Origin of the sequence: Streptomyces violaceoruber (assembly GCF_033406955.1) — a bacterium.
GTDB classification, from domain to species: Bacteria; Actinomycetota; Actinomycetes; order Streptomycetales; family Streptomycetaceae; genus Streptomyces; species Streptomyces violaceoruber.
In genome coordinates this window covers 4,884,646-4,942,316 of sequence record NZ_CP137734.1, presented here as the reverse complement: position 1 = coordinate 4,942,316, position 57,671 = coordinate 4,884,646, and the positions used below count along the sequence as shown (strand labels likewise).

Sequence of the window (57,671 nt, the reverse complement as noted above, 5' to 3'; positions counted from 1 at the left end):
CCGGGGAGGGAATCCCCGTTTCGCTCGGACACAGGTCTAAACGGGGAAACGATCCCCGGTTATTTCCCGCTGCCGAAGAACTTTCCGGTGACCTGAGTCACACCCGGGCCCCGGCCCGTCCCCCGGTCGGCGGCTACCGGTGAGAAACCCACGATCGGCCTCTCCAGCGCGCGCCCGCCCACCCCTCGGCACAGGGTGAGCGCAAGGGTGCAGCCGGTGCCGGGCGGCTGCCGTGGCCGGGGAGGTCCGCATGCAGCCGCCGCCGCAGGCGCAGCCGCCGAGCCGCCGCATACGCCCGCGCAGACCGGCCGCCGCCGGGACCGTCGCCGTCCTGACCCTCGCGCTCTGCACCTCGGCCGGCACCGGCCGGCTCGCGCCCGGCACCTCGACCGCGGGCCCCGGCCCCGCCGCCCTCTCCCGCTCCTCCGCGCACGGCCCGTGCATGATCGGCGGCGGCGCCGAGATCCAGATGTCCGAGGGCGTGCCCACCTCCGCCGGCTACGCCCGCTCGACCGGCACCGTCCGCGCCCTCAACCTGATGATCGACTTCTCGGACGCGCCCGGCGAGGGCAAGGCGCTCGACCGGTACGCGGAGTTCTTCCCGCAGACCGAGGAGTGGTTCCGCACCAGCAGCTACGGCCGCCTCGACTACCGCCCGGAGACCCCGGTCCGGGACTGGCTGCGGATGCCCAAGTCCTTCGCGGAGTACGGCATAGAGCGCGGCGCCCCCTTCGAACCCGGCTACCGCAAACTGGTCCAGGATCTGGTCGCGGCGGCCGACTCCAAGGTCGACTTCCGCTCGTACGACCTCCTGAACGTGCTGGTCACCCCGAACGCGGGGCCCTCCGCCCTGGACACGGTCCTGTCCGTGACCTTCGCCGGGAACCAGGAGGCCCCGGTCGCCGACGGCGTGCCGGTGGCCAACGCCTCCTTCGTCTACTCCCGCCAGGACGACGGCTCCGGCTCCTACGACGAGACCGGCTACCGCGTGCTCCCGCACGAGAACGGCCACGTCTTCGGCCTCCCGGACCTCTACACCCAGGAGGGCGGCGGGGCCGTCGGCCACTGGGACATCATGAGCGAGGACTGGGGCGCCAACAACGACCTCCTGGGCTGGCACAAGTGGAAGCTGGGCTGGCTCGACCCGTCCCAGGTGCACTGCGCGTCCGCGCCGGGGACCACGGAGTACACGCTGACCCCGCTGGCCCGCAAGGGCGGCGACAAGCTGGTCGTCCTCCCGCTGAGCGGCACCTCCGGCTACGCCGTCGAACTGCGCACCCGCGAGGGCAACGACGAGACGGTGTGCCGGCCCGGCGTACTGATCTACAAGGTCGACGCGGACGTCGACACCGGCATGGGCCCGGTACGGGTGTACGACTCCCGGCGCGACAGCGGCGGCTGCACCCGCAGCCCCAACGTCCACGCCGAACTCTCGGACGCCGCCTTCACCCCGGGCGAGACCTTCGAGGACCCGCGCAAGGGCGTCACGATCAAGGTGTCGGAGAAGGACGGCGAGGGCGACGTCCGGGTGCGGGTGACGCGGAGATGACGGCCGGGCGATCGGGGCTACCGTAGGCGGCCTGCCGTGATCGCCGTACCGGAGAGCCGATGCCCGCCCACACCACTCACGACGCCGCCCGCGACGAGGCGGTCGCGCCGCTGCTGCGCGGCATCGCCGTACTCGGCCGGCTGACCGGGGCGGACGGCGGCACCCTCAGCCTCAGTGCCCTGGAGCGGACCACCGGCCTGGCCCGCTCCACGGTCGACCGCCTCACGGCGACCCTCGCCCGCATGGGGTACGTCCGGCTGGACGGCCGGGACGTGGCCCTGGCCCCCCGCCTGATGGAGCTCGGCAACGCCTATCTCGCCGCGCTCCGCCTCCCCGCCCTGCTCTCCGCCCGTGCCGACGGCCTGGCCGACGAACTCGACGAGTCCGTGTCACTGGCCGTCGGCGACCGGGACGGCATCCGCTTCATCCACCAGGCCACCCGCCGCCGCGCCATGTCCCTGAGCTTCCGCATCGGCGACCTGCTGCCGGCCGAACGCACCGCCCCGGGGCCCCTGTTCGCCGCGGAATGGACCGCATCGGACTGGCACCGGTGGCGGGAGCGCCGGGCCGCGGACCCGGGAGACCACTCCTTCCCCGCCGTGCCGCCACGCGAACCCGGCGCCCCCGGCGAGGACTTCGCCCGGCGGGCGGCGAAGGCGGCGGCCGACGGCTGGGCGCTGGACGACCAGCTGATCGAACCGGGCCTGGTCGCCGTCTCGGTCCCGGTACGGGACCCCGGCACCGGCCGGGTGGCGTGCGTGGCCAGCGTGGTGAGCCACACCAGCCGCCACACGGCACCGGACCTGCGGGCCGCCCTGCTCCCCCGGCTGCGCGCGGCGGTCACGGCGATGGAGGACGACCTGCGCGCCGCACCGGCCCCGGAACCGGGCCCGCCGCCCGCCGGCCTGGCCCTGTGGACGGGCGCCTCCAAGCAGGAACTGGGCCGGGAGTTCGTCGAGTCCCTGGCCCGCGGCCTGACCGTACTGACCGCCTTCGGCGAGGGCCGCTCCGCGCTGACCCTGACCCAGGTCGCGCAGGCGACCGGCCTGGCCCGTGCGACCGCCCGCCGGGCACTGCTCACCCACGCACGGGCGGGCCTGGTGGCGCCCGCCGCCGGCCACACCTTCACCCTCACCCCCCGGGTCCTGTCCCTCGGCTTCCCGCCGCTGTCCCGCACCTCCCTCCCCGAGATCGCCCAGCCCCACCTGACCGCCCTGGCCGAGCGGGTCCACGAGTCGGCGTCCCTCGCCGTCCTGTCGGACTCGGGCGAGGAGATCCAGTACACGGCCCGGGCGTCCGCGGCCCGTGTCCTGAGCGCCCGGGTCACGGTCGGCACCCGGCTGCCGGCCCGTGCGACGGCGCTGGGCCGCGTCCTGCTGGCCCTGCCCGAGGTCCGGGCGCGGGGCTACGCCCTGGTCGACGAGGAGCTGGAGGCCGGGCTGCGCGCCATCGCGGTCCCGGTGCGGGACCGTACGGGGCGGGTGGTGGCGGCCCTGAACGTCGCGCTGCACGCGGCCCGCCGCACGGCGGACGACTGCGTGGCGCAGATCCTGCCGGAGCTGCGGCACACGGCGGACCTGGTCGAGACCGAGCTGCGGGTGGCGGGGCGCTTCTGCCGCGTGGCGGTCGTCTGACCCACCGCGGGGGCGGACAGCGGCCCGGGGGCGGCGGGTCCGGACTCGGCGGACCCGCCGCCCCCGGGCCGGTTGCGCCAGGAGCCTGCGGGGGATTTTTCAGGCCCCTGCGCACGAGGGTACGGAGACCGTTCACGGCGGCGCACCTGGCGTTCGTCAGGTAGGGGCCTTACCTTCGGCAGTACGACGGCCGGGCGGTGGAACGCTCCGCCCCACCCTCCCGGCCCGTACGCACCCGCCCTCACGCACCGCCGCGCAGCTCACGCAGCAACCGGGCGACGCCGAAGGCGAGTTCGATCGACTGGGCGGCGTTCAGCCGGGGATCGCAGGCCGTCTCGTACCGGCTGGCCAGGTGGGTGTCCAGCACCTCGTCGAGGTCGCCGCCGAGGCACTCGGTGACGTCGTCGCCGGTGAGTTCGAGATGGATGCCGCCCGGGTGCAGGCCCTCCTCGCGGTGCACCGCGAAGAACTCGGCCACCTCGGTGGTGATGTCCGACAGCCGGCGGGTCTTGTAGCCGCTCGCGGAGACGAAGGTGTTCCCGTGCATGGGGTCGCAGGCCCACACCGGAGCGTGCCCGGCGTCCCGCACGGCCCGCAGCAGCGGCGGCAGCAGCTCCGCGCCGCGCCCGGCGCCGAGCCTGCTGATCAGGACGAGCCGGCCCGGCGCCCGGTCGGGGTCCAGCCGCTCGCACAGTTCCCGCAGGTCGTCGACGCCCATGGTGGGCCCCACCTTGACGCCGACCGGGTTGTCCACCCCGGCGAGCAGTTCCACGTGCGCGCCGTCGACGCCGCGGGTGCGGTCGCCGATCCACAGCAGGTGCGCACTGGTGTCGAACCAGCCCCGCCGCTTCTCGTCGTACCGGATCAGCGCCTGCTCGTACTGCGGCAGCAGCGCCTCGTGCGAGGTGTAGAGCTGGACCTGGTGCAGGGCGGCCTGGGAGCGGGTGTCCAGGCCGCAGGCGGACATGAACCTGAGGGCCCAGGTGATGTCGTCGGCGGCCTTCTCGTACCGCTGTCCGGCGGGGCTGCGCCGGACGAACTCCTGGTTCCAGTCGTGGACCTGGCCCAGGTCGGCGTAGCCGCCCAGGGTCAGCGCCCGCAGCACGTTCAGGGCCGCCGAGGCGTGGTGGTAGGCGCTCAGCAGCCGGCCGGCGTCCGGGCGGCGGGCCTCGGCGGTGAACTCGGGGCCGTTGACGATGTCCCCGCGGTAGACGGGCAGTTCGACGCCGTCGACGGTCTCCGTGGGGCGGCTGCGGGGCTTGCCGAACTGGCCGGCGATTCTGCCCACCTTCACCACCGGCAGCCCGGAGCCGTAGGTGAGCAGGATGGCCACCTGGAGGATGACCCGCAGCTTGCCGCGCACCCCTGCCTCGGTGCAGGAGCCGAACCGCTCCGCGCAGTCGCCCGCCTGGAGCAGGAAGCCCTCCCCCGCGGCGACCTGGGCCAGGGAGCGGCGCAGGTCGAGGATCTCGTCGGGCAGCACCAGGGGCGGCCTGAGCGCGAGGGTGTCCTCCACGCCGCGCAGTTCCCCGGGGTCGGGCCACTCGGGCTGCTGCGCGGCCGGCCGGCTCCGCCACGAGCCGGGGGTCCATCCGCCCCGCCCGGCGTCGGCCGCGGGGCCGGTCGGGCCCGGGGCCGCGGTGCCGGTCCCGGCCGGGGCCGTGCGGGGTTGCGTGTACGTGTCGCTCGCCGTCATCCGACCAGTCCCTTGATCGTGGTACCGGGGTCACCGGCCCGCATGAGCAGTTCTCCGACCAGGACCGCGTCCACCCCGGCCGCTTCCAGCGCGCGGGCGTCGGGTGCGCCGCGCACGCCGCTCTCCCCGACCATGACCCGCCCGGTGCCGACCCGCCCCCGCAGCCGGGCCGAAAGGGTCCGGTCGATCGAGAAGTCCCGCAGGTCGCGGTGGTTGACGCCGATCACGTCGGCGCCCGCCTCCAGGGCCACGTCCACTTCCCGTTCGTCGTGCACCTCGACCAGCGCCTCCATGCCGCAGGCACGGGTGCGGGCCAGGAGTGCGGCGAGCCGTGCGGGGGCGAGCGCGGCGACGATCAGCAGCAGGGCGTCGGCGCCGAGCGCCCGGGCCTCCAGGATCTGGTACTCGTCGACGACGAAGTCCTTGCGTAGGACGGGGAGTTCGCAGGCGGCGCGGGCGACGGCCAGGTGGTCCGGGCTGCCGCCGAAGCCCGCCTCGTGGGTGAGCACCGACACGGCGTGGGCGCCGCCGCCCTGATAGGCGCGGGCCAGTTCGGCCGGCCGGTAGTCGTCGGTGAGCGGCCCCTTGGAGGGGCTGCGGGGCTTCATCTCGGCGATGACCGCGAGCCCGGGTTCGCGCAGCGCGGCGGCGAAGTCCCGGGCCGGGGGCGCCGCGGCGGCCAGCTCGGTCAGCTTCGCCTCGGTGCGCAGCGCGCGCCGGCGCCCGGTCTGCGACTCGGCCTCGGCGACGAGGCCGGCGAGGATGCCGCTCATGCCGGCACCTCCACCAGGTCCGCCCGCTGCCAGGAGGCGTGGGCCCAGCGGTCGAGCAGGCCCGCGGCGGCGCCCCCGTCGACGGCGGACGCGGCCAGCCGCAGCCCGTCGGACCAGGTGCCGGCCAGGCCGGCGACCCGCAGCGCCGCGGCGGCGTTGAGCAGGACGACGTCCCGCGCGGGTCCGCGCCCGCCGGCCAGGACACGGCGCAGGACGGCCGCGTTGACGGCGCGGTCGCCGCCCGCCAGGTCGCCGGGGCGGGACCGGGCCAGGCCGTGCTCGGCGGGGTCGAAGCGGTGGGTGGTGCGCCGTCCGTCGCGCAGTTCGACCAGGTGGGCGGGGGCGGCGGTGCTCAGTTCGTCCATGCCGTCCGCGCTGTGGAAGACCAGGGCGCGGGTGACGCCGAGCCGTTCGAGGACCTCGGTCATCGGTTCCACCAGCTCGCGGCTCGGCACCCCCAGGGTGCGCAGCCGGGCGCCCGAGGGGTTGCACAGGGGTCCCAGCAGGTTGAAGACGGTCCGCGCGCCCAGTTCCCGGCGCGGTCCCGCCGTGTGCCGGAAGGCCGGGTGGAAGACCGGGGCGAACAGGAAGGTGATCCCGGTGCGGTCCAGGCAGGCGGCGGCCTCCTCGGCGCCGAGGTCGATGCGGACGCCCAGTTCCTCCAGCACGTCGGCGCTGCCGCAGGCGGAGGACGCGCTGCGGTTGCCGTGCTTGGCGACCCGTACCCCGCAGGCGGCGGCGACGATCGCGGCGGCGGTGGAGATGTTGAAGGTGTTCAGCCCGTCGCCGCCGGTCCCGCAGGTGTCGAGCAGATCGCCGCCCGCGCGCGGGACCGGGGTGGCGAACTCCTGGGCGGCGCGGGCCATGCCGGCCAGGTTGTCGGCGGAGGCGCCGCGGACCGTGACGGCCAGTGCGAAGGCGGCGATCTGGGCGGCCGTGGCCTCGCCGCGCATGATCACGCGCATCGCGTCGGCCGCCTCGGCCTCGGTGAGGGGCCGTTGCACGAGCGTTCTCAGTGACTCAATCATCGACGCACTCCAGGAAGTTCGCGATCAGCTGCTTGCCCTCGGGGCTGAGCACCGACTCGGGGTGGAACTGCACCCCGTGGACCGGGTGCGTGCGGTGGCGCAGGCCCATGACCGTGCCGTCCGCGGTGCGGGCGGTGACGGTCAGCTCGTCCGGCAGGCCGGCGGGCTCGACCACGAGCGAGTGGTAGCGGGTGGCGCTGAACGGGTCGGGCAGGCCGGCGAACACCCCGCCGCCGTCGTGGTGCACGGCACTGGCCTTGCCGTGCACCTGCTCGCCGCGCACCACCGAGCCGCCGTAGGCGACGGCGACGGCCTGGTGGCCCAGGCACACGCCGAGGACGGGCAGCCGTGCGCCGAGTGCGCGGACCGCGTCCACGCAGATGCCGGCGCCGGCGGGGGTGCCGGGGCCCGGCGAGAGCAGCAGCAGGTCGAATCCGGCGAGTTCGGCGACGGTGACGGCGTCGTTGCGGAACACCGTGGGGCGGCCGCCCAGTTCGGCGACGTAGTGGACGAGGTTGTAGGTGAACGAGTCGTAGTTGTCGATCACCGCGACCCGTGGCGCCGTGCCCACGCGGGTGCCGGTGGGGGCGCTCATGCCGCCGCCTCCGCCCGCCGTACGGCCGTGAGCATGGCGCGCGACTTGTGCAGGGTCTCGCGGAACTCGGCCGCGGGGTCGGAGTCGGCGACGATCCCGGCGCCCGCCTGCACGTGCACGTGGCCGTCGGCGACGACCATGGTGCGCAGGGCGATGGCGAAGTCGGTCAGACCGTCCGCGCCGACGAAGCCGAGGGCGCCGCCGTACACCCCGCGCTGCTCGGGCTCCAGCTCGGCGATGATCTCCATGGCCCGGATCTTGGGCGCCCCGGAGAGCGTTCCGGCGGGGAAGGCCGAGCGCAGGGCGTCCAGCGCGTCCCGGCCCTCGGCGAGCCGTCCGCGCACGGTGGACGACAGGTGCATCACGTGGGAGAAGCGCTCGACCCGCATCAGCCGCTCCACCCGGACCGTGCCCGGCTCGGTGACCCGGCCCAGGTCGTTGCGACCGAGGTCGACCAGCATGACGTGTTCGGCGCGTTCCTTCTCGTCGGCGCGCAGCTCCCGCTCCAGCCGCAGGTCCTCGGCGGGGTCGGGGTGGCGGGGCCGGGTGCCCGCGAGGGGCCGGGTGCGCACCGTGCGGCCCTCCGCCTTGACGAGCAGCTCGGGCGAGGCGCCGATCACGTGCCGGCCGCCGCCCAGGCTCAGGTGGTACATGTACGGCGAGGGGTTGGTGGCCCGCAGGTGCCGGTACAGGTCGGTCGGCCGGGCGCGCAGCGGCCTGCTGAGCCGCCGGGAGAGCACGATCTGGAAGGCGTCACCGGCCGCGATGTGCTCCCGGGCGCGGGCGACCCGCTCGGTGAACTGTGCCTCGGTGAGGTTCGCGGTCCAGCCCTGCGTCCCGTGGTCGGCCGGCGTGGCGGCGGCGAGCGGGCGGCCGGAGAAGGCGGCGGGTGCCGGCGCGCGGCGCAGGGCGCGGTTGAGGCGCACGATGCGGGCGACGGCGTCGTCGTAGGACTCGCGGGCCGGGCGGTACAGGGTCATCAGCAGGACGCGCCGGGTCGCGTGGTCGAAGACGACGAGGTCGTCGGCGGCGAGGAAGGCGGACTCGGGCAGTCCGGGCGGCGGTCCGGCGGCCAGGGGCAGGTCCTCGAAGTGGCGGGCCGCCTCGTACCCGAGGTAGCCGACGACGCCGCCGTGGAACGGCGGCAGTCCGGGCACCGGCGCCACGGACCGGGCCAGGTGGGACCGCAGCGCGGTCAGCGGGTCGCCGCCGGTCGGCTCGAGCGGCACCGGTCGGTGACCGACGTACGAGTACCGTGCCACGCCGCCGGAGACCGGCACGCTCTCCAGCAGGAAGCCCGCCTCGTCCGGTCCGCACAGCTGGGCGAAGGCGGTGACGGGGCTGACCGAGTCGTCCAGGAACTCCTGGTGGAGCGGGACGACGTCGTGCTCGCGGGCGAGTGCCGCGGCGGCGGCGCGGTGCGGGACGGTGGCGCGGGCGGCCTCCTCGGCCTCCGTCGCGTCCGGTGGCTTCTGTGAGCCCGGTGCGCCCTGTGGGTCCGTCGTGGGCGCCTCGGCGGCGTGGGTGGTCATGCCGCCTTCCCGGCGGTGGCCGAGACCCGGCCCACTCCGACGACGGCACGCCGCGGAATGGTGACGCGCCACCCGCCGGTGCCCTCCTGGCGCAGTTCGCTCGAGGCGAGGCCGCCCTCGGCGTCCGGGTAGCGGAAGACGGCCTTGGCGGTCTCGGCGACCCAGCGGTACGCCTCCTGCTCGGTGCGCCCCTCGAAGACCTTGACCAGGCCGTACATGTTCAGCAGGTACCGGCCGATCTCCAGCTCCGCCTCCTCGGGGGTGGCGGCGACCGCGGTGTAGGGGTCGTCGATCTCCACGACCTCGCGGTGGTCGTAGCCGGCCTTCTCCAGGTACCCCTCGATCTCGTCCCGGGTGAAGTGCAGGAACTTGTGGCCGGTCGCCGAGTACACGTCGGTGACCTCCTCGAACCACACGTCCACCGGCGAGCCGACGAGGAAGTCGTGCAGGACGAACGTGCCGCCGGGGCGGAGCATCCGGCGGGCCTCGGTGGCCACCGTCTGCCGGTCCGAGGACGGCACGTGGTGCGAGCCGTAGGCCAGCAGTACGGCGTCGACGCTGTGGTCGCGCAGCAGCGGCTGCTCGGCCCGCTGGAGCAGGGCGGGCACGCCGGCCGCCCACGCCGTGGTCACCATGTGGGGGGACGCGTCGCAGGTGAGGATGTTGAAGTCGCCGATGCCCAGCTCCTCGCAGACCTTGCGCACCAGTCCGTCGCCGCCGAGCAGGTCGACCAGGACGGGCCGGTCGCCGGCCGCGGTGCGGCGGGCGGTCTCGGCGAAGCCGAGGAGCTTCCTGATCCCCGTCTCGCGGGCGCGCCGGTTGAGGGCCTGGGCCTGTACGTACTCCACGCCCCGGCTGCCCTCGCCGTCGGCGCCGAAATCGTCGTGCCGCCCGGGGGCGCTGCCCCTGGCCGCCTCCCAGGCGGCGATCCGCCGGGGGTCGGCCAGGGCGTGCAGCTCGGGGTGGCTCCGCCGCAGTTCCGCCAGCTGCCCCTGCACGTCGTCCCCGGTCACGGTGGGTCCGCTCGTCTGTGCGCGCATGCGTCGGGATCTCCTCGGGTGGGGGTGGACGCGGGCAAGACGATGCCCGCCGGGCCTGCCCGCACGACGGTAGGAGCGTCAACTTTCTCCTCGATATCGATTGGTTTTCGCCCCGCCCGGCCAAGATCCGTCCCTGTCGAAAGTAAGGCCCAAGAGACGTCGTTCGTGCCTGGTGACGGCGGATGACGGGCTCCTACAGTCACTTCGCGGGGGACGCAGCCGAGACCGGAACTGAGCGCGGAGTCGAGCCCGGAGGGCGTCAGGGATGAAGAACCAGTTGGACGAGCCGGGGGGCGCGGTCCGCGTCGGCGGGGGTGGCGGCCTGAGCGCGGCGGAGGTCGCCGAACGGGTCGCGGCGGGGCAGGTCAACGACGTACCGGCCCGGTCGAGCCGCACGATCGGGGAGATCGTCCGCAGCAACCTGTTCACCCGCATCAACGCGATCATCGGCGTGCTGTTCGTCATCGTGATGATCGTCGGGCCGGTGCAGGACGGTCTGTTCGGCGGCGTCATCCTCGCCAACACCGCGATCGGCATCATCCAGGAGGTGCGCGCCAAGCGGACCCTGGACCAGCTGGCGATCGTCGGCGAGAGCCGGCCGCGGGTGTGGCGGGACGGGCAGCGGCTGGAACTCAGCGCCTCCGAGATCGTCATCGACGACTCCATCGACCTCGGTCAGGGCGACAAGATCGTGGTGGACGGCACCGTCACCTCGGGCGACAGCCTGGAGGTCGACGAGTCGCTGCTCACCGGCGAGGCCGACCCGGTGGTCAAGCAGCCCGGCGACCCGGTGATGTCCGGCAGCTTCGTGGTGGCCGGCTCGGGGACGTTCACCGCCACCCGGGTGGGCAAGGAGGCGTACGCCTCGCAGCTCGCCGACGAGGCGCGGCGCTTCAGCCTCGTCAACTCCGAGCTGCGCAACGGCATCGACCGGATCCTGAAGTTCGTCACCTACGCGATCGTCCCGGCGGGCATCGCGCTGATCATCACCCAGTTCGTGGTGAACGACGACAACTTCTCGGAGGCGATCCGGCGCATGGTGGGCGGTCTCGTCCCCATGGTGCCCGAGGGCCTGGTGCTGCTGACCTCGCTGGCCTTCGCGGTCGGCGTGGTCCGGCTCGGCAAGAAGCAGTGCCTCGTGCAGGAGCTGCCCGCCATCGAGGGGCTGGCGCGGGTGGACACGGTCTGCCTGGACAAGACGGGCACGCTCACCGAGGCCTCGATGGACGTCGACGAGGTCCTTCCGCTGCTGCCGGAGCTGCCGGTCGACGCGGTGCTCGGTGCCCTGGGCGCCGCCGACGAGCGGCCCAACGCCAGCCTCCAGGCGATCATCGAGTCGTACCCCGCCCCCGAGGGCTGGCGGCGCACCGCCACCGCGCCGTTCTCGTCCGCCCGGCGCTGGAGCGGCGCCTCCTTCGCCGAGCCCTCCGGCACGGAGTCGGCGTGGCTGCTGGGGGCACCGGACACGATGCTGCCGGCCGGGCACTCGGTGCTCACCGCCGCCGACTCCTACGGGGCCCGGGGCCTGCGGGTCCTGCTCCTGGCGCGCAGCGACCGGCCGCTGGACGCGCTGATGGACGACCCCGCGGCCGTGCCCGCCGCCGTCACGGCCGCCGCGCTCGTCGTCATCAAGCAGCGGGTGCGGCCGGAGGCGCGGGCCACCCTGGACTACTTCGCCGACCAGGGCGTCACGGCCAAGGTGATCTCGGGCGACAACGCGGTCTCGGTGGGAGCCGTGGCGTCGAGCCTGTCGCTGCCCGGGGCGGAACGGCCGGTGGACGCCCGGTTCCTGCCGGACGAGCCGGCCGAACTGGCCGACGCGGTCGAGGAGAACACCGTCTTCGGACGGGTGGGACCGCAGCAGAAGCGGGACATGGTGGGCGCGCTCCAGTCCCGCGGGCACACCGTGGCGATGACGGGCGACGGCGTCAACGACGTCCTCGCGCTCAAGGACGCGGACATCGGCGTGGGGATGGGCTCGGGCAGCCCGGCCACCCGGGCGGTCGCGCAGATCGTCCTGCTGAACAACAACTTCTCGGCGCTGCCCTCGGTGGTCGCGGAGGGGCGCCGGGTCATCGGCAACATCGAGCGGGTGGCCAACCTCTTCCTCACCAAGACCGTCTACTCGGTGCTGATGGCGCTGGTGGTCGTGATCGCCCAGGTGCCCTACCCGTTCCTGCCGCGCCACATCACGCTGGTCGGGTCGCTGACCATCGGCATCCCCGCGTTCTTCCTCGCCCTCGCGCCCAACAAGGAGCGGGCCAGGTCCAACTTCGTCGGCCGGGTGCTCAGGTTCGCGATCCCGGCCGGCGCGCTCGCGGCCGCCGCCACCTCGGTCGCCTATCTGATCGCCCGGTCGGTGTACGACGACAACCTGGACGCCGAGACCTCGGCGGCGACCCTCGCGCTGTTCCTCACGGCCCTGTGGGCGCTGGCCGTCATCGCCCGCCCCTACACCTGGTGGCGCGTGCTGCTGGTGCTGACCATGGCGGTGGGCTTCGCCGTGGTGCTGGTGGTGCCCTACCTCCAGGAGTTCTTCCAGCTGAAGCTGGTCGGCGTCACCGCGCCGTGGGCGGCGGTCGCCTGTGCGGCGGTCGCCGGGCTGGTGCTGGAGTTCGTGTGGGCACGTATGCGGCGTCGTCTCGACGCCGACTGAGCCCACCGGGCGGTCGACCCCCGTACCGCCCGGTGAAGAGGAGGGGACGCCCGGTCCGTGCCGGGCGTCCCCTCCGTCTTTGTGCGCCCCGCGGCGACCGGAACGACACGATCCGGCCAAACCTGCGCAGCGGTGCGGCCGGAGGAGCCGCTTCCGGGCCGTTCGACGGGCGGCCCGCCACGGGACCGGAACGAGCCCCGGCATCCGCCGCCACCAGCGGATTTCACATTCCTTACGCAATCGGCGGCGAGAGCGACCGGCAGGTAACCTCGGGGCTGAATCCAGGCCATCGGGGAATAGCAAACGGCGCACTGACGAAAGCAAGGGCAGAGACCTGCCGAAAGTTGAGTGTTGGATTCAAAGAAGATCCGTATTATTCCGACTGCAGGCAGGGGGGAGCCGGCTACGAAGGAAAAGTTCCGCAGGTCAGATTGGGCCGGGTCGCAGGCAGCGCCGCACCGGCAACCACGACCGCGACTTTCGTCGACGCACCCCCTCGCACTGCCGCCCGGCCACCGGTCCGGGCGCACGACCCGAAGGGAAGTGAGGCTCACGCACGGACCAGCAGCTCCTGACGCAGCGACCCGGACCCGGAGGTGAGTGACATGACGACGAGGCCCCGACCAGCGGTGAACCCTGCTGACCCGGCCGTAACGAAGTCTTCATGCCCGTGGCACCCGACGGCTTCGGAGAGTTTCGGCACGCAGACATCAGCACAACTTGACGCGGGGGTATCAAGAGGTCATGGATCTTCGGCTGATAGAACCGATATACCAGAGAATCGGAAATGCGGAAGTCTCCCAAAAGGAAACCCCGACCGCCGGTCTCGAATTCGGAGTGCTCGGGCCACTCGAAGTGCACATGAATGGCCGAGGTCTTACGGTGGGCGGCCCCCGGCAACGGGCCGTGCTCTCCGCACTACTTCTCTCCGCTAATCAGGTCGTTTCTTTCGACTCCCTGATCGAGGAGGTCTGGAACGGCCGTCCGCCCAGTACCGCGCGCACCCAGGTGGCCATTTGCATCGCCACACTGCGCAAAATCTTCCGTACCGCGGGCTGGGAACAGGAAACCATCATCACGGCCACACCCGGCTACATGCTCAGCCTCGCCGGCCACTCACTCGACTCGCTCCGTTTCGAACAACTGGTCTCCAGAGCCACCGAACTGACGGCGGACGAACGTCCGGCCCCGGCGGCCGAGGCCCTGCGCCAGGCCCTGGCCCTGTGGCGCGGCCCCGCCCTGGGCGGCGTCCACGCACCCTTCGCCGAGACCGAGGCGGCCCGGCTGGACGAACAGCGCATGCTGGCCGTCGAACAGCACATGGCGCTGCGCCTCCAACTCGGCGAGCACCAGTCGGTCCTGGGCGAACTCCAGGCACTGGTGGGTGCCTGCCCGCTGCGCGACCGGCTGCGCTACTACCTGATGCTCGCTCAGTACCGTTCGGGACGGCGGGCGGAGGCACTCACGACATTCCGCGACGGAATGCGGTATTCCATCGAAGAGATCGGTCTCGAACTGGGTACCGACCTCCAGTCGCTGCACGACTCGATCCTGCGCGACGAATTCCCGCAGCTCGGCGTCCTGGGCATAGCGGCGGCGCGAAAGGACCGGCAGCAGACCGTTCCGAGTCAGCTTCCGGAAAGCGACGCCTACTTCATCGGGCGTAGCCGCGAGCAGTGGTTGATGGATGATGTGCTGCTCGACGGATCGGCGCAGAATCCGCCCGCCATCGCCTACCTCACCGGAAGTCCCGGAATCGGAAAGACGAGCCTGGCGGTCAACTGGGCGCACCGTGCGGCGCACAGATTTCCCGACGGGCAGCTCTTCGCCGACCTGCGGGAGGGCGGCCCGCTGGAGGTGCTCCACCAGTTCCTGCGCCAGCTGGGGGACGAGGGTCCGCTGCCCGCCGAGCCCGCGGAGGCGGCGGAGCGGTACCGCGGACTGCTGGAGGGCCGGCGGGTCCTGATCGTGCTCGACCACGCCTCCTCCTACGCCCAGGTACGTCATCTGCTGCCCACGAGCGGCGGGTGCTGCGTACTCATCACCGGCCGGGCCAATCTGGACGAACTGATGCAGAAGTACCGCACCTTCCGGCTGCGGGTCGCGCCCCTGTCGGACGACGAGGCGCGGGAGACGCTGGCCGGCGTGCTGCGGGACTCACGGGCGCAGGACGTGCCCGAGGCGACCAGCAGGCTCGCCGCGCTGTGCGGGCACTCGCCGCTGGCGCTGCGGGCCGCCGCGGCCAGGCTGCTCACCAAGACGCACTGGCGGGTGCTCGACCTGGTCTGCCGGCTGGAACGCTCGGGCGACCGGCTGGCGGCCCTCAGCATCGGGGAGGACTCGCTGCGCGCCCGGCTGGACCGCAGCATGCGGGAGCTGGACCCCAGGGTGGCCTTCGCCTACCGGGAGCTGAGCCGCCTCGGCGACGCGGACTTCGACGCGGAGCAGGCGGCCCAGGTGCTCGGCACGGACCTGCTGGAGGCCGAGGACCTGATCGAGACCCTGGTCGACGCGCAGCTCCTGGAGGCGGTCGGCCGCAGCCGCTGGGGCGGGATGCGCTTTAAGTGGCAGGAGCTGGTGCGGCTGCACGCGTCCCACTGCCTGACGGCCGCGGGGTCCCTGGAGACCCCGGCCCCGGTCGCCGTGGCCCTCACCGACTGAGCCGGGAACGGCGACGGCCCGTACGCCCCCTGCCGGGGACGTACGGGCCGTCGTGGTCCGGTCAGTTGCCGGTGCTCATCGCCTCCACGAGGCTCCTGGGCCGCATGTCGGTCCAGTTCTTCTCCACGTACTCCAGGCACGCCTCCCGGTCGGACTCGCCGAGGGCGACCGTCCACCCGGCGGGCACGTCCACGAAGGACGGCCACAGCGAGTGCTGCCCCTCATCGTTGACCAGCACGAGATAGCGGCCGTCTGCGTCTTCGAACGGATTGGTCACGTCGCATTCCTTCCGGGAGCGTCGGGCTGGAGACTCTGCGCGGGTCGCGGACCCTGCCGACCCCGGTCAAGGTACTGAGACCGTCTTTCCTTCCGATATCGATCCGTTTTCCCACGGGCCGCTCAGCCTCCGTGGGTGACGACCTCCGGGTCCTGCCGGGCGGCGGTGTCGAGGCGTGGCCCGTACCGCCGCAGCCGTTCGTCGAGGAAGGCCACCACCAGCTCCCTGGTGACGCGCCCGGCGTCGGCCGCGCCGAGCGTGACCTCCTCGCCCGCCGTGCCGGTGCGTTCGAGGAGCCGGGCGTAGTCGGTGAAGGACAGGTGCCCGGCGCCCCGCACCGACAGCCAGCGGCGCGGCCCCGACAGGTCCCGCCAGGCCCGCTGCCAGGTGGGGTCGGCGCCGGGCCGGCCGTGTTCGCCGGCGCCGAGCAGCAGGAACGGCCGGTTTACCGGGCTCCTGCCGCCGGTGTGGACGGTGCCGTCCAGGTTGGCCGCGGCGGCGAAGCCGGCGTCGGTGCGCAGCGCCTCGAAGGCGGCGGCACCGCCCATCGAGTGGCCCACCACCGCCACCCGCGACGGGTCGAGCCGCGGCAGCCCCACGGCGCCCGGCGACCGCAGCAGCCGCTCGCGCACGAAGCGGAGGTCCGCGGCGCGGGTGGCGGCGACCCGTGCGCCCTCCGGGTGCCGTCGGCAGGCCAGGCAGCCGGTCACGCGGCCGTCGGGGTGGCTGATGGCCGGGGCCTCGTAGGCGTGGTCGACCGCGGCGACGGCGTACCCGCGGCTCGCCAGCTCCTCGGCGAGCCCGGTCAGCGACGAGCGGGGCAGCGCGAAGCCCGGCGAGAGCAGGACGAGGGGCAGCCCGCGGGCGGGCGCGGGCAGCGGCGGCGGGGCCGTGCGCGCGTGGACGCGGAAACGGGCGAGCAGGTCGGCGGGCACGCCCTCGACCCGGTGGAAGCGCAGGATCAGCGCCGACTCCTTGGCCGTGACGTACGAGGCGCGCGGCGCCCGCGAGGGCAGCGCCGGGTACCAGAGCGAGAGGGCCAGCTCGCGGTACCGGTCGGGGTTCCAGGGGTCGCGCCGGGAGGTGTCGCGCAGGTGCGCGGTGCGCACGCCGACCGGCAGGGCGCCGGTCGGCGCGGGCACGGCGGACGCGGTCCACGCGGCGTCGGCGGCCGGCGCGGCACGCGCGGCTGCCGTGCCGGGGGCGCCCGCGCCGAAGGGCACGAGGGCCAGCAGCAGGGCCGCCACGAGGGTGGCACACCGGCGCGCCGGACGACCGGCTTCCCTCACGTTCGGCATCAGCGCTCACTTCGTCGGAAGCAGGAACACCGATCACGCTAGGAGCGGGAAGCACGAGGTGAAAGCGGCAACGGCGGTTTCATCACCTTGGTCGCCACAAGTGGATGCGATCTTCGTGGGCCGGCCGGTGAAGCGCCTGGACTTCCGTCGTCCGCCCGCACGCCCGGCCCTGTCCTTTCGACAGGGCCGGGCGTGCGGGCGGGAGCGTCACATGAAGACCATCGTGAGATGGGTGTCCGCCACGCCCGTGACGTCCTTGGGGCCGTACTCCGACTCGGTCGGGTCGTAGTCGAACTCGACGTAGGGCTTGTCGGTGAAGTGCGGGCAGGCCAGGGTGCTGGTGCTGGAGTCGGGTCCGGACGCCGTCTCCCAGTCGATCCACCAGCCCACGCAGCCGGAGTCGCCTCCGTTGAAGGGGCCGCCGGGCTTGAGGTCCTCGACGTGGCCGGTCACCCGTACCTCGCCGTCCTCGACGCAGACGGTGATCTCGCCCCGGCCGAAGTCCTCGGTCTCGCTGTCCGTGACACAGCCGGAGGCCGCGGGCCCGGCGGGCGCGGCGGAGGCGGCCGTCGTCGGGAGCAGGGCGACCGCGCCGATCGCCGCGGTGAGCGACGTGGCGCGCAGGATTCCACGCATGGTCGTGTCCTTTCCATCGGTGGTGCCGGATGACGGTGGTGGCGCGGGTCCTCGGGATGCCGGGGCCGCGGCGGTCCGTCGCCCCCGGGGGTCAGGACGAGGGAGTGTGCGGCTCCCGGATGCGGGCGCGTCCGGCCACGCCGAAGCGCAGGGTCTCCCGCAGCCGGACCGGGCCGTCGGTGTCGCCGGACCGCGCGGCGTCCCTCAGTTCGCGGGCCATCGCCTGCGCCTCGGCCGCCCAGTCGTCCAACTGGTCGGCGACGGGACCGGCGTTGGCGGTCAGGATGCGGGCCCAGCGTTCCGGGTTGGCGTCCGCGGTCCTGGTGACGTCCCGCAGGTCCTGGCCGGCCAGCCGTACGGCCGACTCGTCGCCGCCGAGCAGCCGCGCGGCGACCAGGCTCGCGACCAGGTGCGGGGCGTGCGAGACGAGGGCCACGGCGCGGTCGTGGGTCTCGGGGTCCAGCAGCACCGAGACCGCCCCGCACAGCGCGACCAGTTCCAGCGCGCAGTTCAGGGCGAGGTTCCCGGTGGCCTCGGTGGGCGTGAGCGCCCAGGGCCTGCCGTCGAAGAGGTCGGCGCGGGCCTGGACGGGGCCGCTGCCGCCGACCACGGGGGCGCCGCTGACCAGGGAGGTCAGGTCGCAGCCGTGCGCCCTGACCTCCCGGTGCAGACGCACCTTGACGCCGGAGACGTCGGTGTAGCAGCGGGCCGTGCCGAGCTTCTGGTGCTCGGCGAGCACCGGCGCGACCTGGTCGGGCGGCACCGCGAGCACCGCGATGTCGGCCTGCCGCGGCGGCGGCGCCGCGAAGCCGGCCCCGCAGCGTTCGCCCGCCAGCGCCGCCTCGGGGTCGGCGTCGGTCAGGTACGTGGTCACGCCGTGCCGCCGCAGGGCGAGCCCGACGGAGCGGCCGATCACACCGGCGCCCACGATGACGACGCTGCGCATGCGTCTTCCCCTCCTCGGCCCGGGGCCCGCGCTGCCTGCTCCGCCCTGCTCGGCTCGGCAGGCTCGTTCGGCTCGGCTCGGCTCGGCTCGGCTCAGCCGAAGATCTTGACGGCCTGGTAGTAGGTCCAGGCGGTGCTGTTGCAGGCCGTGTTCTTCTCGCCGGTGTAGCCGGTGCAGACGCGCTTCATGTCCTCGTAGAAGGCGCTGTCGATACGGCTCTTGTTGGCGTCGAAGCTGCCCGCCGCCTTGTAGTTGCGGTAACCGAAGTCGTGGCGCGCGCAGGCCGTGTTGAACGGGAAGCCGAAGGGGTTGTCGGGCGCCTGGGTGCACAGGTCCGTGGACCAGTCGAACTCGTAGGCGGCCCAGGCGGACTGGTTCCGGTTGGCCGCGAGCCAGGCGTTCTGGCTGGACGCGCTGGTCTGCGTGAAGGAGGCGAGTACCTGGGGCTTGTCCGCGGGGGCCGCCTGGGCGGGCGCGGCGGCGACGCCGAGGGCGAGCGCCGCACCGACGGCGGCGAGCGTGGTCCGGGTCCTGGTGGTGGTGCGCACGGGCGGCCTCCAAGGTGGGGGGGCGGATACGGCTCCACCACCTTGGCTGGGCCCGCTATGGGCCCCTTATCGCACCGGTATCGACGAAGGGGCCGTGCTCCGGCAGCCGGAGCACGGCCCCCGGCTCCCCCTGGGGAGCCCGGACGAGTGGCGGGTCAGGCGTCGCGGCGACGCAGCACCGCGGTGCCGGCGGCGTAGGCGGCCAGGGCCCACAGCAGGAGGACCAGCAGTGCGGTGCCGGCGCCGTAGGGGTCGCTGTCCTGGGTCAGCAGGACGGTACCGGCGACGCTCGGCATGTAGTCCGAGGCGGTCTCCAGCCACTTGGCGCCGACGACGCCCATCAGCTGGGGCAGCGCGAGCAGGACCATGATGAGGGTGGTGATGGTGCCCGCGGCGCTGCGCAGGACGGTGCCGAGCCCGATGGCCATGACGGCGAGGAGGGCGAGGTAGACCCCGGCGCCGAGCGCGGTGCCGAACAGCTGGCCGCTGCTGTAGTCGCCGTAGTCGCCCATCAGGGGCGCGGCCACCAGGGTGCCCAGCAGGCTGAAGACGAAGCCCGACGCGACCACGACGGCGGCGACGACCAGGGTCTTGGAGCGCAGCATCCGGCCGCGCGCGGGCACGCTCTGCAACGTGGTGCGGATCGAGCCGCTGGAGTACTCGCTGGTGAGGGCGAGGGTGGCGAGGACCACGATGGTCAGCTGGGAGATGAGGAAGGCCTGCGAGGCGTGGTGCGGGGCGGGCATCGTGACGTCGACGCCCTTCTTCGCGCTGGCGTCGGCGGAGGCGCCGACCATGGCGGCGAAGGCCACGGTGAGCAGCAGGCCGACGGCCAGGTTCCACCAGGTGGCCCGCACGCTCCAGAACTTGGTCCACTCGAAGGCGACGGCGCCCTTGAAGCCGCCGCCCTTCACGGGACCCACGAGCTTGGGGACGGTTGTAGTAGTCATATCCAGTTACGCCTTCTGGTGGTCCGGGACTTCGGTGACCTGGGAGAGCGCGGGAGAGCCGTACTCCACGCTCGCGGCGGTGAGTTCCATGTACGCCTGTTCCAGGCTGGCCTTGCGCATGCTGAGTTCGTGGATCGGAACGCGGTGGTGGAAGGCGAGGTCGCCGATCTCCTCCAGGGTTCCGCCGACGACGAGGAGTTCGTCGGGCGCGGAGTCCGCGTTCGGCTCGACGCGCAGTCCGAACTCCAGCAGCTCCCGCCTGAGCACGTCGGGCTGCGGGGTCCGCACCCGTACGGCGGTCAGCGAGCTGCCCGCGATGACCTCCTCGATCGGCGCATCGGCGATGATCTTTCCGCGCCCGATGACCAGGAGGTGGTCGGCGGTCTCCTGCATCTCGCTCATCAGGTGACTGGACACGAAGATCGTCCTGCCCTCCGCCGCGAGGGAACGCATCAGCTCGCGGACCCAGCGGACACCGTCCGGGTCCAGTCCGTTGACCGGCTCGTCGAAGAGCAGCACCTTGGGGTCGCCCAGCAGGGCGGCGGCGATCCCGAGCCGCTGGCCCATGCCGAGGGAGAAGGAGCCGATGCGCTTGTTCGCCACCTCGGACAGGCCCACGGTCTGAAGGACCTCGCCGACCCGGGACGCCGGGATCCCGTTGCTGCGGGCCAGCCCGAGCAGGTGGTGCCGGGCCGAACGGCCGGGGTGGCCCGCGCGGGCGTCGAGCAGCGCACCGACCTCGCGCAACGGGTGCCGCAGCTCCTCGTAACGCTTGCCGCCCACCAGGGCCCGCCCCGAGGTGGGCGCGTCCAGACCGACGATCATGCGCATCGTCGTCGACTTTCCCGCGCCGTTCGGGCCGAGGAATCCGGTGACCTTTCCCGGATTGATCTCGAACGAGAGGTCCGAGACGGCCGTCTTGTCGCCGTACCGCTTGGTCAGTCGGTCCAAAGTGATCATCGCCTGGTGGCTCCTTCCAAAGTCACGTCCTCAACGCTAGGGAGAGGCAAGGGCACGAAACATCTGGCGATCGGCAACGACCGCAGTCGACTTTCGGCAGATCCGGCGGCCGGGGCCGCTCTTGTAGCGTGCTGGAATGCACCGATGGCAGGCCGTGCGCCGACGAATCGAATCGCTTGTACGGGTCCTCGGCTCCGAGCGCCCGTTCACCCGGCGCGCCGATCTGGTGCTGCTGCTCGTACTGCTCGTGCCCTCCGCGTTCGCCACCGGGACGCTCGAGACCGCGCCGGTCGCCTGGCTGACCGCGTGTCTGCTCATCGCGGCCGCGGTCGTGGTGCAGCGCACCGCGCCGCTGCTGTCCCTGCTGCTCGCGGCGCTGCTCACGCTGTTCTATCCGTGGTTCGGGGCGAACCTGTGGCCGTCGATGGCGACGGTGGTGCTGAGCTGCCTCGCGGGCCGCAGACTGACCCGGCTGTGGCCCGCGCACCTGGTGTTCCTCTGTGTCGCCGCGGCCGGGCTCCTGCTGGTGGCCACCGTCGGCCAGGGCAAGGACTGGCTGAGCCTGCTGATGACCGAGTTCGTCGCCTGTGTGCTGCCCTGGTGGGCGGGCAACTGGTGGAGCCAGCGCACCGCGCTGACCCACGCCGGCTGGGAGCACGCCGAGCAACTGGAGTGGCGCCAGCGCTACATCGCCGACCAGGCCAGGATGAAGGAGCGGGCCAGGATCGCGCAGGACATCCACGACTCCCTGGGCCACGAACTGAGCGTGATGGCCCTGCTCGCCGGCGGCCTGGAGCTGGCGCCCGGGCTGTCGGACCCGCACCGGGAGTCGGTGGGCCAGTTGCGGGAGCGGTGCACGATGGCCACCGAGCGGCTGCACGAGGTGATCGGGCTGCTGCGGGAGGACCCCAATCCGTCGCTGACCCCCGCCGACGAGTCCGTCGCCCAGCTCGTGCGCCGTTTCCAGCGCTCCGGTACGCCGGTCCGGTTCCAGGAGGACGGGGCCCGGGACCGCCCCGGCACGCCGCTGCTGTCCGACCTCGCGGCCTACCGGGTGGTGCAGGAGGCGCTGACGAACGCGGCCAAGCACGCGCCGGGCGCGCCCATCGACGTACGGGTGACGCACACCGCGGACGAGACGGTGGTGTCGGTCGTCAACGAGCGGCCGGAGCGGGGCGGGAGTGTTCCGGCGGCCGGGAGCGGGTCGGGGCTGATCGGCCTCGACGAGCGGGTCCGGCTCGCGGGCGGCACGCTGCGCACGGGCCCGCGGGCGGGCGGTTTCGAGGTGTACGCGCGACTGCCGCGCGGCGCCTCCTCGCCGTCGCGGTCCACCGAGCCGCCGGGGCCGGCCGACGGGGACGGCTCGGCCGGTGGCTCGGGCGACGGCACGGCGCCCGGGGCCGCGACGGCCGGCAACGAGGGGCGGGCCGCGGCCGCCGCGGCGGACCTGCCCGCCCCCTCCGGGCCGTGGCGCAGCGCCTCCCGGGCCGCGCTGCTGCGCACCCGGGCCCGGATCAGGCGGGACGCCCGGCGGGCCGCGCTGATACCGGCGGTGCTCGGCGCCGCCATCGTGGCCTTCCTCGGCGGGCTCTACGTCTTCACCTCGGCGACCACGTCCCTCGCCCCCGAGGACTACGCCCGGATCCGGGTGGGCGAGACCCGCGCCGATCTGGCGCCCGCGCTGCCGGAGCGCCGGATCAAGAAGCCGCCGCCGGTCACCTCCGAGCCGTCCGTCCCGGCCGGCACGACCTGCGAGTACTACCGGGCGAGCAGCGGTCTGCTCGACTTCGGCGGCGCCATGTACCGGCTGTGCTTCAAGGATGATGTCCTCATGGCCAAGGACACGCTCTGACCACCAGGGAAGGATCGGATGATTCGCGTACTGCTCGCCGACGACGAGACCATCATCAGGGCCGGGGTTCGCTCCATCCTGACGACCGAACCGGGCATCGAGGTGGTCGCCGAGGCGTCCGACGGGCGGGAGGCGGTGGAACTGGCCCGCAAGCACCGGCCCGACGTGGCCCTGCTCGACATCCGGATGCCGGAGATGGACGGCCTGACGGCCGCGGGTGAGATGCGGACCACCAACCCGGACACCGCGGTCGTCGTCCTCACCACCTTCGGGGAGGACCGGTACATCGAACGGGCCCTGGACCAGGGCGTGGCCGGGTTCCTGCTCAAGGCGTCCGATCCGCGGGACCTGATCTCCGGCGTACGGGCCGTGGCGTCCGGCGGCTCCTGCCTCTCCCCGCTGGTGGCGCGGCGGCTGATGACCGAGCTGCGCCGGGCCCCCTCACCGCGCTCGGAGGTGTCGGGGGAGCGCACGACACTGCTGACCAAGCGGGAGCAGGAGGTCCTCGGCATGCTGGGGGCCGGTCTGTCGAACGCGGAGATCGCGCAGCGGCTGCACCTGGTCGAGGGCACGATCAAGACGTATGTCAGCGCCATCTTCACCCAGTTGGAGGTCCGCAACCGGGTGCAGGCGGCGATCATCGCGTACGAGGCGGGACTGGTGAAGGACAGCGACCTCAACCGTTAGACGTCGCGCGGTCCTTGACGAAGCGGGCCAGCCGCGTCGCCCCCTCGGCGGCGCGGTCGGTGGTGAGGTAGCTGCACGAGAGGCGGATCTGCCGGTCGCCCGCGTCGTCCAGGTGGAAGTGGCGCATCGGGGTCCAGATGACGCCGTACTTCTCCGCGGAGACGTCCAGCGCGGCCTCGTCCGCCTCGAAGGGCACGTCGAGGGTCAGGAAGAACCCGCCGTCCGGGTCGTTCCACCGCACGCCGTCCGATTCCGGTGCGCCGGGCGGCAGTTCGGCGGCGAGGGTGTCGCGCAGGCACCGCATCGTGGACTGGTAGTGGCGGGCCGATGCCTCGTTCGCCGCCCGCAGTCCCCCGCCGTTCTGCAGCAGCAGTCCGGCGACCGCGGCCTGGCTCAGGGTGGGGGTGTTGACGGTGACCATGCTCTTGACCTTGGCCAGTTCGTGGGCGAGCAGACCGGGCGGCCGCCCGTCCGCGCCGGCCACGAGCTGGTCGGCGACGACGAAGCCGACGCGGGCGCCCGGGAAGGCCGTCTTCGCGAAGGAACCGAGGTAGACGACGCGCCGTTCGGTGTCGAGGGACTTGAGGGTGGGGCGGCGCACCCGGCTGAACACCCCGTAGGGATTGTCCTCCAGGAGGAGCAGGTCCAGCCGCGCGGCGGCGTCGAGCAGGGCGGTGCGGGCCTCGCGGCGCATGCTGACGCCGGTCGGGTTGGAGCAGTCGGGCACCACGTACAGGCACCTGGCGCGCCGGCCGCTCGCCTCGATCTCCCGGACGGTGCGCTCCAGCCCTTCCGGGCTCGGCCCGTCGGGGGTGCCGGGCACCGGCACGACGGGGATGTCCAGCAGGCCGGCCGCGCCGGTGATGCCGACGTAGGCGGGACTGTCGACGAGGAGCACGTCCTCCGGACCGGTGAACAGGGCGCGCAGGGTGAGCAGGACGGCCTCCTGGCAGCCGACCGTCACCACCACGGAGGCGGGGTCGACCGTCAGGTCCTCGTCCACCTCGAGCATGCGGGCGACGATGTCCCTGATCTGCCCGGCGGTTTCGCCGTACTGGTAGAGCGCGGTGCGGACGCGTTCCTCGGAGTGGCCGCGCCCGCGCAGGTGGTCGAGGTAGGTCTCGATGTACCCGGGGACGCGTGCGACGTCGAAGTCTCCCTCGTAGGGGCGTCCCGGGGCGAAGGAGATCGCCTGCGGGTAGCGGAGGGTCACCTCGTTGAGGAAGTTCATCGTGTCGAGCAGCGGGGCGGACAGGCTGGGGTGCAGGGCGGTCCGCGCCAGGACGCCGTCCCGGTCCGTGCGCGCTGGGGTGGTGGTGGTCATCCGTGGCTCCTGTCTCGGTGCGGCGCCGGGCGGGGCGCGGTGGGCGGCCCGTGGTGCGGCGGGGCGTGGTGCGGCGGGGCCAGGGTGTCCGGGCCGATCGTGCCGGTGGCGGCGTGGCCGGTGAGCACCATCGTGTCGGCGAAGTCCTCGGTCAGCAGGGTGAGCATCCGGCGCACGCCCGCGGCGCCGCCGACCGCCAGCGCGTACAGCGCGGGGCGCCCGACCAGGACGGCACGGGCACCGAGGGCCAGGGCGGCGAGGACGTCGGCGCCGGTGCGGACGCCGCCGTCGAGGAGGACCGGGCAGCGTCCGCGCACGGCGGACACCACCTCGGGCAGCGCCTCCAGGGTGGCCGGTGCGCCGTCGAGTTGGCGGCCCCCGTGGTTGGAGACGACGATGCCCGCGACGCCCGCGGCGACCGCGGCCTCGGCGTCCGGCGCGGTCAGCACGCCCTTGGCCAGCACCGGCAGGCCGCTCGCCGCGCCCAGGCGGGCCACGAAGGACCAGTCCAGGCGGCGGTCGAAGGCCAGCCTGCTGTGCGCGCCGGGGGTGGCGCTGCCGGCCGCCGCCGTGCCGGTCAGGTTGGCCGGGGTGATGTGGGCGGGGACCGCGAAGCCGTTGCGCAGGTCGCGCAGCCGGCGGCCGGTGAACGGGGTGTCGACGGTGAGCACCAGCGCCTGGTAGCCGCTGTCGCGGGCCCTGCGGGCCAGGCCCAGGGTGGTCTCGTGGTCGCGGAAGCAGTACAGCTGGAGCCACAGCGGTGCGCTCGCCGCGTGGGCCACCTCTTCGAGGCTCCGGCCGGCGAAGGTGCTGACGACGAGCGGGAGTCCGAGCGCGCCCGCCGCCGCGGCGGTCGCCGGTTCGCCGTCGGGGTGGGCGAGCCCGTGGTAGGCCACCGGCGCGATGCCCACGGGCGCCGGCCACCGGGAGCCGAGCACCTCCACGGAGGTGTCCGGCTCCTCGATGCCGGGCAGTGCCCTGGGCCGCAGCCTTACGGCCCCGAAGACGGCCTCGTTGGCGGCGAGGGTCCGCTCCCGCCCCGCGCCGCCCGCGATGAAGTCCCAGGTGGCGGCAGGCAGTTGCCCGCGTGCGAGTCCCGCGAAGTCGTCGAGCGTGAGCGGCTCCCGCACCCCGGCGCCGGCACCGGCGCCGCCCGCCGCGCTCCCGGCCGCCACTGGCGCCGGGGCCCCGGACCCGCCGGGGTCCACCGGTGCCGTGCCCCCGGACCCGCCGGGGTCCGCCGGTGCCGTGCCCCCGGACCCGCCGGGGTCCGCCGGTGCCGGGTCTTCGGGGTCCGCCGGGTGCCGGACGGCGGAGGTCATCGGCCGGCCACTTCCCGCTCCCGCTCGACGGCCTCGTACAGGGCCTTGATGTTGGAACTGCCGAAGCCGCGGGCGCCGTTGCGCTGGATGTACTCGTAGAAGAGGGTGCCGCGCGGGTAGGGCGAGCGGGTGAAGATCTGCAGCAGGTAGCCCCACTCGTCGCGGTCCGCGAGGACGTTGGTCTCGCGCAGGTCCTCGATGGCGTCGGCCATCGCGCCGACCCGCTCGGTGAGCAGGTCGTAGTAGGCGCCCGGGGTGCGCAGGAAGGCCACGCCGCGGTCGCCGAGCGAGCGGACCGAGCCGACGATGTCGTCCACCAGGAAGGCCAGGTGCTGGACGCCCGGCCCGTCGTGGGCGCTCAGGAACTGGTCGATCTGGCCCGGCACCCGGGTGTCGTCCGGCTCGATGAGCGTGAAGGTGATGCCGCCGCCGGCGTTGCGCACGACGATGGAGTCCATCGCCTGCTCGCCCACCTCGATGTACTCGGAGGAGTAGTAGGGCATGTCGAAGGCCGCTTCGTAGAACTCGGCGGTGCTCCGCAGCGTGCCGGACTCCAGGCAGACGGCGACGTGGTCGAGGAGGGGCCGCGGCCCCGTGCGGCCGGTGGCGGCCGGGAGCAGCGCCCAGTCCCGGTCGGGCGGCAGCAGCCCCGCGCCGTCCCCGTCCGCCGCCGGGACCAGGGTGTGCCGGATGTCCCCGAAGCCGGAGACGGTGGCGAACCACGCGTCCTGGCCCGCCCGGTGGGAGGGCGTCGGGGCCTGAAGCGCCTCGGCACCGGCGAGGACCGCGCGGTCGAAGCAGGAGCGCACGTCGTCGCAGCCGAAGGCGAGGTCGGCGATGGAGTCGCCGTGCCGCTCCACGTACCGGGCGACCGGGGTGTCCGGCGCCAGCGCCTGGGTGACCACGAGCGTGACCTCGCCGCTGCGCAGCACCGTGGACCGGCGGTCGTGGGTGCCGGTGGCGGGGCCCGCCACCGCCAGGGGGACGAAACCGAGGCTGTCGACGAGGAAGCCGGAGGCCTCCCGGTCGTCCGCGACGTACAGCTCGGCGTACGCGATGTCACTGGGCGGCATGGCGGCTCTCCAATGAAGGAAGGGGAAAGGAGGGAGCACTGAGGGAGCGCCCGCCGGGGAGAGGGAAGGGGGCCCTCTCTTTCTCCGGCAGCAATGAGAAATGCACGTTGCCACACTCTACAAATGACCCGTATAACCTCGCTATCGACTGGTTATCAAGGCTCCTACCTGCGGTTATCTTCCCTAATAAGCATATTGACCAGCTCGTCGCGGCCTTGCTAGCGTCCCAGTTCGCCCTCAATTTAATGCCGTCCGGTAAATGCCGCACGGGCACACATCTTGTTCGTTTTGCATTGTGAGGAGACAGGTGTCTGAGAACTCTTCGGTTCGGCACGGTCTGACGAGCGCGCAGCACGAGGTGTGGCTCGCCCAGCAGCTGGATCCGCGTGGCGCGCACTACCGGACGGGATCCTGCCTGGAGATCGACGGACCCCTGGACCACGCGGTGCTGAGCCGCGCCCTGCGGCTCACCGTGGCCGGTACGGAGACGCTCTGCTCGCGCTTCCTCACCGACGAGGAGGGCCGGCCGTACCGCGCGTACTGCCCGCCCGCGCCGGAGGGTTCGGCCGCCGTCGAGGACCCGGACGGGGTGCCGTACACCCCCGTGCTGCTGCGCCACATCGACCTCTCCGGTCACGAGGACCCCGAGGGCGAGGCCCAGCGGTGGATGGACCGGGACCGCGCGACGCCGCTGCCGCTGGACCGGCCCGGCCTGAGCAGCCACGCGCTGTTCACGCTCGGCGGGGGCCGGCACCTGTACTACCTGGGCGTCCACCACATCGTGATCGACGGCACCAGCATGGCCCTGTTCTACGAGCGGCTGGCCGAGGTGTACCGCGCGCTGCGGGACGGGCGTGCGGTGCCCGCGGCCGCCTTCGGGGACACGGACCGGATGGTCGCGGGCGAGGAGGCCTACCGCGCGTCGGCGCGGTACGAGCGTGACCGGGCCTACTGGACCGGCCTGTTCGCCGACCGCCCCGAGCCCGTCTCGCTCACCGGGCGCGGCGGCGGCCGGGCCCTCGCGCCGACCGTGAGGAGCCTGGGCCTGCCCCCGGAGCGCACGGAGGTGCTCGGCCGGGCCGCCGAGGCGACCGGTGCGCACTGGGCGCGCGTGGTCATCGCCGGTGTGGCCGCCTTCCTGCACCGGACGACGGGCGCCCGGGACGTCGTGGTGTCGGTGCCGGTCACCGGGCGCTACGGCGCGAACGCCCGGATCACCCCCGGCATGGTCTCCAACCGGCTGCCGCTGCGGCTGGCGGTGCGCCCCGGCGAGAGTTTCGCGCGGGTGGTCGAGACCGTGTCCGAGGCGATGAGCAGCCTCCTGGCGCACAGCCGCTTCCGCGGCGAGGACCTCGACCGCGAGCTGGGCGGCGCGGGGGTGTCGGGGCCCACCGTCAACGTCATGCCGTACATCAGGCCGGTGGACTTCGGCGGTCCGGTCGGCCTGATGCGCAGCATCAGTTCGGGTCCGACCACCGATCTGAACATCGTGCTGACCGGCACCCCCGAGTCCGGCCTGCGCGTCGACTTCGAGGGCAACCCGCAGGTGTACGGCGGCCAGGACCTGACGGTGTTGCAGGAACGCTTCGTCCGGTTCCTGGCGGAGCTGGCGGCCGACCCCGCAGCCACCGTCGACGAGGTCGCGCTGCTGACGCCGGACGAGCGGGAGCGGGTCCTCGACGGGTGGAACGACACCGCCCACGAGGTCCCGGAGACCACGCTGCCCGAGCTGTTCGCCGCGCGGGCCGCGCGCACGCCCGGGCACGAGGCCCTGGTCTACGAGGGCACCTCGCTGACGTACGCCGAACTGGACGCCCGCGCCGAGCGGCTGGCCGGTGCGCTGACGGCGCGGGGTGCGGGCCCGGAGCGGTTCGTCGCGGTCGCCGTGGAGCGGTCCGCGGAGCTGGTGGTGGCGCTGCTCGCGGTGCTCAAGTCGGGCGCGGCGTACGTGCCCGTGGACCCCGGCTACCCGGCCGACCGCATCGCGCACATCCTGCGGGACGCGGGCGCGATGTTGGTGCTGACCACCCGGGACACGGCGGAGCGGCTGCCCGGGGACGGCACGCCGCGGCTGCTGCTCGACGAGCCGGCCGCGGCGGGGACCACCGCGGCGGGGGCACCCGCCCCGCCCGGCACCCTCCCGCGGGCGCTGCCCGCTCCCGGCCACCCCGCCTACGTCATCTACACCTCGGGGTCCACCGGCCGCCCCAAGGGCGTGGTGATCTCCCACCGGGCGATCGTCAACCGGCTGGCCTGGATGCAGGACACCTACGGCCTGGAGCCGTCCGACCGGGTGCTGCAGAAGACGCCGTCCGGTTTCGACGTGTCCGTGTGGGAGTTCTTCTGGCCGCTCGTCCAGGGCGCCACCCTGGTCGTGGCCCGGCCCGGGGGCCACACTGACCCGGCCTACCTGGCCGGCACCGTCCGGCGCGAGGGCGTGACCACCCTGCACTTCGTGCCGTCGATGCTCGACGTGTTCCTGCGGGAGCCCGCCGCGGCCGCGCTGGGCGGTGCGACGCCGGTGCGGCGGGTGTTCTGCAGCGGCGAGGCGCTCCCGGCGGAGCTGCGGGCCCGTTTCCGGGCCGTGTCGGACGTGCCCCTGCACAACCTGTACGGGCCCACCGAGGCCGCCGTCGACGTGACGTACTGGCCGTGCGCCGAGGACACCGGCGACGGGCCGGTGCCGATCGGACGGCCGGTGTGGAACACCCGGATGTACGTGCTCGACGCCGCGCTGCGGCCGGTCCCGGCCGGGGTGCCCGGCGAGCTGTACATCGCCGGTGTGCAGCTCGCCCGCGGCTACCTGGGCCGCCCCGCGCTGAGCGCCGAACGCTTCACCGCCGACCCGCACGGCGCGCCCGGCAGCCGGATGTACCGCACCGGCGACCTGGCGCGCTGGAACCACGACGGCAGCCTCGACTACCTCGGGCGCGCCGACCACCAGGTCAAGCTGCGCGGCTTCCGCATCGAACTCGGCGAGATCGAGGCCGCGCTCGTACGGCAGCCGGAGATCGCCCAGGCCGCCGTCGTCCTGCGCGAGGACCGCCCCGGCGACCAGCGCCTGGTCGCCTACACCGTGCCGGCTCGGGACGCGGACACGCTCACGGGCCCGCCTGCGGAGGCGGGGACGCACCCCGGGCCGGGCGCCGCACCGGACACAGACCCGGGCATCGGACCCGCCGCCGGGACGGACTCCGGCCCGGGGTCCGGAACGGACTCCGGGCCGGGGTCCGGAGCGCGCCCCGGACCGGACGGCACGGCGACGCACACCGTTGCCGGCGCCGGACCGGCCGCGGCCGGGGAAACCGCCGCCGGGGCGGACGCCGGGACCGGGACCGGGGCACACGCCGGCCCGGACGGTGCCGTGCTCGCCGCGCGGCTGCGGGAGTTGCTGCCCGGGTACATGGTGCCCTCGGCCTTCGTCGCGCTGCCCCGGCTGCCCGTCACACCGAACGGCAAGCTGGACCGGCGGGCCCTGCCCGCCCCCGCGGAGTCCGGGCGCACCGGCGGGCGGGCGCCGCGCACGCCGGGCGAGGAGCTGCTGTGCACGCTCTTCGCCGAGGTGCTCGGCGTGGCCGAGGTCGGGGTCGACGACGGCTTCTTCGACCTGGGCGGCCACTCGCTGCTCGCCACCCGGCTGATCAGCCGCATCCGCGCCACCGCCGGGGCGGAGGTGCCGATCCGGCGCGTCTTCGAGGCGCCGACCGTGGCGGAGCTGGCCCCGGCGCTGACGGACGGCGGGCGGGCCCGTGCCGCGGTCACCGCCCGGCCGCGCCCCGACCGCCTGCCGCTCTCCTTCGCGCAGCGGCGCCTGTGGTTCATCCACCAGTACGAGGGGCCCTCGCCGCTCTACAACATCCCGGCCGCGCTGCGGCTGACGGGCCCGGTGGACGGCGCCGCGCTGTCGGCGGCCCTCGGCGACGTGGTGGCCCGGCACGAGAGCCTGCGCACCGTCTTCGCCGAGGACGCGCACGGCCCCCACCAGGTGATCCTGTCCGCCGAGCGGGCCGTGCCCCGGCTCAAGACGCTGGACAGCGACCCGGAGCGGCTGGCCGCCGACCTCGCGCGCACCGCCCGGCACACCTTCGACCTGACCCGGGACGTACCGCTGCGGGCCACCCTGCTGCGGGTGGCGCCCGAGGAGCACGTGCTGCTCCTCGTCCTGCACCACATCGCGGGCGACGGCTGGTCGCTGGCGCCCCTCGCCCGGGACCTGGGCACCGCCTACGCCGCCCGGACCGCCGGCACGGCCCCCGACTGGGCGCCGCTGCCGGTGCAGTACGCCGACTACACGCTGTGGCAGCGTGAACTGCTCGGCGCCGACGGGGACGGCGCGGGCACCGGGGACGGCGGTGAGGGCGCCCGGCAGCTCGACCACTGGCGCGAGGCGCTGGCCGGGCTGCCGGAGCGGCTGGAGCTGCCCGGCGACCGGCCGCGACCGGCGCGCCGCGACAACTCCGGCGCGCGCCTGGACGTGTCCGTGCCCGCCGGGCTGCACCGCTCGCTGGCCGCGCTCGCCGCCGAGACGCGGACCAGCGTCTTCATGGTGCTCCAGGCCGCGCTGGCGGGGCTGCTGACCCGGCTCGGCGCGGGCGAGGACGTGCCCATCGGCTCGACCATCGCGGGCCGCACCGACGCCGCCGTCGAGAACCTGGTCGGCTTCTTCGTCAACACGCTGGTGCTGCGCACCGACACCGGCGGCGACCCAGCCTTCCGCGAGCTGCTCTCCCGCGTCCGCGAGCGCGACCTGGCCGCCTACGCCCACCAGGACGTGCCCTTCGAGCGGCTCGTCGAGGCGGTCAACCCGGACCGGGCCACCTCCCACCACCCGCTGTTCCAGGTGATGCTGACCTTCGACACCACCCAGCAGGACGCCCTCGGCGAGCTGGGCCGGCTGCCCGGGATCACGACCTCGCTGCTGCCCGTGCACACCGGGCTGTCCCGGTTCGACCTCGTGTTCGCCTTCGACGAGCGGCGGGACGCCGCGGGCGGGCAGGCCGGTCTCGACCTCGCGGTGGAGTTCAGCACCGAGCTGTTCGACGCCGGCACCGTGCGCGCCCTCACCGAGCGGCTGCTGCTACTGCTCACGCAGGTCGCCGCCGATCCCGGCGTGCGCCTGGGCGACCTCGACGTCCTCCTCCCCGGCGAGCACCACGACCTGCTGGTGGCCGCCAACCGGCCCGGCACCGCGCCCGCTTCACCGGCACCCGCTTCACCGGAGCCCGCGTCACCGGAGCCCGCGTCCCCCGCGCCGGGGACGGCCACGCTCCCCGAGCTGTTCGAGCGGCAGGCCGCCCGGCACCCCGACCGCACCGCGCTGACCTTCGAGGGCACCTCGCTGTCCTACGCCGAGCTGAACGCGCGCGCCAACCGCCTGGCCCGGCTGCTGACCGCCCGCGGGATCGGCCCCGACGCGCTGGTCGCCCTGGCCCTGCCCCGCTCCGCCGAACTGGTCGTGGCCCTGCTCGCGGTGGTCAAGTCGGGCGCCGCCTACGTGCCGCTCGACCCGGGATACCCCGCCGACCGGCTCGCCCACGCGCTGTCCGACTCCGCGCCCGCGGCCCTGCTCACCGACCGCGCCACCGCCGGCCGGCTGCCCGCCCACGAGGTGCCCCGCATCGTCCTCGACGCCCCCGCCCCGGCGGACGGCGGCACCACGGGCGGCGACCCGGCGGACGCCCACCCCGCCACCGACCTGGCGCAGGGCGAGCGGGTCAGACCGCTGGACCCGAGGGACACGGCGTACGTCATCTACACCTCCGGCTCGACGGGCCGCCCCAAGGGCGTGGCCGTGCCGCACGGCAACGTCGTACGGCTCTTCTCCGCCACCGCGCCCTGGTTCGGCTTCGACGAGCACGACGTGTGGACGCTCTTCCACTCGTACGCCTTCGACTTCTCGGTGTGGGAGCTGTGGGGTCCGCTGCTGCACGGCGGCCGGCTCGTCGTCGTCCCGCACGACGTCACCCGGGACCCCGCCGCCTTCCTCGCCCTGCTCGCGCGCGAACGCGTCACCGTCCTCAACCAGACGCCGTCCGCCTTCCACCAGCTGGCCGCCGCCGACCGGGAGAACCCCACCGAACTCGCCCTGCGCACCGTGGTGTTCGGCGGTGAGGCCCTGGACCTGTCCCGGCTGGCCGACTGGTACGAGCGGCACGCCGAGGACGCGCCCGCCCTGGTCAACATGTACGGCATCACCGAGACCACCGTCCACGTCTCGCACTTCGCCCTGGACCGGGCCACCGCGGCCGCCTCGTCCGCCAGCACCATCGGCGTCAACATCCCCGACCTGCGGGTCTACGTCCTCGACGACCGGCTGCGCCCCACCGCTCCCGGCGTCACCGGCGAGATGTACGTGGCCGGTGCGGGCCTCGCCCGCGGCTATCTGGGCCGCCCGGCGCTGACCGCGGACCGCTTCCCCGCCGACCCGTACGCCGCCCTCTTCGGCGAGCGCGGCACCCGCATGTACCGCACCGGCGACCTGGCCAGGCGCCGCACCGACGGCGGCCTCGACTACCTGGGCCGCGCCGACCAGCAGGTCAAGATCCGCGGCTTCCGCATCGAGCCCGGCGAGATCGAGGCCGTGCTCGCCGCCCACCCCGCCGTCGACGACGTGGCCGTGGTGGCGCGCGAGGACGTCCAGGGCGACCCCCGGCTCGTCGCGTACGTGGTGACCGGCTCCGGCGCCACGGCCCGCGCGCTGCACGACCACGCGGCCGGGCACCTGCCCGACCACATGCTGCCGTCGGCGTTCGTCACCCTGGACGTGCTGCCGCTGACGCCCAACGGCAAGCTCGACACCAAGGCACTGCCCGCCCCGGCCCACGCGGGGCAGGTGACCGGACGCGCGCCGCGCGGGCCGCGCGAGGAGATCCTGTGCGCCCTGTTCGCCGAGGTGCTCGGGGTGCCCCGGCTGACCGTCGACGACAGCTTCTTCGACCTCGGCGGGCACTCCCTGCTCGCCACCCGGCTGGCCGGCCGCATCCGCGGCACCCTCGGCGTGGAGCTGTCCGTGCGACGGCTGTTCGAGACCCCCACGGTCGCCGGGCTGTCCGCCGCCCTCGACGGCGCCGAACGGTCCGGCACCGGCCCGACGGCCGGGGAGCGCCCGGAGCGGCTGCCGCTGTCGTACGCCCAGCAGCGGCTGTGGTTCCTGCACCAGCTGGAGGGCCCCTCCCCCACGTACAACATCACCGGCGCCCTGCGGCTGACCGGCGACCTCGACCCCGGGGCGCTGCGCGCGGCCTTCCAGGACGTCGTCACGCGCCACGAGAGCCTGCGGACCGTCTTCTCGGAGGACGGGCACGGCGCCCGGCAGACCGTGCTCGACGCCGCCGGTGTGCACTTCGAGCTGCCGGTCGCCGACGTGAGCGAGGACCGGCTGGACGCGCGCCTCGAGGAGGCCGCCCGGCACTGCTTCGACCTGACGACCGACATCCCGGTGCGGGCGGAGCTGTTCCGGCTCGGCGCGCGGGAGCACGTCCTGCTGCTGATGGTGCACCACATCGCCGGTGACGGCTGGTCCCTCGGCCCGCTGATCCGCGACCTGGCCACCGCCTACACGGCCCGCGCGGCCCGTCGCGCCCCCGACTGGGCGCCGCTGCCCGTGCAGTACGCGGACTTCGCCCTGTGGCAGCGCGCCGCGCTCGGGGACGCCGCCGACGCCACCAGCCCGGCGGGCCGGCAGCTCGCGCACTGGAAGGAGGCCCTGGCCGGACTGCCCGACCGGCTGGAACTGCCCGCGGACCGGCCGCTGCCCGCCGTCGCCTCGCACCGCGGCGGCCGGGTGCCGCTCACCGTCCCCGCGGCCCTGCACAGCGGTGTCGCGGAGCTGGCCAGGGAGTCCCGCACCAGCGTCTTCATGGTGCTCCAGGCGGCACTGGCGGCCCTGCTGACCCGGATGGGCGCGGGCGAGGACGTACCGCTCGGCACCCCGGTGGCGGGCCGCGGCGACGACGCCGTCGACCAGGTCGTCGGCTTCTTCGTCAACACCCTGGTCCTGCGCACCGACACCGGCGGCAACCCCACCTTCCGCGCACTCCTCGACCGGGTCCGCGACACCGACCTGACCGCCTACGACCACCAGGACCTGCCGTTCGAGCACCTGGTGGACGTCCTCTCCCCGACCAGGTCGCTCTCCCACAACCCGCTGTTCCAGGTGCTGCTGAGCCTGGACACCACCCAGCAGGACGCCCTGGCCGCGCTCTCCGCCACCGGCCTCGGCGTGCGGCTGCTGAACGTCACCACCGGGGTCGCCAAGCTGGACCTCGCCCTGGAGATCGCCGAGCACCGCGACGCCGACGGCGCCCCCGCCGGGCTGGTGGGCGCGGCCGAGTACAGCGCGGACCTCTTCGACGAGGGCACCGTCACGCTGCTGGTGGAGCGGTTCCTGCGGCTCCTGGACGCGCTGGTCGCGGACCCGTCCCGGCGCATCGGCGACGTCGACGTGCTCGGCCCCCGGGAACGGGAGCGGGTCCTGACCGAGTGGAACGACACCCCCCGCCGGCCGGTGCAGGGCACCTTCGCCGACCACGTCGCCCGGCACGCCGCCGAGCGCCCCGGCCACCTCGCGGTCGAGACGGCCGGCGCCGCGGCGCCCGGCGGCGCGCTGACCTACGGCGAACTGAACGAGCGCGCCAACCGGCTGGCCCGCGCCCTGCTCGCGCGGGGCGCGGGCCCGGAGCGGTTCGTGGCGGTCGCCCTGCCCCGCTCCGCCGACCTGGTCCTCTCGGCGCTCGCCGCCTTCAAGGCGGGCGCGGCCTACCTGCCCGTGGACCCCGCGCACCCCGCCGAACGGATCACCCACCTCGTCTCGGACGCGGCGCCCACCCTCATCGTGACCACGTCCGCCCTGGCCACGAGCCTCCCGGACACCGGCACGCCGGTCCTCCTGCTCGACACCCCCGAGACCGCCGCGACCCTCGCCGCGCTCCCCGGCCACGACGTCACCGACGCCGACCGGCCGGTACCGCTGCGCCCCGAGCACCCCGCGTACATGATCTACACCTCGGGAACGACCGGCCGCCCCAAGGGCGTCGTCGTCACCCACACCGGGCTGCCCGGCCTCCTGGACATCTTCACCCGCGACTGCGCGGCCGGCCCGGGCAGCAGGATCCTCCAGCACCTCTCCCCGAGCTTCGACGCCTCGTTCTGGGAGCTGGCGATGGGCCTGCTCACCGGGGCCACCCTGGTCGTGGCGCCGCCGGAGACCACGCCGGGACCGGAGCTGGCCGAGCTGGCGACCCGGCACGCGGCGACCCACCTGAGCCTGACCACGTCCGTCCTCGGGCTCCTGCCGCCGGGCTCGCTGCCCGACGGACTGACCCTCGTCGTGGGCGCCGAGGCCATCCCGCCCGAGCTGGTGGAGCGCTGGTCGCCGGGCCGTACGATGCTGAACTCCTACGGGCCCACCGAGACCACCGTCTGCTCCACCATGAGCGGCCCGCTGTCCGGCCCCGCCGTCCCGCCCATCGGCTCCCCCGTCGCCAACAGCGCCGTGTACGTGCTGGACGCGGCGCTGCGTCCGGTCCCGCCCGGCGTGCCCGGGGAGCTGTACGCGGCCGGAGCGCATCTGGCCCGCGGCTACCACGACCGCCGGGCGCTGACCGCCGAACGGTTCGTGGCCAACCCCTTCGGCGAGCCCGGCAGCCGGCTCTACCGCACCGGCGACCTGGTCCGCTGGCGGCCCGACGGACAGCTGGAGTACCTGGGGCGCGCCGACACCCAGGTCAAGATCCGCGGCCTGCGGATCGAGCCCACCGAGATCGAGGCGGTCATCACCGAACGCCCGCACCTGGCGCGGGCGGCCGTGATCGTACGCGAGGACCGGCCCGGCGACCGGCGGCTCGTCGCCTACGTCGTGCCCGAGCCCGGCGCCACCGTGGACACCGCCGAACTCCGCGCCGCACTGCGCGAGACCCTGCCCGACCACATGATCCCGACCGCGTTCGTGGTGCTGGACGCGCTGCCGCTGACCCTCAACGGCAAGCTGGACCGCAAGGCGCTGCCCGCCCCCGACTACTCCGCCCGCACCTCCGGCCGGGCCGCCCGCGACCCGCGCGAGCGGCTGCTGACCGCACTGTTCGGCGAGATCCTCGGCGTGGAGCCGGCCGGCGTCGACGACGGCTTCTTCGACCTGGGCGGGGACAGCATCCTCTCCATCCAGCTCGTCGCCCGCGCCCGCGCGGCGGGCCTGGTCCTGTCGGTGCGGGACGTCTTCGAACACCAGACGCCCGCGCTGCTCGCCCGGTCGGCCGCCGCCGCACCCGCCGGGGACCGCACGGCGCGGGACTCCGACGTGCCCGCCGACGGCCCGGCGCCGCGCACCCCGATGATGGGCTGGTTCGCCGCTCTCGGCTCCGACCTGGCCGCGTTCAACCAGTCGCTGGTCCTGCGTGTGCCCACCGCCCTCGACCCCGACACGCTCGACACCGCCCTGCGGGCCGTGCTCGACCGGCACGACGCGCTGCGCATGCGGGTGGCCGACGACTGGACCATCGAGATCCCGCCGCCCGGCTCGGTGACCCCGGCCGACTGCCTGGTCCGCTTCGACGCCGTAGGCCTCGACGAGGCCGCCGTGCGCTCGGCGGTCACCGAGCAGGCACGGACGGCCCGCGACCGGCTGGCCCCGGCGGACGGCCGCATGCTCCAGGCCGTCTGGGTCGACCGCGGCGCCGACCGGGACGGGCTGCTCGTCCTGGTCGCCAACCACCTGGTCGTGGACGGCGTCACCTGGCGCATCCTGGTCCCCGACCTGGCGGCCGCCTACGCGGGCGAGACCCTCGCCCCGGTGGGCACCCCGTGGCGGCACTGGGCCCTGTCCCTCTCCGACCTCGCCGGGCAGCCGCGAACCGAGGAGGAGCTGGACCACTGGCACTCGGTCCTCGGCGACACCCCGCACACGCTCCGCCTGGACCCCGCGCGGGACACCCACGCGACCGCCGGCGAGATCACCGCCGAACTCGACGCGGACACCACCGAGGCCCTGCTCACCTGGGTCCCCGGCGTCTGCCACGCCACGGTCAACGACGTGTTCCTGAGCACCTTCGCCCTGGCCGTCGCCGGGTGGCGGCGCGGGCGCGGCGAGGACGCCGACGCACCCGTCGTGCTCGACCTGGAGAGCCACGGCCGCCACGAGGAGGCGGTCCCGGGCGCCGAACTCAGCCGCACGGCGGGCTGGTTCACGTCGATGTACCCCGTCCGCCTCGCACCACCCGCCGGCGCCTCCGGGGACGGATCGGCGCTCCGCGCGCTGAAGGCCGTCAAGGAGCAGCTGCGCACCGTCCCGGGCGACGGCCTCGGCTACGGCCTGCTGCGCCACCTCAACCCCCGCACCCGGGACGCCCTCGCCGCCCTGCCCCTCCCCGAGTTCGGCTTCAACTACCTCGGCCGGATCGGCCAGGAGGGCACCGACGAGGCCCCCTGGACCATCGAGGGCGGCGACGTCGCCGGTATCGACGGTGCCATGCCGCTGGCCCACCCCGTGGACGTGAACGCCGTCGCCCGGGAGACCGCCGACGGCACCCGGCTGCGCGCCCGCTGGACGTACTCCCGCACAGCGCTGGAGCCCGAGGACACCCAGCGGCTGGCCGACACCTGGTTCCGGCTGCTGCGCCGCCTCGTCGAGGAGGCCCGGCAGCCCGGCGCGGGCGGCCTCACCCCCTCCGACATCGCTCACCCCGCCCTCGCCCAGGACGAGATCGAGGACCTGGAGCACACCGTCCCCGGCCTCCAGGACATCCTGCCCCTCGCCCCCCTCCAGGAGGGCTTCCTCTTCCTCAACCTGTACGACGAGAACGCCCGCGACGTCTACGTCGGCCAGCTCGCCTTCGACCTGGAGGGCTCCTTCGACGGCACCCGCATGCGCGCGGCGGCCGGGGCCCTGCTGCGCCGCCACGCCAACCTGCGGGCCGGGTTCCGGCAGACGGCGACCGGCACGTGGGTGCAGGTCGTGCCCGCCGAGCTCGAACCGGACTGGCGGGAGTGCGACCTGACCGACCGCGCCGACGAGGCGGAACGGGACGCGGAGGCCGGGCGGCTGGCGGCCGGGGACCGCGAACGCCGCTTCGACCTCACCAGCCCGCCGCTGATGCGCTTCACCGCGATCCGGCTGTCCGCCGACCGCGTCCGGCTGGTGATGACCAACCACCACATCCTGCTCGACGGCTGGTCCATGCCCCTGCTCTGGCAGGAACTGACCGAGCTGTACGTCTCCGGCGGCGACCCCGTGAGCCTCCCCCCGGTCCGCCCGTACCGCGACCACCTGGCCTGGCTCGGCGCCCGCGACCGGGACGCCGCCCGCGACGCCTGGCGGCGGTCCCTGTCCGGGCTCGACGAGGCCACCCTCCTCGCCCCGGACGCCGGCCCGGCCGAGGCGGCACCGCTGGGCATCCCGTTCGGCCTGGACCGTGACGCCACGGCGGCCCTGTCCGCGTGGGCGCGGGGTCGGGGGGTGACCATGAACACGGTGGTCCAGGGCGCCTGGGCCCTCGCGCTGGCCCAGGCCACCGGACGCGACGACGTCGTCTTCGGCGCCACCGTCTCCGGCCGCCCGCCCGAGCTGCCCGGCGTCGAGTCCATGATCGGCCTGTTCATCAACACCCTGCCCGTCCGCGCCCGCCTCGACCAGGCCGAACCCCTCGGCGACCTCTTCCGCCGCCTCCAGAACGAACAGGCCCGCCTCCTGGACCACCAGTGGCCCGGACTCGCCGACATCCAGCACTGGGCCGGACACGGCGAACTCTTCGACACCGCCATGGTCTTCCAGAACTACCCGGTGAGCGCCGACACGACGAGCCGACAGCTCGACGGACTGCGGGTGGCCGGTTACGACGCGGTCGAGAGCACCGACTTCGCCGTCAACCTCGTCGCCCACACCCGCGACGACGCCCTGCGGCTGCGCCTCGACTACCGCGCGGACGCCTGCGCCGGCGACCTGGTCCGCTCACTGGCGGACCGGATGCTGCGGGTCCTGGAAGCACTGGTCACCGACTCGGACCGTCCCGTGGCCCACCTGGACACCCTCGACCCGGCCGTACGGGAGCGGGTCCTGGTGGAGTGGAACGGGGCCCCGACCGAACTTCCCGGGACACCGCTGCACGAACTAATCAGTGGCCAGGCCCGGTTGACGCCGGACGCCGTGGCGGTGGTGTGCGACGGCACCTCCCTGACCTACGCCGAACTGGACCGGCGCGCCAACCAGCTCGCCCGGCACCTGCTCGAACAGGGGATCGGTGCTGAGGACTTCGTCGCGATCGCGCTGGCCAAGTCGCTGGACGCGGTGGTCAGCATGCTGGCCGTGCTCAAGACCGGCGCGGCCTACCTGCCCATCGACCCGGACTACCCCGCCGAGCGCATCACCTACATGCTCGACGACGCCCGACCCGCCCTGATCCTGACCGAGCCGGTACCCGTGGAGAGGTACGCGGGGCACTCCGTCACGGCAGTCACGGATGAGGAGCGCCGTAGCCCCTGGTCGGCACGCCATGCCGCGTACATGATCTACACCTCCGGCTCGACCGGCCGCCCCAAGGGCGTCGTCATCGAGCACCACGCCCTGGCCACCTACCTCCACCGCGCCCGCAACACCTACACCGCCATGACCGGCGTGACCGTCCTCCACTCCCCGCTGGCCTTCGACCTCACCATCACCGCCCTGTGGACGCCATTGACAAGCGGCGGCACGGTCCACCTCACCAGCCTCGAAGAGTCGGACACTCAACCGAGCCTGATCAAGGCCACACCCAGCCACCTCCCCCTGCTCACCAACCTGGCAGCCACGGCATCCCCGTCCCACACCCTCATCCTCGGCGGCGAAGCCCTCCACACCGACCACCTCGCCACCTGGCGGACCCAGCACCCCCACGTCCAGATCATCAACGCCTACGGACCCACCGAATCCACCGTCAACATCACCGACCACCACCTCGACGGCACGGAAGAAGGCCCCGTCCCCATCGGACGGCCCTTCGCCAACACCCAGGTCTACGTCCTCGACTCAGCCCTGCGGCCCGTCGCCCCCGGCACCACCGGAGAGCTGTACCTCGCCGGAGAACAACTCGCCCGCGGCTACCTCGGCCGCCCCGCCCTCACCGCCGAACGCTTCACCGCCAACCCCCACAGCAGCACCCCCGGCGCCCGCATGTACCGCACCGGCGACCTCGCCCACTGGAACCACCACGGCCACCTCACCTACGACGGACGCGCCGACCACCAGATCAAACTCCGCGGCCACCGCATCGAACCCGGCGAGATCGAAACCACCCTCACCGCACAGCCCGGCATCACCCAAGCCACCGTCCAACTCCGTGAGGACCAGCCGGGCGACCAGCGCCTCGTCGCCTACCTGGTCGCCTCCACCGGATACGACGAGAACACCGTGCGCGAGGCCCTGGTCAGCGCACTGCCCGACTACATGGTCCCCAGCGCACTCGTCACCCTCGACGCCCTCCCCCTCACCCCCAACGGCAAACTCGACCGCACCGCCCTCCCCGCCCCCGCCTACTCGGCATCCACCACCGGACGAACCCCCCGCACCCCCCGCGAGGAAATCCTCTGCACCCTGTACTCGGAGATCCTCTCGGTGAACACCGTGGGCATCGACGACAACTTCTTCGACCTCGGCGGACACTCCCTCCTCGCCACCCGCCTCGTCTCCCGCACCCGCACCGCACTCGGCGTCGAACTGTCCATCCGGCAGCTCTTCGAGACGCCGACCGTGGCGGGTCTCGCCGAGGCCCTCGACGCGTCGGGCACCGTCCGCACCGCGCTCACGGCGAGGCCGCGCCCCGAGCGCATCCCGCTCTCCTACGCCCAGCAGCGCCTCTGGTTCCTCCACCAGCTCGAAGGACCATCGGCGACCTACAACACCGTGCTCACGCTGCGGCTCGGCGGCGCGCTCGACGTGGACGCCCTGCGCGCGGCGATCGGTGACGTCGTCGCCCGGCACGAGAGCCTGCGGACGGTCTTCACCGAGGACGAGCGAGGCGCGTACCAGATCGTGCTGCCCGTGGAGGCGGCCTCGACGCCCTTCACCGTCGTCGACGTGGCCGAGGAGGAGATCGGCGACCGGCTCGACGAAGCCGTCGGCCACTGCTTCGACCTCGCCCAGGAACTTCCCGCGCGCACCTCGCTGTTCCGGGTGTCGGAGCGGGAGCACGTACTGCTGCTCCTCATCCACCACATCGCCAGTGACGCCTGGTCTCGCGCCCCACTGGCCCAGGACCTCACCGCCGCCTACGCGGCCCGCGTCCGCAGCGAGGCGCCCATGTGGGCCCCGCTCACCGTCCAGTACGCCGACTACGCGCTCTGGCAGCAGGAGATCCTCGGCGACGACACCGATGCCGACAGCCTCGCGGGCCGCCAGCTCGCCTACTGGAAACAGCAGCTCGCCGGCCTGCCCGAACAGCTCGACCTCCCCACCGACCGGCCCCGACCGGCGGTCGCGGGGTACTCGGGGGACCGTGTTCCGTTCACCGTGCCGACGGAGCTGCACACGCGGCTGACGGAGCTGGCGCGCGCCACCAACACCAGTGCCTTCATGGTGATCCAGGCTGCGGTCGCCGTCCTGCTCACCCGTCTGGGCGCCGGTGAGGACATTCCGATCGGCACCCCCGTCGCCGGACGCACGGACGACGCCGCCGACGACCTGATCGGGCTCTTCATCAACACGCTGGTCCTCCGTACCGACACGTCCGGTGATCCGACCTTCCGCCGACTCCTCGACCGCGTGCGGGACACCGACCTGGCCGCCTACGCGCACCAGGACCTCCCCTTCGAGCGGCTGGTCGAGGCGCTGAACCCGGCACGCACGCTATCCCATCACCCGCTCTTCCAGGTCCTGCTGACGTTCAACAACACGGACCACGAAGGCGCGCTGAAGGACATCTCCGAGCTTCCGGGGCTCACCGTCGCACTTCGGGAGGTCCAGCGGACCTCGTCGAAGTTCGACCTCTCCTTCGGGTTCGCGGAGTCCTTCGACACGTCTCGTCGGCCACAAGGCATCGAAGCGGCGCTGGACTTCAGTACGGAACTTCTCGACCGCCGGTCCGCCCAGGCGATCGCGGACCGGTTCCTGCGGGTGCTGGAAGCCGTCACCACAGCCCCGGACCGGCCGATCGGCGCCGTCGAGCTGATGGACCCGGCCGAGCGGGAGCGGGTCCTGGTGGAGTGGAACGGGGCCCCGACCGAGCTTCCCGGGACACCTCTGCACGAACTGATCAGCGAGCAGGCCCGGTTGACGCCGGACGCCGTGGCGGTGGTGTGCGACGGCACCTCCCTGACCTACGCCGAGCTGGACGGGCGCGCCAACCAGCTCGCCCGGCACCTGCTCGAACAGGGGCTCGGTGCGGAGGACTTCGTCGCGATCGCGCTGGCCAAGTCGCTGGACGCGGTGATCAGCATGCTGGCCGTGCTCAAGACCGGCGCGGCCTACCTGCCCATCGACCCGGACTACCCCGCCGAGCGCATCACCTACATGCTCGACGACGCCCAGCCGGCCCTGACCCTCACCGCGCCCATACCGCCCGCTTCGTACGACAGCCGGCCCACCAGCGAGATCACCGATGTGGAGCGCCGTAGCCCCTGGTCGGCACGGCACGCGGCCTACATGATCTACACCTCCGGCTCGACCGGCCGCCCCAAGGGCGTCGTCATCGAGCACCATGCCCTGGCCACCTACCTCCACCGCGCCCGCAGCACGTATCCCGCCATGACCGGTGTGACCGTCCTGCACTCCCCGCTGGCCTTCGACCTCACCATCACCGCCCTGTGGACGCCATTGACAAGCGGCGGCACGGTCCACCTGACCAGCCTCGAAGAGTCGGACACGCAACCGAGCCTGATCAAGGCCACACCCAGCCACCTCCCCCTGCTCACCACACTCCCCGAGACGGCGTCCCCGTCCCACACCCTCATCCTCGGCGGCGAAGCCCTCCACACCGACCACCTCGCCACCTGGCGGACCCAGCACCCCCACGTCCAGATCATCAACGCCTACGGACCCACCGAATCCACCGTCAACATCACCGACCACCACGTAAGCGAAGACACCCCTGACGGTCCCGTCCCCATCGGACGGCCCTTCGCCAACACCCAGGTCTACGTCCTCGACTCAGCCCTGCGGCCCGTCGCCCCCGGCACCACCGGAGAGCTGTACCTCGCCGGAGAACAACTCGCCCGCGGCTACCTCGGCCGCCCCGCGCTGACCGCCGAACGCTTCACCGCCAACCCTCACAGCAGCGTTCCCGGCGCCCGCATGTACCGCACCGGCGACCTCGCCCACTGGAACCACGACGGCCACCTCACCTACGACGGACGCGCCGACCACCAGATCAAGCTGCGTGGCCACCGCATCGAACCCGGCGAGATCGAAACCACCCTCACCGCACAGACCGGCATCACCCAAGCCACCGTCCAACTCCGCGAAGACACCCCCGGCGACCAACGCCTCGTCGCCTACCTCGTCGTCAACGACTCCACCGGATACGACGAGCCCACCCTTCGGGACGCCCTGGCCAGCGCACTCCCCGACTACATGCGCCCCTCCGCCTACGTCACCCTCGACGCCCTCCCCCTCACCCCCAACGGCAAGCTCGACCGCACCGCCCTCCCCGCCCCGGCCTATTCGGCATCCACCGCCGGACGAGCGCCCCGCACCCCCCGCGAAGAGATCCTCTGCACACTCTTCGCCGAAGTCCTCGGCGTCGACCTCGTCACCATCGACGACAACTTCTTCGACCTCGGCGGACACTCGCTTCTCGCCACCCGCCTCGTCAGCCGCGCCCGCACCGCACTCGGCGTCGAACTGTCCGTGCGGCAGTTCTTCGAGACGCCGACGATCGCCGGGCTCTCGGGGGCGTTCGACCGGGCCGGCCGTGCGCGGGCCGCGCTCACGGCGAGGCCGCGCCCCGAGCGCATCCCGCTCTCCTACGCCCAGCAACGCCTCTGGTTCCTCCACCAGCTCGAAGGACCATCGGCGACCTACAACATCCCCACCACCCTCCGCCTCACCGGGACCCTCGACACCGGCGCCCTGCACGCCGCGCTCAACGATCTCCTCGCCCGCCACGAAAGCCTGCGCACCACCTACACCGAGGACGACGAGGGCCCCCGTCAGGTGATCCACGCCTGGGAGCCCGGAATGCTGCCGCTCGGCGTGGTCGACACCGGGGAGGGCGAGCTGGACGCGATGCTCTCCGCGGGGGTGCATCACGCGTTCGACCTCACGGCGGGCATTCCGGTGCGGGCCACGCTGTTCCGGATCTCGGAGCAGGAGCACGTACTGCTGCTCCTCATCCACCACATCGCCACCGACGCCTGGTCCCGCACCCCGCTGGGTCACGACCTCGCCGCCGCCTACTCGGCGCGCTGTGCGGGCGACGTGCCGGCGTGGGAGCCGCTGCCCGTGCAGTACGCCGACTACGCGCTCTGGCAGCGGGAGGTTCTCGGCGACGAAGGCGACGCCGACGCCCCCGCGGGCAGGCAACTCGCCTACTGGACACGGCAGCTCGCCGACCTGCCCGAGCAGCTCGACCTCCCCACCGACCGGCCCCGGCCGGCCATGGCGAGCCAGGACGGCGACCGCGTCGCCTTCTCGCTCGACGCGGACCTGTACGTGCGACTGACCGAGCTGGCCAGGGCCACCCACTCGAGTACGTTCATGGTGGTGCAGGCGGCACTCGCCGTACTGCTGACCCGGCTGGGCGCGGGCGAGGACATCCCGATCGGCACCCCGGTCGCCGGACGCACCGACGACGCGACGGAGAACCTGGTCGGCTTCTTCGTGAACACGCTCGTCCTGCGCAACGACACCAGCGGCAACCCCACCTTCCGGGAGCTGCTGGAGGAGACGCGCCGCACCGACCTGGCCGCCTACGCGCACCAGGACCTCCCCTTCGAGCGGCTGGTGGAGGCACTGAACCCGGCCCGTACTCTGGCGCACCACCCGCTCTTCCAGGTGATGCTGATCCTGAGCACGGCGGAGACGGACCCGGACGCCTCGCTGGCGCTGCCGGGACTGCGGGTCGGCGCGGAGCGCAGCCGGCTCGGGGCGGCCAAGGTCGACCTGGCGTTCGCGCTCGCCGAGGTCCGGGACGGTGAGGGCCGGAGCACCGGGCTGACGGGCGCGCTGGACTTCCGGACCGACCTGTTCGACCGTTCCACGGCCCGGTCCCTGGTGGAGCGGTTCGTGCGGACGCTGGAGGCGGTCGTCGCCGATCCCGGTGTGCGGCTGTCCCGGGTGCCGGTGCTGACCGGGTCCGAACGGCGCTCGCTGCTCGACCGGGGGACCGGTCCCCTGCTGGAGGGGCTGGACGCGACGCTGCCGGAACTGTTCGCGGAGCAGGCGCTCCGGACGCCCGGGGCACCGGCGCTGGTGCGGGGCGGGACGACGGTGTCGTACGCCGAACTCGACCTGCGCACCAACCGGCTGGCCCGGCTGCTGCGGCAGCAGGGGGTGCGGCCGGGTACGCCGGTGGTCATGCTGATGGAGCGGTCGCCCGCCCATGTCGTGGCGACGCTGGCCATCGCCAAGGCGGGCGGCGCCTACGTGCCCCTGCACGACACGTATCCCCTCGACCGGATGCGGCACGTGGTGGCGGACACCGCCGCGACGCTGATCCTCACCGACCGGGCCGAGGCGGCGCGGGCCGGGCAGCTCGGCGCGCGGGTGATGGTGGTCGACGAGTTCGGCGCCGCCCCGTCCGGCTCGGAGGCCGACGCGGCCCCCGGCACCGGCACCAGCACCAGCACCAGCACCAGCACAGGCTCCGGATCCGGATCCGGCTCGCGCTCCGGGTACGTCGACGATGCTCCGGAGGTGGGCCTGCGCCCGCAGGATCTCGCGTACGTGATGTACACCTCCGGGTCCACCGGGGTGCCGAAGGGCGTCGCGGTCACCCACCGCGGGGTCGTGGACCTGGTCCGCGACCACTGCTGGCGGCCGGGCGTCCACGAGCGGGTACTGCTGCACGCCCCGCACGCGTTCGACGTGTCCTGCTACGAGATGTGGGTGCCCCTGGTCTCGGGCGGAACGGTCGTCGTGGCACCGCCCGGACACCTGGACCCGGCCGCGATCACCGACCTGATCACCGCTCACGACATCACCGCGATCCACCTCACCGCGGGCTTCTTCCGGGTCGTCGCGGAGGAGGCACCGGAGTGCTTCGCCGGTGTGCGGGAGGTGCTGACCGGCGGCGACGTGGTCTCGCCCGCCGCGGTGGCCCGGGTCCTCGCGCACCACCCGCGGATCGTACTGCGTCACCTGTACGGGCCGACCGAGACGACGCTGTGCGTGACGCAGCACGAGGTCACCGCGCCGTACGAGGCCCGCGGCAGCCTGCCGGTCGGGCGGGCGACGGGGAACACCCGGGCCTACGTGCTCGACCGGTACCTCCAGCCGGTGCCGGCCGGCGTGCCGGGCGAGCTGTTCATCTCCGGCTCCGGTCTGGCGCGCGGCTACCTGGACCGTCCCGACCTGACCTGTGAGCGGTTCGTCGCCGATCCGTACGGCGGGTCCGGCGAGCGGATGTACCGCACGGGCGACCTGGTCCGCTACAACGCGGCGGGCGAACTGGAGTACCTGGCCCGCGCCGACGACCAGGTCAAGATCCGCGGCTTCCGGGTGGAACTGGGCGAGATCGAGGCGGTCCTGGCCACGCGCCCGGAGCTGGCCCAGGCCGCCGTCGTCGTCCGCGAGGACCGGCCCGGCGACCGGCGCCTGGTCGGCTACGTGGTGGCCGCGGCGGGCCGGGACGGCGAGGTCGACCCGGACGCGCTGCGCGCCTTCTCCCGCCAGGCGCTGCCGGACTACATGGTGCCGTCGGCGTTCGTGGTCCTCGGCACCCTGCCGCTGACCGCCAACGGCAAACTGGACCGCAAGGCGCTGCCCGCGCCCGACTACGGGGCGGCGTCCACCGGGCGGGCCGCCCGCACCCCTGCCGAGGAGCTGCTGTGCACGCTCTTCGCCGAGGTGCTCGGCCTGTCCGCGGTGGGCGTCGACGACGGGTTCTTCGATCTGGGCGGCGACAGCATCCTGTCCATCCAGGTCGTCAGCCGGGCCCGCGCCGCCGGACTCGCCCTCGCCGTCCGCGACGTCTTCGAGCACCAGTCGACGGCCCGGCTGGCCGCCGCGCTGACGGACCGGGACGACGCGGCCTCCGTGCCGGAGGCCGAAGCGGTGCCGCCGTACGGTCCCGCCCCGCTGACCCCCGTGATGGCCCGCATCGCCGAACTGGGCCTGGGCGGAGACGACTTCAACCAGTCGGTCGTGGTGTCTCTGCCGCCCGCGGTGGACCGGGACCGGCTCGTCCCGGCCCTGCAACGTGTGCTCGACCACCATGACGCGCTGCGCCTGCGCGTCCTGCCCGACGGGAGCACGGAGGTACGCGCCCCGGGCAGTGTGCCGGCCGCGGACGTCCTGAGCGTCGTCACGCGGGCCCCCGGCGCCACCGGCGCGGCGCGCGACGCCCTGCTCGTGGAGGCGGCGTGCGCCGCACGGGACCGGCTCGCACCGGCCGAGGGCCGCATGCTCCAGGCGGTCCTGGTCGACGGCACGGACGACACGGACGGCACGGGCGGGACCTCCGGGGCGGACGGCGTGCTGATCCTGGTCGCCCACCACCTGGTGGTCGACTCGGTGACGTGGAGCATCGTCGTACCGGACCTCGCCGCGGCCTACCGGGGCGAGGAGCCCGCCCCGGTGGGCACCTCGTGGCGGCAGTGGGCCACCTCCCTGGCACGGCTGGCCACCGACCCCCGCGTCGAGGCGGAGACCGCCCACTGGGAGCACACGCTCACCGGGGCGGGCACCCTGCGGCTGGACCGCGGCCGCGATCTCCAGGGCGACGCCGGACGCATCGGCCTCGACCTGGCCCCGCACACGACCGAGGCCCTGCTCACGCGCCTGCCCGGGGGCGTCAACGCGAGCGTGCACGACGTCCTGCTGACCGCCTTCGCGTTCGCCGTCGCCGGGTGGCGGCGCGGACGCGGCGAGGACCCGGACGCGCCCGTCGTGCTCGACCTGGAGAGCCACGGCCGGCACGAGGAGGCGGTGCCGGGCGCCGAACTCAGCCGCACGGCGGGCTGGTTCACGGCCCTCCACCCGGTGCGGCTGGCTCCGGACGTCACCGACTGGGCGCGGCTGCACCAGGACGGCGACGCGCTCCGGGACGGCCTCAAGCAGGTGAAGGAACAGTTGCGGGCCGTACCGGGCGACGGCCTCGGCCACGGCTTGCTGCGCCACCTCAACCCCACCGCTGGGCCCCGCCTCGCACGCCTTCCCGAGCCCGACTTCGGCTTCAACTACCTGGGCCGCCGGGTCACCCCGGCCACCGGCACCCCGGAACCGTGGACCGTCACGGGCGGCGGCCTCGCCGCCTCGCGGCCCACGGCGCCGATGGCCCACGCGGTGGAGCTGAGCGCCGTCGTCCACGAGGGGGCGGACGGCCCCCGACTGCGCGCGGAGTGGACCTACGCACGCCGCCTGGTCCCCGATCACGACGCCCGCCGCCTGGCCGAGCAATGGTTCCGGGCGCTGGAAGCCCTGGTGGAGCAGGCCGACCGGGCCGGCACCGGCGGCCTGACCCCGTCCGACGTGACCCTCGGCTCGCTCAGCCAGTCCGAGATCGAGGAATTCGAGTCCGACCTTGAGTCCGAGTGGGAGATTGAGCAGTGAGCCAGCAACCGACCCGTGCGCGCGGCAAGATCGAGGACATCCTTCCACTCTCCCCGCTGCAAGAGGGCTTCGTGTTCCTCGGGCTGCTGCACACCGAGGGGCCCGACCTCTACATCGGCCAGGTGGCCTTCGACCTGGAGGGCCCCTTCGACGGCGCCCGGATGCGCGAGGCGGCCCGGGCGCTGCTGCGCCGGCACGCCAACCTGCGCGCCGGGTTCCGGCAGCGCAAGAACGGGGCCTGGGCCCAACTGGTCCTGCGCGACGTCGACCTGCCGTGGCAGGACGCCGACCTGAGCACGCTGTCCGAGGAGGAGCGCCGGGCGGAGGCCGACCGGCTCGCGGCCGCCGACCGTGCCCGCCGTTTCGACCTGGGCCGGCCCCCGCTGCTGCGCTTCACCGCCATCCGGCTGTCCGCCGACCGCGTCCGCCTGGTGATGACCAACCACCACATCGTGCTGGACGGCTGGTCCATGCCGGTCCTGCTGCGCGAACTCATGGCGCTCTACGCCGCCGAGGGTGACCCCTCCGCGCTCCCCCGGGTCCGTCCCTACCGCGACTACCTGGCCTGGCTCGACGTCCGCGACCGGGACGCCGCCCGCGACGCCTGGCGGCGGTCCCTGTCCGGGCTCGACGAGGCCACCCTTCTCGCCCCGGACGCCGGCCCGGCGTCGACCGCTCCCTCGCAGGTGTCCTTCACCGTGGACTCCGAGGTCAGCGGCGCCCTGTCGGCCTGGGCTCGGGGCCAGGGCGTGACCATGAACACGGCGGTCCAGGGCGCCTGGGCCCTCGCGCTGGCCCAGGCCACCGGACGCGACGACGTCGTCTTCGGCGCCACCGTCTCCGGCCGCCCGCCCGAGCTGCCCGGCGTCGAGTCCATGATCGGCCTGTTCATCAACACCCTGCCCGTCCGCGCCCGCCTCGACCAGGCCGAACCCCTCGGCGACCTCTTCCGCCGCCTCCAGAACGAACAGGCCCGCCTCCTGGACCACCAGTGGCCCGGACTCGCCGACATCCAGCACTGGGCCGGACACGGCGAACTCTTCGACACCGCCATGGTCTTCCAGAACTACCCGGTCGAGGAGGGCGACCTCACCGCCCCCGCCGACCCGGACCGGCTCCGGGTCGCCTCGGCCGACATCAAGGGCGGCACGCACTTCGCCGTCAACGTCGTCGCGACGATGCGCGGCGCCGAACTGTCCTTCCGCGTCGACTACCGACCCGACCTCTACGACGAGGCGTACGCCCGCGACTTCGGCCGACGGATGCTACGGGTACTGGAAACCCTGATCTCCGACCCGGACCGTCCCGTGGCCCACCTGGACACCCTCGACCCGGCCGCACGGGAGCGGGTCCTGGTGGAGTGGAACGGGGCCCCGACCGAGCTTCCCGGAACGCCGCTGCACGAACTGATCAGCGAGCAGGCCCGGTTGACGCCGGACGCCGTGGCGGTGGTGTGCGACGGCACCTCCCTGACCTACGCCGAACTGGACCGGCGCGCCAACCAGCTCGCCCGGCACCTGCTCGAACAGGGGCTCGGTGCAGAGGACTTCGTCGCGATCGCGCTGCACAAGTCCCTGGACGCCGTCACCAGCATGCTGGCCGTGCTCAAGACCGGCGCGGCCTACCTGCCCATCGACCCGGACTACCCCGCCGAACGCATCACCTACATGCTCGACGACGCCCGACCGGCGCTCACCCTCAGGGAGCCCATACCGGCGGCTGCATACGGTCACCGGCCCACCGACGACGTCACGGACGCGGAACGACGGACGCCCTGGTCAGCACGCCATGCCGCGTACATGATCTACACCTCCGGCTCGACCGGCCGCCCCAAGGGCGTCGTCATCGAACACCATGCCCTGGCCACCTACCTCCACCGCGCCCGCAGCACGTATTCCGCCATGACCGGCGTGACCGTCCTGCACTCCCCGCTGGCCTTCGACCTCACCATCACCGCCCTGTGGACGCCTCTCACCGCCGGCGGCACGGTCCACCTGACCAGCCTGGAGGAGGCTGAGGTCCAGCCCAGCCTGATCAAGGCCACACCCAGCCACCTCCCCCTGCTCACCAACCTGGCAGCCACGGCGTCCCCGTCCCACACCCTCATCCTCGGCGGCGAAGCCCTCCACACCGACCAGCTGACCGACTGGCGCACCCAGCACCCCGGCGCCCAGATCATCAACGCCTACGGACCCACCGAATCCACCGTCAACATCACCGACCACCGCCTCGACGGCACGGAAGAAGGCCCCGTCCCCATCGGACGGCCCTTCGCCAACACCCAGGTCTACGTCCTCGACTCAGCCCTGCGGCCCGTCGCCCCCGGCACCACCGGAGAGCTGTACCTCGCCGGAGAACAACTCGCCCGCGGCTACCTCGGCCGCCCCGCCCTCACCGCCGAACGCTTCACCGCCAACCCCCACAGCAGCGTTCCCGGCGCCCGCATGTACCGCACCGGCGACCTCGCCCACTGGAACCACCACGGCCACCTCACCTACGACGGACGCGCCGACCACCAGATCAAACTCCGCGGCCACCGCATCGAACCCGGCGAAATCGAAACCACCCTCACCGCACAGACCGGCATCACCCAAGCCACCGTCCAACTCCGTGAGGACCAGCCGGGCGACCAGCGCCTCGTCGCCTACCTGGTCACCTCCACCGGATACGACGAGAACACCGTGCGCGACGCCCTGGTCAGCGCACTGCCCGACTACATGGTCCCCAGCGCACTCGTCACCCTCGACGCCCTCCCCCTCACCCCCAACGGCAAACTCGACCGCACCGCCCTCCCCGCCCCCGCCTACTCGGCATCCACCACCGGACGAACCCCCCGCACCCCCCGCGAGGAAATCCTCTGCACCCTGTACTCGGAGATCCTCTCGGTGAACACCGTGGGCATCGACGACAGCTTCTTCGACCTCGGCGGGCACTCCCTCCTCGCCACCCGCCTGGTGAGCCGCATCCGCACCACCCTCGGGCGGGAGCTGCCGATCCGGCAGCTTTTCGAGACGCCGACCGTCGCTGGCCTCTCCCGTGCCCTGGACACGTCCGGCACCCTGCGCACCGCGCTCACCGCGAGGCCGCGCCCCGAGCGCATCCCGCTCTCCTACGCCCAGCAACGCCTCTGGTTCCTCCACCAACTCGAAGGACCCACCGCCACCTACAACATCCCCACCACCCTCCGCCTCACCGGCACCCTCGACACCGACGCCCTGCAATCCGCGTTCAACGACCTCCTCGCCCGCCACGAAAGCCTGCGCACCACCTACACCGAGGACGATCAGGGCGCCCAGCAGATCGTGTTGCCCGTGGAGGCCGTCGCGACGCCGTTCGCCGTCGTCGACGTGGCCGCGGAGGACGTGGCGGAACGGGTGGCCGAGGCGGCGGCGCACGCCTTCGATCTGGGCGCGGAGATCCCGGTACGGGCGCGGCTGTTCCGGGTCTCGGAGCGGGAGCACGTCCTGCTGCTGCTCGTGCACCACATCGCCAGTGACGCCTGGTCCCGCGGCCCACTGGCCCAGGACCTCACCGCCGCCTACACCGCCCGCTGCGCCGACGACGCACCCGCCTGGCAGCCCCTCCCCGTCCAGTACGCCGACTACGCCCTGTGGCAGCAGGAGATCCTCGGCGACGACACCGACCCCGACACCCTCGCCGGCCGCCAGCTCGCCTACTGGAAACAGCAGCTCGCCGGCCTGCCCGAACGGCTCGACCTCCCCACCGACCGGCCCCGGCCCGCCACCGCCGACCACACCGGCGACCGCGTCACCTTCACCGTCCCCGCCGACCTGCACACCCGTCTGACCGAACTCGCCCGGGAGACCAACACCACGGCGTTCATGGTGATCCAGGCGGCGTTGGCGGCGTTGCTGACGCGGCACGGCGCGGGCGAGGACATCCCGATCGGCACCCCCGTCGCCGGACGCACCGACGACGCCACCGACCACCTCATCGGCTTCTTCGTCAACACCCTCGTCCTGCGCACCGACACCAGCGGCAACCCCACCTTCCGCGACCTCCTCACCCGAGTCCGCGACACCGACCTCACCGCCTACACCCACCAGGACCTCCCCTTCGAACGCCTCGTAGAAGCCCTCAACCCCACCCGCTCCCTCACCCACCACCCCCTCTTCCAGACGATGCTCACCCTGCACAACACGCAGGGCACGAAGACGGACCGGTTCGCCGGGCTGGCTGCGGAGGTGGTGGCGTCGGAGTCGGTGTCGGCGCGCTTCGACCTGTCGTTCGCGCTGGCCGAGCACTTCGGTGCCGACCATTCCTGCGCGGGCATGAGCGGCGGCGTCACGTACAGCACGGCGCTCTTCGACCGTGCCACGGTGCGGGACCTCGCCGACCGGCTGGTGCGGTTGCTCGCGGCGGCGGTGGCGCACCCGGGGCGGTCCGTGGGGCAGTTGGAAATCATGGACGCGGCCGAACGGCGGCTGGTCCTTCAGGAGTGGAACGACACCGCGGCCGAGCCGCCGGCCGCGTCGGTGACCGGGCTCTTCGAGCGGCAGGCGCGGCGGTCGCCGGGGGCGACGGCCCTGGAGTTCGGCGAGGTGCGGCTGTCCTACGCGGAGCTGAACGCGCGCGCCAACCGGCTGGCCCGGCATCTCGTCGCGCGGGGCGCGGCGCCGGGCCGGTTCGTGGCCGTGGCGCTGCCCCGCTCGGCGGAGCTGGTCGTGACGCTGCTGGCGGTCCTCAAGTCCGGGGCCGCCTACCTGCCGATCGACCCGCACTACCCGGCCGACCGGGTGGAGTACATGCTGGCCGACGCGGGGCCCGCGCTCACGGTGACCGAACCGGTGGCGGAGGCCGGGCTGTCGGGGTACGGGGACGCGGACCTCGGGGCGGACGAGTTGCGGGGCCCGGTCCACGGGGCGCATCCGGCGTACACGATCTACACCTCGGGTTCCACGGGGCGGCCCAAGGGCGTGGTGGTGCCGCGCGGGGCGCTGGACAACTTCCTGGCCGACATGGGCCGGCGGTTCACGCCGGGGCCCGGTGACCGGCTGCTCGCCGTGACCACGGTGGGCTTCGACATCGCGGGCCTGGAGATCTTCCTCCCGCTGCTGCACGGCGCGGTGCTGGTGCTCGCGGACGAGGAGACCGCGCGCGACCCGCACGCGCTGCTGCACCGGGTGTCGGCGTCGGGGATCACCATGGTCCAGGCGACGCCGAGCCTGTGGCAGGGGGTCGCGGCCGTGGCCGGGGACGAGCTGGCCGGGGTGCGGGTGCTGGTGGGCGGGGAGGCGTTGCCGTCCGAGCTGGCGCGGGCGCTGACGGACCGCGCCCGCTCCGTGACGAACCTGTACGGGCCGACGGAGGCGACGATCTGGGCGACGGCGGCCGATGTCGCCGAGTCCGGGCCGGTCATCGGCCGGCCGCTCGCCAACACCTCGGCCTACGTGCTGGACTCGGCGCTGCGGCCGGTACCGGTCGGTGTGCCGGGCGAGTTGTATCTGGCCGGGGAGCAGTTGGCGCAGGGTTATCACCTGCGTCCCGCGCTGACGTCGGAGCGGTTCACCGCCGACCCGTACGGCCCGGCCGGTACCCGGATGTACCGCACGGGCGACCTGGTGTGCCGGCGCCGGGACGGTGCGCTGCGCTATCTGAGCCGGGTGGACCAGCAGGTCAAGCTGCGGGGTTTCCGTATCGAGCTCGGGGAGATCGAGGCGGAGCTGTCCCGGCATCCGGCGGTGGCCGAGTCCGCGGTGACGGTGCGCGAGGACCGGCCGGGCGACCGGCGGCTGGTCGGGTACGTCGTACCGAAGGGTCCGGAGGGTCCGGAGGGTCCGGAGGGGCCGGAGGGGCAGGCGGGTCCAACAGGTCCGGTGCCGAGCGCGCGGGAGCTGCGGGAGCGGCTGCGCGGACGGCTGCCGGAGTTCATGGTGCCGACGGCGTTCGTGGTGCTCGACGCGCTGCCGCTGACGCCGAACAGGAAGCTGGACCGCAAGGCGCTGCCCGCTCCGGAGTACGACGGCGAGCCGGTGGGCCGGGGGCCGCGGGATCCGCGCGAGGAGATCCTGTGCGCGCTGTTCGCCGAGGTGCTGGGCGTCGCCCGGATCGGCATCGACGACGGCTTCTTCGACCTGGGCGGGCACTCGCTGCTCGCCACCCGGCTGGTCAGCCGCATCAGGACGGCGCTGGGCGTCGAACTGTCCGTGCGCCAGTTCTTCGAGACGCCGACGATCGCCGGGCTCTCCGGCGCCCTGGACCGGGCGGCGGGCGCGCGGGCGCCGCTGACGGCCCGGCCGCGTCCGGAGCGGGTCCCGTTGTCGCCGGCGCAGCAGCGCCTGTGGTTCCTGCACCAGTTCGAGGGCCCGTCGGCGACGTACAACATGCCGACGGCGCTCCGGCTGTCCGGTCCGGTGGACCGGGCGGCGCTGGAGCGGGCGATCGGTGACGTGCTGGTCCGGCACGAGAGCCTGCGGACCGTGTTCGCGGCGGACGACGGGGGGTCGTGGCAGGTCGTGCTGCCCGCCGACCGGGCCGCCGGCCGCCTGGACGTGGTCGACGTGACCGCCGGGGAGGTGGCGGAGCGGGTCGGCGAGGCGGCCCGGCACGCCTTCGACCTGACGGCCGACATCCCGTTCCTGGCCCGGCTGTTCCGCGTCTCGGACACCGAGCACGTCCTGCTGCTGCTCATCCACCACATCGCGGGCGACGGCTGGTCGATGGCCCCGCTGGCCCGCGATCTCACGGCCGCGTACGCGGCGCGCTGCGCGGGCGCGGCACCGGACTGGGAGCCGCTGCCGGTGCAGTACGCCGACTACGCGCTGTGGCAGCGGGAGGTCCTCGGCGACGAGTCCGACCCCGACAGCGTGGCGGCGCGGCAGCTGGCCTACTGGAAGGACGCCCTGGCGGGGCTGCCGGAGCAGTTGGAGCTGCCCACCGACCGGCCCCGCCCGGCGACCGCCGGATACACCGGCGACCGCATCGCGTTCACGGTGCCGACGGCGCTGCACGCGCGGCTGACGGAGCTGGCGCGATCCACGCACTCCAGCCTGTTCATGGTGGTCCAGGCGGCGTTCGCCACGCTGCTGACGCGGCTGGGGGCGGGCGAGGACATTCCCGTCGGCACGGCGGTCGCGGGGCGCAACGACGCCGCCACCGAGGATCTCGTCGGCTTCTTCGTGAACACGCTGGTGCTGCGCACCGACACCGGCGGCAACCCGACCTTCCGCGAGCTGCTGGGCCGGGTGCGCGAGCGCGACCTGGCCGCGTACGCGCACCAGGACGTGCCGTTCGAGCGGCTGGTGGAGGCGCTGAACCCGGCGCGCAGTCTGGCCCACCACCCGCTGTACCAGGTGATGATCACCTTCAACAACACGGCCGGTGCGGGCGACCGCACCGCGCCCGCATCCCCGGACACCCCGGACGTGTCCGGGCAGGCCGGAGCGCTCCTGAACGCGACCCGGATGACGGCCGGTACTGGGGTGGCCAAGTTCGACCTGGCGCTGACCTTCGGCGAGCGGCACGACCCGTCGGGCGGTCCCGCGGGCATGCGCGGTTCGCTGGAGTACCGCACGGAGCTGTTCGACCGGGAGACCGCGGAGTCGGTGATCTCGCGGCTGCTCGGGGTGCTGGGCTCGGTCACCGCCGACCCGGACCGGCCGATCGGCGGGATCGGCCTGCTGGACCCGGCCGAGCGGCGCCAGGTGCTGCGGGAGTGGAACGACACCGCGCGCCCGCAGCGCGAGGGGACCCTGCCCCGGCTGTTCGAGGAGCAGGTCGCCAGGACTCCGCGCCGCCCGGCGTTCTCGGCCGCCGGGACGACGCTGACGTACGCCGAGCTGAACTCGCGTGCCAACCGGCTCGCCCATCTCCTCGCGGAGTCCGGGGCGGGCCCGGAGCAGGTGGTGGCGATCTCGTTGCCGCCGTCGGTGGAGATGGGCGTGGCGGTGCTCGCGGTGCTGAAGACGGGGGCCGCGTACCTGCCGGTCGACCCGGGCAGTCCGC

At 73.7% G+C, this 57,671-nt stretch carries 24 protein-coding genes (1 of these 24 running past the window's edge); 8 read left to right on the top strand and 16 right to left on the bottom strand.

Going from position 1 to position 57,671, the window contains the following annotated elements; all coding sequences use genetic code 11:
* Positions 1 to 250 precede the first annotated feature (250 nt).
* Positions 251 to 1,549, top strand: coding sequence for a M6 family metalloprotease domain-containing protein (locus R2E43_RS22135; protein ID WP_003975609.1), 1,299 nt, complete (start codon positions 251 to 253; stop codon positions 1,547 to 1,549).
* A 59-nt stretch (positions 1,550 to 1,608) separates the two neighbouring features.
* Positions 1,609 to 3,183: an IclR family transcriptional regulator domain-containing protein gene (locus R2E43_RS22130; RefSeq protein WP_265697846.1), complete on the top strand. Its 1,575-nt coding sequence runs from the start codon at positions 1,609 to 1,611 to the stop codon at positions 3,181 to 3,183.
* Between the two features lie 241 nt (positions 3,184 to 3,424).
* Here R2E43_RS22130 and R2E43_RS22125 read toward each other — a convergent pair whose 3' ends face one another.
* Genes R2E43_RS22125 through R2E43_RS22100 form a run of 6 tightly spaced genes read right to left on the bottom strand, consistent with a single transcriptional unit; the run spans position 3,425 to position 9,847 of the window.
* Positions 3,425 to 4,879 (bottom strand): class II 3-deoxy-7-phosphoheptulonate synthase, encoded by a 1,455-nt coding sequence (locus R2E43_RS22125; RefSeq protein ID WP_030872394.1) that lies wholly within the window; start codon positions 4,877 to 4,879, stop codon positions 3,425 to 3,427.
* Complete coding sequence (trpC, locus tag R2E43_RS22120; protein ID WP_011028830.1) at positions 4,876 to 5,652, bottom strand: indole-3-glycerol phosphate synthase TrpC; 777 nt, start codon at positions 5,650 to 5,652, stop codon at positions 4,876 to 4,878. Before trpC ends, R2E43_RS22125 begins: the two co-directional genes overlap by 4 nt.
* Positions 5,649 to 6,656 carry an anthranilate phosphoribosyltransferase gene (trpD, locus tag R2E43_RS22115; RefSeq protein ID WP_037898115.1) on the bottom strand — a complete coding sequence of 336 codons (1,008 nt, stop codon included), beginning with the start codon at positions 6,654 to 6,656 and terminating at the stop codon, positions 5,649 to 5,651. The genes trpC and trpD overlap by 4 nt, the downstream gene beginning before the upstream one ends.
* Positions 6,657 to 6,672: 16 nt before the next feature.
* Complete coding sequence (locus R2E43_RS22110) at positions 6,673 to 7,275, bottom strand: anthranilate synthase component II (RefSeq protein ID WP_332056504.1); 603 nt, start codon at positions 7,273 to 7,275, stop codon at positions 6,673 to 6,675.
* Positions 7,272 to 8,807 (bottom strand): anthranilate synthase component I family protein, encoded by a 1,536-nt coding sequence (locus R2E43_RS22105; protein ID WP_332056503.1) that lies wholly within the window; start codon positions 8,805 to 8,807, stop codon positions 7,272 to 7,274. The genes R2E43_RS22110 and R2E43_RS22105 overlap by 4 nt, the downstream gene beginning before the upstream one ends.
* Positions 8,804 to 9,847 carry a class I SAM-dependent methyltransferase gene (locus R2E43_RS22100; RefSeq protein ID WP_016326468.1) on the bottom strand — a complete coding sequence of 348 codons (1,044 nt, stop codon included), beginning with the start codon at positions 9,845 to 9,847 and terminating at the stop codon, positions 8,804 to 8,806. The genes R2E43_RS22105 and R2E43_RS22100 overlap by 4 nt, the downstream gene beginning before the upstream one ends.
* A gap of 265 nt (positions 9,848 to 10,112) precedes the next feature.
* On the opposite strand from R2E43_RS22100, the gene R2E43_RS22095 reads away from it, so the two are divergent.
* Together R2E43_RS22095 and R2E43_RS22090 are read left to right on the top strand one after the other, a co-directional pair.
* On the top strand, positions 10,113 to 12,503 hold the full coding sequence (locus tag R2E43_RS22095) for an HAD-IC family P-type ATPase (RefSeq protein WP_106518848.1): 2,391 nt from the start codon (positions 10,113 to 10,115) through the stop codon (positions 12,501 to 12,503).
* Between the two features lie 744 nt (positions 12,504 to 13,247).
* Positions 13,248 to 15,164, top strand: coding sequence for an AfsR/SARP family transcriptional regulator (locus R2E43_RS22090; protein ID WP_003975600.1), 1,917 nt, complete (start codon positions 13,248 to 13,250; stop codon positions 15,162 to 15,164).
* Between the two features lie 61 nt (positions 15,165 to 15,225).
* Here R2E43_RS22090 and R2E43_RS22085 read toward each other — a convergent pair whose 3' ends face one another.
* The 7 genes from R2E43_RS22085 to R2E43_RS22055 form a co-directional block, all read right to left on the bottom strand.
* Positions 15,226 to 15,441, bottom strand: a complete 216-nt coding sequence (locus R2E43_RS22085; RefSeq protein ID WP_003975599.1) for an MbtH family protein — start codon at positions 15,439 to 15,441, stop codon at positions 15,226 to 15,228.
* 122 nt (positions 15,442 to 15,563) lie between these two features.
* Complete coding sequence (locus tag R2E43_RS22080) at positions 15,564 to 16,739, bottom strand: alpha/beta hydrolase family protein (protein WP_332056502.1); 1,176 nt, start codon at positions 16,737 to 16,739, stop codon at positions 15,564 to 15,566.
* A gap of 207 nt (positions 16,740 to 16,946) precedes the next feature.
* Positions 16,947 to 17,375, bottom strand: a complete 429-nt coding sequence (locus R2E43_RS22075) for a hypothetical protein (RefSeq protein ID WP_332056501.1) — start codon at positions 17,373 to 17,375, stop codon at positions 16,947 to 16,949.
* Between the two features lie 91 nt (positions 17,376 to 17,466).
* Positions 17,467 to 18,321 (bottom strand): prephenate dehydrogenase, encoded by an 855-nt coding sequence (locus tag R2E43_RS22070; RefSeq protein ID WP_003975595.1) that lies wholly within the window; start codon positions 18,319 to 18,321, stop codon positions 17,467 to 17,469.
* Positions 18,322 to 18,413: 92 nt separating this feature from the next.
* Positions 18,414 to 18,869 (bottom strand): phospholipase, encoded by a 456-nt coding sequence (locus R2E43_RS22065; RefSeq protein WP_003975594.1) that lies wholly within the window; start codon positions 18,867 to 18,869, stop codon positions 18,414 to 18,416.
* Positions 18,870 to 19,024: 155 nt separating this feature from the next.
* Positions 19,025 to 19,819, bottom strand: coding sequence for an ABC transporter permease subunit (locus R2E43_RS22060; protein WP_003975593.1), 795 nt, complete (start codon positions 19,817 to 19,819; stop codon positions 19,025 to 19,027).
* 6 nt (positions 19,820 to 19,825) lie between these two features.
* Positions 19,826 to 20,779 carry an ABC transporter ATP-binding protein gene (locus R2E43_RS22055; protein WP_003975592.1) on the bottom strand — a complete coding sequence of 318 codons (954 nt, stop codon included), beginning with the start codon at positions 20,777 to 20,779 and terminating at the stop codon, positions 19,826 to 19,828.
* Positions 20,780 to 20,915: 136 nt separating this feature from the next.
* Here R2E43_RS22055 and R2E43_RS22050 point away from each other — a divergent pair, with 136 nt between their 5' ends.
* Both R2E43_RS22050 and absA2 read left to right on the top strand, forming a co-directional pair.
* Entirely contained in the window at positions 20,916 to 22,631 is a 1,716-nt protein-coding gene (locus R2E43_RS22050; RefSeq protein WP_038534772.1) for a sensor histidine kinase, read from the top strand.
* Between the two features lie 18 nt (positions 22,632 to 22,649).
* Complete coding sequence (gene absA2 / locus R2E43_RS22045) at positions 22,650 to 23,318, top strand: two component system response regulator (RefSeq protein ID WP_003975589.1); 669 nt, start codon at positions 22,650 to 22,652, stop codon at positions 23,316 to 23,318.
* Here absA2 and R2E43_RS22040 read toward each other — a convergent pair.
* Genes R2E43_RS22040 through hppD form a run of 3 tightly spaced genes read right to left on the bottom strand, consistent with a single transcriptional unit; the run spans position 23,308 to position 27,037 of the window.
* Positions 23,308 to 24,642: an aminotransferase-like domain-containing protein gene (locus tag R2E43_RS22040; protein WP_003975588.1), complete on the bottom strand. Its 1,335-nt coding sequence runs from the start codon at positions 24,640 to 24,642 to the stop codon at positions 23,308 to 23,310. The genes absA2 and R2E43_RS22040 overlap by 11 nt on opposite strands.
* Complete coding sequence (locus tag R2E43_RS22035; RefSeq protein WP_332056500.1) at positions 24,639 to 25,964, bottom strand: alpha-hydroxy-acid oxidizing protein; 1,326 nt, start codon at positions 25,962 to 25,964, stop codon at positions 24,639 to 24,641. Before R2E43_RS22035 ends, R2E43_RS22040 begins: the two co-directional genes overlap by 4 nt.
* A complete protein-coding gene (gene hppD / locus R2E43_RS22030) occupies positions 25,961 to 27,037 on the bottom strand; it encodes a 4-hydroxyphenylpyruvate dioxygenase (RefSeq protein ID WP_003975586.1) in 1,077 nt (358 codons plus the stop codon). Before hppD ends, R2E43_RS22035 begins: the two co-directional genes overlap by 4 nt.
* 307 nt (positions 27,038 to 27,344) lie before the next feature.
* Between hppD and R2E43_RS22025 the strand changes: the two genes are divergently transcribed.
* Together R2E43_RS22025 and R2E43_RS22020 are read left to right on the top strand one after the other, a co-directional pair.
* Entirely contained in the window at positions 27,345 to 49,706 is a 22,362-nt protein-coding gene (locus tag R2E43_RS22025; protein ID WP_332056499.1) for a non-ribosomal peptide synthase/polyketide synthase, read from the top strand.
* A protein-coding gene (locus R2E43_RS22020) for a non-ribosomal peptide synthetase (protein ID WP_332056498.1) crosses the window boundary here: on the top strand, positions 49,703 to 57,671 show its 5' portion. 3,071 nt of this gene lie beyond the right edge of the window; the window shows 7,969 of its 11,040 coding nt (coding positions 1–7,969); the start codon lies at positions 49,703 to 49,705; its stop codon lies off the right edge, out of view. The genes R2E43_RS22025 and R2E43_RS22020 overlap by 4 nt, the downstream gene beginning before the upstream one ends.

Excerpts from the sequence above, each read along its gene's own strand:
- R2E43_RS22135 (WP_003975609.1), top strand. The coding sequence starts at position 251 with ATGCAGCCGCCGCCGCAGGCGCAGCCGCCGAGCCGCCGCATACGCCCG.
- R2E43_RS22130 (WP_265697846.1), top strand. The coding sequence starts at position 1,609 with ATGCCCGCCCACACCACTCACGACGCCGCCCGCGACGAGGCGGTCGCG.
- R2E43_RS22125 (WP_030872394.1), bottom strand. The coding sequence starts at position 4,879 with ATGACGGCGAGCGACACGTACACGCAACCCCGCACGGCCCCGGCCGGG.
- trpC (WP_011028830.1), bottom strand. The coding sequence starts at position 5,652 with ATGAGCGGCATCCTCGCCGGCCTCGTCGCCGAGGCCGAGTCGCAGACC.
- R2E43_RS22110 (WP_332056504.1), bottom strand. The coding sequence starts at position 7,275 with ATGAGCGCCCCCACCGGCACCCGCGTGGGCACGGCGCCACGGGTCGCG.
- R2E43_RS22105 (WP_332056503.1), bottom strand. The coding sequence starts at position 8,807 with ATGACCACCCACGCCGCCGAGGCGCCCACGACGGACCCACAGGGCGCA.
- R2E43_RS22100 (WP_016326468.1), bottom strand. The coding sequence starts at position 9,847 with ATGCGCGCACAGACGAGCGGACCCACCGTGACCGGGGACGACGTGCAG.
- R2E43_RS22095 (WP_106518848.1), top strand. The coding sequence starts at position 10,113 with ATGAAGAACCAGTTGGACGAGCCGGGGGGCGCGGTCCGCGTCGGCGGG.
- R2E43_RS22090 (WP_003975600.1), top strand. The coding sequence starts at position 13,248 with ATGGATCTTCGGCTGATAGAACCGATATACCAGAGAATCGGAAATGCG.
- R2E43_RS22080 (WP_332056502.1), bottom strand. The coding sequence starts at position 16,739 with ATGCCGAACGTGAGGGAAGCCGGTCGTCCGGCGCGCCGGTGTGCCACC.
- R2E43_RS22075 (WP_332056501.1), bottom strand. The coding sequence starts at position 17,375 with ATGCGTGGAATCCTGCGCGCCACGTCGCTCACCGCGGCGATCGGCGCG.
- R2E43_RS22070 (WP_003975595.1), bottom strand. The coding sequence starts at position 18,321 with ATGCGCAGCGTCGTCATCGTGGGCGCCGGTGTGATCGGCCGCTCCGTC.
- R2E43_RS22060 (WP_003975593.1), bottom strand. The coding sequence starts at position 19,819 with ATGACTACTACAACCGTCCCCAAGCTCGTGGGTCCCGTGAAGGGCGGC.
- R2E43_RS22055 (WP_003975592.1), bottom strand. The coding sequence starts at position 20,779 with ATGATCACTTTGGACCGACTGACCAAGCGGTACGGCGACAAGACGGCC.
- R2E43_RS22050 (WP_038534772.1), top strand. The coding sequence starts at position 20,916 with ATGCACCGATGGCAGGCCGTGCGCCGACGAATCGAATCGCTTGTACGG.
- absA2 (WP_003975589.1), top strand. The coding sequence starts at position 22,650 with ATGATTCGCGTACTGCTCGCCGACGACGAGACCATCATCAGGGCCGGG.
- R2E43_RS22040 (WP_003975588.1), bottom strand. The coding sequence starts at position 24,642 with ATGACCACCACCACCCCAGCGCGCACGGACCGGGACGGCGTCCTGGCG.
- R2E43_RS22035 (WP_332056500.1), bottom strand. The coding sequence starts at position 25,964 with ATGACCTCCGCCGTCCGGCACCCGGCGGACCCCGAAGACCCGGCACCG.
- hppD (WP_003975586.1), bottom strand. The coding sequence starts at position 27,037 with ATGCCGCCCAGTGACATCGCGTACGCCGAGCTGTACGTCGCGGACGAC.